Here is a 57,671-nt window from a genome sequence, read left to right as displayed (position 1 = left end):
CTTCGACCGGCAGCACGCTGCCGCTGGTGCTCTCCGGGTTGGCGCTGCTGATCTCGGTGATCAGCCTCTTCCGGAAAAAAGCGTAGGACGCAGACGCGGGGGAAACAGGGGGCACACGTCTCACATCTTGGATAACCTGATGTTTGCCCCCTGCCCGGGCCGCGTTTTGGAGCGGACCCGATCCACTGCTCTGCCGGTCGTAAAGAGAGCGAGCAGCGCCCATGCCAGCTATTCGTTCGTTTTTGGAACAGCACTTTTCTCCGTGGCCTTGACGAATACCCCCTCACTTTTTTCAAAGGCAATCTGAACACTCGGATCAACGTCCTTGATCGTGAACAGCTTTGTCCCTTCCTCCAGATAATTTGAGTGAATGATAAGTGAAGATGGTTCTACATCCCGTGGATATTCGTATTTCTCCTGCACGATTCCAATTTGTTCCCCGATCTTTTCTTTTGCTACCAGCTCGTCGTTGTTTTCATCATTTTTAATGACATACACACGGTTTTCGACAACCACAAATGGGTACGGCCAGCTTGCCGCTTCATGTGCTGTATTTTCTGTATCTGGCGATGGGGAGTTATCCGCACATGATGAAAGCAGTATCGCGGCAAGGGTCAGCATGACTGCGAGCGGAACGCGTCTCATTTTTCCCCCTCCTCATCTGTAAAAAATAGGATGCAGATGATGTTATGATAACATCTGCATCCTGTATGGTAAATATTTCCTATCACTGTTGATCCGACTGTTTCCTGCCGCTCTTGAATGCTTTCACATCGTAAAGATGATGGCTGGAGCTGATGATATAATCCGGCTTCGGCTTGCCTCTCGCCTGCCTGTGGCCTTCCAGATGGGCTTCGCTCAGCTCCCATTTTTTCCATGCCTCTCTGGATTCCCAGCGGATCATGATGATAACTTCTTCTTCCCCTTTTTTGCTGCGTTTGACGAGCACGCTCAGATCAATAAATCCTTCCGATTTTTCAACGGCCCCTTCTCTTTTGAACCGCTCGACCACCAGATCAGAGGTGCCTTCTTTCACGATCAGGTTCTTGGTTTCCACGAACACAGCACTCACTCCCTTCTATTTCTGAAACAGCCATGACAGCGCTTGGGGGAATCGGCTGCGGAAGCAGGAAAGCTCGTGCCGTCCGCCCTCCTCCACATGCAGCCGCAGTTGTTTCCCGTTTAACCCGCTGGCCGCCAGTATGGCATACGCTTCTTTTGTGCGCGCGACCATTTCCCGCTGCACGGTCTGCTTCCCTTCTCCTTCCAAACTTCCTACGTCCAGATAGAGTCTCAGCCCGGTCTGCGCCATCTTTTGCTCGCGCATGTAGTCTGCAAACCCTTCGTACCAGAACGAACCGGAAATGGAGCCAATTTTGCCGAACACACCGGGGTACAGGTACGCGGCGTACAGTGAGATGAGACCCCCGAGCGATTTGCCGATGATTCCCGTTTGATCGGGACGGCGATTGGTTTTGTACCTGCTGTCGATATGCGGTTTCACCTGCTCGACGATAAACGCGAGGTATTCCGCCCCTCTGCCGCCGAAGTCAGCGAATCGCTCCGACAAGGCCTTGGCAAACCAGGGGGTGTACTCATGAATCCGGTCGACCGGTGCGATGCCGACCATGATGAGTTCGGCCAGTTCTCCGCTGGCAAACTTCCGCTCGATTTCCTGCAGAGAAGCAGCGGGACGCAAAGAAGAATCCGCCTGTTCTGCAAACAAATCGCCGCCATCGTGCACGTAGACGACCGGGAACGAGGCAGCACCGTCCGGATACGAGGGCGGCAGATAGATCGCAAGTTCCCTCTCTCCGATATGATCAGTGATGATTGTGCCCTTCACGGCGGTTACCTCCTACATTTTTGCCCGGAACAGCAAATAGACGAAATACGGCACGCCCACGATGGATATGACGATTCCCACCGGCAGTTCGGCTGGGGAAAAGACGGTTTTGGCAATAAAATCGGAAATGACGACCAGCAGCATGCCGACCAGTCCGCTAATCGGCATCACGCGCCGATGATGCAAGCCGACCAGCCGTTTGGCGATATGCGGAGACAGCAGTCCGACAAACCCGATACTGCCGGATACGGAAACGCACGCGCTGACAAGTCCGATGCTTGCGATCAACAGCACGCTTTTCTCTTTTTCCGTTCGCACGCCCAGACCTTTCACGCTCTCTTCTCCCAATTGAAGCACGTCCAGGATCGGCGCTTTGCGGAAAACGACCGGAACGAGCAAAAGAAACCACGGAATCATGGACAGCACGTAGTTCCAGTTGGCGTTCCAGATGCTTCCTGTCAACCACACCGCCGCCATCTCGTAATCCTGCGGATTCATCTTGAGCGACAGATAAATCGTCGCCGCGGACAGCCCTGAACCGACGGCAATGCCGACGAGGATCAGCGTTCCCGGTTCCAGTCTGCCGTTTCTCCACGCGAACAGGTAGATGAAACCGGCAGCCATCAACCCGCCCGCCAGGCCAAACATGGGCATCGCCATGATGGAAAGCAGGCTTGCTCCAATCATTTTTCCTTCAAACAGAAGCATGAACAGGACGCCGGCAAATCCCGCTCCCGCATTGATGCCGAGAATGCCAGGATCGGCCAGCCCGTTCTTCGTAATCCCTTGAACGACGGTTCCGGCGATCCCGAGACCAAAGCCGACAAACGCGGCGATGACAATGCGCGGCAGACGAAACTCGAAGACGACCATGTCGTGCTCGTGCACCGGATCGATGCGCAGCAACGTTTTGATCACATCGGTGACGGTCAGATTGAATACGCCGTTTGTCAGGCTGACATAGACGACAGCAAGCAAAAGGACTGCGCCGGCGACGAGCGTCATCCAATAGCGCCGTTCCATGCTCCTACGCATGTTTCTTCCCCCCTCTCGTGCGGATCAGGTAGAGGAAGAAAGGAACGCCAAAGAGCGCACAGACAACGCCGACCGGCGTCTCAAAGGGGTCATTCAGGAATCGGCTCATGACATCGGCAAGTCCCAAAAAGACAGCGCCAAGCACGCCGGAGCACGGGACGATCCAGCGATAGTCCAATCCGACCAGAAATCGGGCCACGTGTGGAATGATGAGTCCCACAAATCCGATTTTTCCGGCCAACGCGACGGAAATGCCGGTCAGGATGACGACGGCGGCGGTAGCGACCGCCTTGATCAAGGTGGTCCGCTGTCCCAGGCTGATGGCCGTTTCGTCGCCCAGACTAAGCACGGTAATCGAGCGGGAGATGAGCAGGGCCGTCACGATTCCGACGATGGCAAAGGGCACGGCCACCTTGATCATGCCGGGGTCGATCTGGTGCAGCCGGGCGTTGTACCAGAAGCTGACGTTTTGCGAGACTTGAAAATAACTCGCAAGTGCCGCCGATGTGCTGCTCAGAAACGTTCCGATGACAGTGCCGATAATCGCCATGCGCACCGGTGACATGCCGTTTGGCACCAGGGAGGCCATGCCGAATACCATCCCCGTCCCCAGTGCCGAGCCGATCAGCGAAAACGCGATCATGTCCAGGGACGTAGCGTCCGGCAGCAGGATCATGCAAAGAGTGATGACGAACGCCGAACCGTCCGTCACGCCCATAATGGAAGGGGACGCCAGGTAATTCCTTGTCATCCCCTGCATGAGTGCGCCCGACATGGCGAGGAATGCGCCGATCAGGATGGCGCCAATTGCTCTCGGCAGCCGCGAGTGCATGACAATCTGATGATTCACGTTGCCCGCGTCAAAATGAACGAACGCCTCCCACACCACGTGTGCCTCTATATTCCGTGCGCCGTAGAGAATGGATGTCAGGATGACGATTGCAATCGCAATCGGTGACAGCCCCAAAATCAGGGCCGGCAGTGGAAAGTTTCGTCTCATGTCCGTTTACACGCCTTGTTCAAGATTACTGGGACAGTTTCTCCACGGCAGCTTTCAGAAAGTTGATTTTGCTCCACGCTGTGCCGCCTTGGGCAAGCGGATCGACGACGTTCACATACACCCTGTTGTTTTTGACTGCATTGATGCTCTGCCAGATCGGATTGGCCTGCACCTCTTCCAGCGCTTTCGGATGCTGCGCGTTTTCATCCAGGGAGAACTGTACGAACACGTAATCCGGGTTCATTTCGCTGAACCTTTCCAGGGAAATGGTCTCCTGCGCCTTGGCCGCTTTGATCGGTTCCGGCACTTCCAGGCCCAAATCCTTGTACAGCGTGTCGTTGAAGTATACATTCTCCGGGTAGATGTTGATGTTGCCCTGTCTGTAGCGAATGACCACAACCTTTTTGCCTTTCAGCTTCTCGCCCAGCTGTGCCTTTGCCGCTTCCACATCCGCCTTGTATTTCTCAAGCGCCTGTTCTGCCAGGTCCTGTTTGCCCGTCAGCTCCGCGAGAAGGCGGAGATTGTTCTCCCAGTTGGTGGAAATGTGGGAGTACGGAAACGTCGGCGCAATTTTGACCAGCTTTTCCATGACTTCCGGCTTGAACTTGGAGGTGCCCAGGATGACATCCGGCTTCAATTGGAGAATCGTCTCAAAATTCGGCTGCGTCTTCTCGCCGATCGACACCGTCGACCCGGTAATCTCCTTGAATATGTCCGGGAATTTTCCCCCGATGGTAATACCGCCGACCGGTTGCACGCCAAGCACGACGGCGTCCTCCATCGCTTCCAGGCTTCCGGTGATGACGATCCGTTCCACTTTGGCCGGGACGGTGTAATCCTTGTCCAGATAGCGGACTGTTCTCGTCGTTTGTTCAGCCGTATTTCCGGCGGGCACCACATTACCCGCGCTGTTGTTCACATTCGTCGTGGCAGTCTTGTCAGCAGAACCGCAAGCCGCCAACAACAGCATGAGCAGGGCGACGAACCCCGTCCCTGCACGCTTTAATCCCTTTTTCATGTGCAGTAAATCTCCTTTCAGCAACCTCTCTAGTAATTGAGGATGATTCTCATTGCTAATTCTAAGGACGAAAGCCCTTGATGAACATGGACAATATACAGAAAACAGCATGGACAAAATCCAGATCACATCCGTACATATTCCTCCACGATTCGCTGATGGGCAGTCCGCATTCACTTCTGCCAGCCATTGGTTGACGCGACGTCCTGGGGAACGAACAAAGGGAGAGCAGCTGCTCTCCTTTTCAGACTGATGACAAACTGTATTTTTTTGATCGAAGTTCCGAATGTAAAACCATCTTTCATCGTTGTCAGGCCGAAAGGCCTGCAGATTAATCAAACCGAAGGTGGAGAAAAAGTACACGGCATGGAGTGATGGGCCAAGCGAGCTCCTTTGACGACCTGCACAGCGGAAAAACGCTAGACGCGGGGAATACAGGGGACACAAGTCTCACTTCGTCGAAATGCCCAGATGTTTGTCCCCTGCCCGCGTCGCGTTTTGTAGCGAACAATATCCACTACTTTGCTGGTCGTCAAGAGAGCGAGCGGGCCCGATCACCCATGCGCCACGGACTTTGTCTACACGCTGAAAGGGAGAGCAACTGCTCTCCCTCTGCTGATTGACGTTCCACGGTGCTGTGCGTCCGCCGCTACATCGCCTGAATTTTTTCCCACAACTGCTTTCCCTTCTGCCACACATCTTTCCAAAATTGAGTCCACGACGCTTTCTCGAGGTCGTCCTTCTGCATGCTGCCCACCAGCAGGAAGTATTCGCGAATGCCGGAACAAATCGCTCTCGACAGTTCGGCCTGCTTTTCCGGACGCGTCATCTGCTCCCGATCCCGCGCATTGCTGATGTATCCCATTTCCACAATCACAGTCGGACATATGGAGTGGCGCAGCAAATAATACGTCTTTCCCGCTTTTGGTTCATCCTTTTTGCCATACAGTTCGTTTAAGTGATGCTGCAGGATGTCCGCAAGCAGGAAACTTTGATGGTTTTGCTGATACAGCACAAGTCCCCCGCGCGTGTTTGGGTTTGTAGACCAGTTCACATGCAGGCTGACCATGATTTGCGGGTCCAATGCGGCAGCCAGGCCCCGCCGCTGCGCCAAGTCGCGCTTGTGACGGGATGACGTTTTGGACCACCGATTTTCATCACTCAGCGCATAATCCCCGGTGCGATTGAGGATCACCTGATACCCTTCGGCGGACAATTGATGATACACTCGTCGCGCAATTTCCAAATTGATGTCCTTTTCGTACAGGCCTCCGTAAGAGGTTCCTCCGTCAATCCCCCCGTGTCCCGCATCAATGATCACATGGATGGGAGAAATTGCCTGACTGAAAGCAATGGCATGCCCAGGATACAGGAGCAGAAACGCCGTGAACACGACGCATGTTCGCTTCATTCTCCCTCTACCTTTCCGGCTTTTTTCGTAGTATGTTCCAACGAAAAAGCGGACATGCGCCGCCGATTCCGCTGTGACGCAGTATAGACAACCTGCGGGGTGAATTCATGTCCGTGTGCATGCAGGGGGACTTCGAAAACCCTCTCGTCAACAAAAAAGAGGGACGTACGCCCCCTTTACATCATATCATCGTGATGTTTTTTCTGAGGACGAATCAACTCGCCTGCCTGTTGCAGCGTCTGCAGCAGTTCGCTGACTGTCCTCACCTGATCGACAATGGTTCCCAAATCGAGGTTGAGTCTGGGAAAGGCAAACAAGGATCGCCTGCGAGGCGCATTGATCTTCTTCCATTCCTGAAAGTGCTTCTGCAGCGCTTCCGGGTTCCTTCGCTCCCGCTTGGGCACCTTGTTGGCTCTGAGCCAATCGTGAAATTCCTGAGGGTATTCGCCGTCTGGTTTGATTTTGCGCATGCAATCACCTCTTTTTCGTGACGGTGTACTCAGCGTCTATGGGCACGTACACTGCGAGAAGTGAAAAAAAGCAAAGGGGGAGCCCCTTTGCACCTCAGCGCAATCATCGCCGTCTTTAACAGTCGCAATCACACCCGACGATGACCAGCAGTATGAACAATACCAATGCCAGCGCAAACCCATCACGATGGAAGATACCCATATGCAATTCCTCCTTTCGCACATGTAGTCGTCATACTCTATGTACAAAAGGTAGGAAATGCTTATACGCGTACCCATGGTGACAAAAATTTCTTTTGCATCACGATACGAATGCCCCTATTGCAGCCACATCCTGAACAACCCCTCTACAACGCCGAGGTTGTACATGTAATACAGGCCAAACACGGCACTGATCCCTCCGGTCAATTGTGTCAGCACGCGGCTTATTCCGGCGTTTTTCGCGCTGATGACGAAGGGAATCCCGATGATCGTCGTGGTCAGGAGCATACCGATAATCGTGCCGGCCCCAAATACCAGGATATACAGGCCGCCTTCCCATACACTCTTCACCGCAGCCATTGTCCACAGGACGAGCGCAGCGCTGCCCGCCAACCCATGCACCAGTCCGATCAGCAGGGATTTTCCGTACGACACCCGTTGCAGGTGTTTGCGGGACTCGCTCTGTACGTGCGAGAAGGCATTTTTGTGCAGTTCCCCGTCATGTTCATGCTCATGCACCTGGATGTGCCGTTTCTTACGGGAACGAAGACTCGTAACGCCCAGGTATACAAGCATGATCCCGACGAGGAACTCCAACGACATGGCCACTTTTTCGGGAATGCCGTTCTTTACCAGAAGAAATACCATGCCGACGACAAACAGCGTGGCGGTATGTCCGATTCCCCAGAACAAACCGGCCAACGACGCATTCCCCAATCGCTTCGTCTGCGTGGCGACCGTGGATACCGCGATCACATGGTCCGGTTCAATCGCATGTTTGATCCCCAATACAAACGCAACTGCCAGCACCGACAACAAACTCGCTTCCATATCTGTGATTCCGCCCTCTCTTTTTCCATTTTTACCTATCAAATCTTCCGATGGGTGGCAACCCTATTTTCATCTGTGAATGTTGCTTGCCTATGCAAGCGTGTCGGCACGCGAATATACAGGTATGGTAATGCCAGAATATAGAAAAGAGGGTGATGTGTATGTACAATTATCCTGGACAATGGCATGACCAATCGTCCGAACAATGGTCCACACAATCGCCTTATTGGTCGACAGAATCGTGGGACCAATCGTATTGGCCCGCCCAATCTCCATCGCAATATCGTCCGCCGCGCCGGCGATTCTGTCCGGACTTTTGCAGACGCTGTCCCCCGGAATGCTGCCGACGTCCCTGGAGAAGGGGTTATTAAGTGCCCCAGCTGCATGCAGCCCTCGCTGCTGCTGCCGTGATCAGGTAATGGTTCCGACAGCAAGCAGCATACACGAATGAGCCACATCCCGCCAAAGTGGGTGTGGCTCTCACTGTGCAGCAAGCTAGGCTTTTGCCACGTTGACGCGTCCAGAAAAGAAGGTGGCTCCGCCGCCCATGTCCGCAAGACGGTCCGGCGTGAGCGCATTCACCAACCGTTTCGTGCCTGTCATATCCGCCCAGAGCCCCTGGCTTACCACTACGCCGGGCAGCACATTCTCGCCTATGGCGGCGACCAGTTCACACTCGCCACGTTCGTTCCAGACCCGCACCTTATCCCCGTTGTTGATTCCGGCCCGTGCCGCATCGGCAGCATTCATGTGCAGTCGAGGCATTTTTTCCAGCTGCACGTGCTTGTCTTGATGGGAGAAAGTCGAATTGAGGAAATTATGATTGGGCGCCGGAATAAACCAATACGGGTAATCGCCGTCTTCGGCTTCGGCAAGCGGCACATACGTCGGCAGCGGCGGATATCCTTCCCGCTCCATCCTTTCCGAATACAGCTCGATTTTCCCGCTGGGTGTAGGAAGGCGTCCCGGAAACAGGGGTTTTACATTTGCCTTGACATACTGCTTCTCCACCAGTGTTTCATAGTCGATGCCTTCCAGATACGGGTTCCGGTGGTTGGAAAGCGCCTGCCGGATCAGCTCCTCCTCCGTGTCCTGAAATGCCTGTTCATCAAATCCCATCGCTTTCGCCAGCAGGCGGAACACTTCCACATTGGACCTGCTTTCTCCATACGGCGGAATCACTGGCCGCTGCAATTGAATGTAGTGATGCCAGTACGAGGTGTAAAAGTCCGTGTTTTCAAAAGAAGATGTCGCCGGAAGCACGAGATCGGCATACATGGCCGTCTCCGTCAAAAACATGTCGTGCACGACGGTAAACAGATCGTCGCGGGCCAGCCCGCGGCGCACCTTGTTGGCTTCCGGGGCCACAACAGCCGGGTTGCTGCTGTACACAAACAGCGAACGCACCGGCGGGTCTAGCTCAAGCAGGGCATCCCCCAGCTGATTCATGTTGATCAGGCGCGCCTGATTATCGGCGCGCAAATCAGGACGCTGCAGCGCCTGCTTGTTGAACCGCAGGTACTCTCCGTTCCCCTTGATCGCTCCGCCCCCTTTTTTCAGCCATTGGCCGGTAAGCGCGGGTAGACAGGCAATCGTCCGCACGCACATGCCGCCATTGTCATGATGCTGCAGCCCGTTTCCGATGCGGATAAAAGATGGGGACACTTGACCGTACATGCGGGCCAGCCGGACAATATCCTCCACGGGAACACCCGTAATGGCGGAAACGGCAGCGGGCTCGTACCGCTTTACATGCTCCCGAAGCTCCTCATGCCCTACGGTATACTGGCGGAGAAAATCTTCGTCCACCATGTTTTCGGCAAACAGCACATGCATTATGCAAAGGGCAAGTGCGCTGTCCGTCCCGGGCATGATCGGAATAAACCAGTCTGCCCAACGTCCGGTCTGGTTTTTGTGCACATCGATCACGACGACCTGGGCTCCGTTTTTGCGCGCTTTCTCGGCAAGCGCCACCTGGTGCATGTTTGTGCTGACCGCATTAATCCCCCACATGATGATCAGCTTGGCATGGACCGTATCCTCGGGGTCCGTCCCAAAGCTGCCGCCCATGGTATACTCGTACCCTTTTGTTCCGGCTGCATTGCAAATCGTTTGCTCCAGCCTGCTTGCGCCCAGGCGGTGAAAAAACCGGCGGTCCATCGATTCCGCACTGAGCCTGCCCATGTTGCCGTAGAAACTGTACGGCAGGATGCTTTCCGGCCCCTCGCTGCGAATCAATTCCTTCCAGCGGGCAGCAATCGTTTCAATCGCTTCGTCCCAGCTGATTCGTTCAAATTTGCCTTCCCCTTTTACGCCCACACGCTTTAACGGATAGGAGAGCCGTTTGGGGTCGTAGATTCGCGCTGTCATGTTTCGTACCTTGTTGCAGATAGCTCCCCGGGTGACGGGATGGTTGGGATCGCCCTCGATTTTCACAATCTTTCCATCTTTTTTGTGTACAAGGAGACCGCATTGATCCGGACAATCCAGTGAGCAGACAGACGGAAAAACTCCACTTGGCTGATTGGCGTAGTGCTCCACAGTGTATCTCCTCTCCCGTTTTTACACGATGGAACCAACTGCCCGGCATACGCAGTTGCTCTGCTCGACGATCGTGACTTTTTTTCGTTTATCTTATCACGATACGCGCTTGATTTCGCACCTGTCAACTCCCTTGTCGCCAACGATGCCTTCACGTGTTTCGCCGGTCGCGCTGCACCATCGGGGTGTCCTCTCCCTTCTTGGGCTTGCGCGTTTTCAGAAACGCTGGACGCGTACGCAGCTTTTTCATCGGAATGCGAATCAGCATATCCGTCCAGTCGCGCAAACGCAACGGAGAAAACGGCGACAGATAGGGAACCCCGAACGAAACCAGCCTGGCCACATGGGCATGGATGAAGAGCAGGCCCAGGATGAATCCGTACGTCCCCAGCAGACTGCTGCAGACCAGCAGAAAGAAACGCAGAATCCGGTGTGTGATGCCGAGATAATACACAGGCGACGTAAAGGAGGAGATCGCGGTCAGTGCGACGATGACAAGCGTCACGGGACTGACCAGGTTGGCGTTCACAGCCGCCTGCCCAATCACAATACCGCCGACGATGCTGACCGCCTGTCCGACCGGCCTGGGCAGTTTGACGCCAGCTTCCCGGATGATCTCTATGATGAATTCCATGATAAAAATTTCCATAAAGATAGGAAACGCCACCTTGACACGTGCGGCGTCCATGGAGATGAGCAGCCGGGTGGGAATCAGCTCCGGGTTGTACGCGACGAGTGACAGGTACAGCCCGGGCGTCGTGATGCTGAGAAACAGGGCGACCATCCGCACAATGCGGATCAGCGTGGCGTACTGCCAGCTGGTGTAGTAGTCGTCGACCGTTTCCAGCATTTGAAAAAACGTGATCGGCAGGATCAGCGCATGCGACGTCCCCTCGACCATGACCGCCACGTTTCCCTCAATCAGATAGGAACAGGTGACGTCAGGCCGTTCCGTGGGGCGCATGAGGGGAAACAGGGAGAACGAATTGTCCTCCAGATATTCCAGTAGCTGCATCTGGCCGATCAGGCTGTCTGTTTCGATGCAGGAAAGACGCCGCCTTACTTCTTCCACGACCTGCGGATTGGCCACGTCTGCCAGGTAGATGACGGCCGTCTCCTGCTTCGTCCGTCTTCCCACCACGATGGATTCCACCCGCAGATACGGGTCGCGCAGGCGCTGGCGAACCAGGCCGATATTGGTGTTGAGCGTTTCCACAAAGCTGTCTTTCGATCCGATGACGCTTTGTTCCGTTTCCGGCTGCTCGATGTTCCGGCTGTATTCCTTTTTGACTCCCACCGCCAGACCGACCGACTCGCCCTCCACCAGGAGCAGCGCTTTGCCGTGCAGGATCTGCTCAATCGCGGCCTGCCAGTCCTCTACTCGCTGTATGTCACTTGCGGATATGATGTTCTCCTGGATAAACAGGATCAGGCTTTTTTCCTCGTCCTCGGCCAAAGACGTCTCCACAGCTGTCGGGAACATGCCCGCTCTCTGCTGGAGGGGAACGATCACCTGCCGGTTCAGGCGGTCGGAATCGGCCAGACTGTGCAGAAAGAACAGGCTGACATTCCTGTCCAGACACGTGAAGTGGCAGGCGGCGAAATCGCTGTTGCGGCCGAGGCGCTCCGTCAGCACCTCCGCGTTTTTGACCAGCGACGCGTGAAGGGGCGTCTTCTCGATTGTGTTCACCGCTTGTGTCTCGCGTAACAGGAACCGTTTCGATCTATCCACCGATTTGCGCCAAAACAGGTTGAACTTCATGGTCGTTTGATAGCTGTCCTTCCGTATATCCGGTAATAGGTATAGTATTGCTTACAGGATGTTCGATTATCATATAAATGGGATCGATTCGGGGGAAGGATGATTTCGTTTACGGCAGCATCCAGGAGAGGATATTTGTCTGCAGATAGGTCAGCATGCAGATGATCAGCAGGAGCAACACGCTGTGCCTACACGTAAACCGGAACAGGTCGGCGTCTTTTCCAGCCAGCCCCACCGCCGCACAGGCGACGGCGATCGATTGCGGCGAGATCATTTTGCCTGTAACACCACCGCTGCTGTTGGCGGCGATCGCCAATGCTGGGTCCATGCCCAGTTGGATGGCCGTCACCTTTTGCAGACCGCCGAAGAGCAGGTTGGACGAAGTGTCCGAGCCCGTGAGAAATACCCCCAGCCAACCCAGGATGGGCGAAAAAAACGGGAACAGGATCCCTGTCGCCGCCAAGGTCATCCCCAGGGTCGTGCTCATTCCGGATGCGTTGGCCACATAGGCAAAACCGACGACGGAGGCGATCGTTACGATGGCAAAGCGCAGTTCGCACAGGGTCTCACCAAACGTCTTCCCCCACTCTCTCCAGGAAAGGCGGCAGATGAACTTGGTGATGACCGCTGCAAACAGGATGGCCGTCCCTGCCGCCACCAGCAGTTCGAGCTTAAACACCGCGTCGATTGGCTTACCGTTGGCGCCAATGACTAGCCGGTGCAGGCCGGGAACCGGTGGTGCAAAGGTGAGGGCCTTGCCGATCGAATTGAGGGCGGACAGGAGCACGTTGCCCCCTTCGTATTTGCCGGTCAATGCCAATTTTACCGCTGGAATTCCCCACAAGGAAATCAGCGCGGTCAGCACCAAAAATGGCGACCAAGCGTACAGAACCCGCCCCGCCAAAAGGGTTTCCCCGTTTTTCCCTCCTGTCGCTCCAGCACCACCAACCGTTCTTGTTTCGGTCTGATCTGCTTCAAAGCGGAAGATCGACCGGGGCTGCCACACTTTCAAAAAGAGCGTCAGGCAGACAATCGAAACCAGGGCGGAGAGAATATCGGGAAGTTCCGGTCCCATGTAGTTGGAAGTGAAAAACTGCGTGACGGCAAACGAAATGCCGGAAACCAAAATGGCAGGCAGCACTTCCATGGTCCGCCGAAAGCCGCACATCAGCACGACGAGATAAAACGGAACGAGGATGGAGAGCAGCGGCAGTTGGCGGCCGACGATCTGGGAAATGTCAATGGCCGGAATGCCTGTCGGACCAGACACGGCGATGATCGGCGTTCCAATGGCACCAAAGGCGACCGGTGCCGTGTTGGCGAGCAGGCAAATGCCCGCCGCATAGAGAGGATGAAAACCAATCCCGGCCAGCAGTGCCGCCGAGATGGCGACCGGCGCTCCAAAGCCGGCCGCTCCTTCCAGAAAGGCCCCGAACGAGAAGGCGATCAGCAGAGCCTGCAGGCGGCGGTCTTCCGTGATGGACACAACGGACGAACGAATGATGTCAAACTGCCCCGATTTTACCGTCAGTTTATACAAAAAGACGGACGCGATAATAATCCAGCCAATCGGCAGGATTCCGTAAACAGCGCCTTGAATGGCCGACATGACTGCCATGCCGACCGGCATCCCGTACACCAAAATCGCAATCAGCACAGCCACCAGCAATGTAGTCGAACCGGCCACATGGCCCTTCATGCGTTTTACGGCCAGCGCCCAGAAAAAATAGAGAATCGGGATCACTGCAACCAGGGCGGAGAGGCCCAGACTCCCTCCCACCGGGCTGAATATTTGTGACCACGTCATCATAACGCCACACCCTTAATTCAGAATCGTCATTGCAATTCAACAGGTTTTAACCGGTGCCGTCCTCATTTCCGTGCAGCGGCCCGGTTTGGGAAATATTTTGTCCGGATTGAGCAGATTCCGCGGATTGAATACGCTGCGAATCTGCAACTGGGCGTCCAGCTCGTCATCCGTAAAGATGTACCGCATCTCCTCTTTTTTCTCGATGCCTACTCCATGCTCGCCCGTGATTGAGCCTCCCGCGTCCGCGCACACCTTCAGCACTTCCGATCCCACCCGGACTGCCCGTTCTGTTTCGCCCGGGATTCTGCTGTCAAACAAGATCAACGGATGCAGATTGCCGTCTCCGGCGTGAAATACATTGGCGATCCTCAGCCCAGAACGCTCGCTGATCTGTCTGATTTTCTCCAGCACTTCCGGCAGCCGGCTGCGCGGAATGACGCCATCCTGTACGAGATAATCGGGTGAAATGGAACCCATCGCGGGGAAGGCCGTTTTCCGGTTGGCCCACCATCTCGCCCGTTCCTCCTCGGTCGCGGCCACCTTTACCGCCGACACCTTTCTGCCCTGGCAAACGGACACGATCTTTGCGATCTGATCGTCAATGCCGGCGGCAATCCCGTCCACTTCGATCAAGAGAACCGCTTCTGCCTCCTTGGGGTGCCCGATCGGATACGTGCCTGCTTCCACGCCCTCGATCGCCGTTTTGTCCATCATCTCCAGCGCCGCAGGTATGATGCCGGCCGCCACGATGTCGGAGACGGCCTGGCTTGCTTCTTCCACACTGTCGAAATAAGCCAGCACCGTCTTTTTCCCTTCCGGATTTTTCAAGATGCGCACCGTGATCCGGGTGACGATCCCCAAGGTTCCTTCCGACCCGGTTATAAGCCCCATCAGGTCGTAGCCCGGTGCATCGGGAACGCCGCCGATTTCCACGATCTCTCCGTTTGCCAGCACCACCTCAAGGCCGAGCACATGGTTGGTGGTCACGCCGTACTTGAGGCAATGGGCCCCACCCGCGTTTTCCCCCACATTGCCGCCGATGGTGCAGGCGTATTGGCTGGAAGGGTCGGGTGCGTAATAGTAGCCTTTGCCCGCTACGGAATTTGTCAGTTTCAGATTGACGAAGCCAGGTTCCACCACGGCCAGACGGTTTTCGTAATCGACGTGAAGCAGCCGTTTCATCTTCACCAGGCTGATGATCACTTCGCCGCCCAACGGGACGGCTCCGCCGCTCAACCCGGTTCCCGCTCCGCGGGGGATGAACGGGATGTTTTGGTCGTGCAGATACTTCACCACTGCGGCAACTTCTTGAGTGCAGGACGGAAAGACGACAGCCCGCGGCGGGTGTTTGTGCACAGTGTAGCCGTCGCACTCGTAGGTCATCAGATCCTCCTGTTGATATAGGATGGAATCCGCCCCCACAATCCGCGCCAGTTCATGGACAATCGGGTCGATTGCCGACATGGATCATTCCCCCCTTACCGCTTCCGCTTGGTTCGCAGTCAGCGCTTCCCGCTCGTACGACCAATCCAGCAGTTGTACGGTATGGACGATTGTTGTCGTTCGACCGTGCTTCCTCGCCCCCATTATCATCTGCAACATGCAGCCGGGATTTCCCATCACGAGCAGATCAATTTGATCGGGGACGGCTTTCATTTTCTCGTCCAGAATCTTGCCGGCCATCTCGGGATTGGTCAGATTGTAGATGCCGGCGCTGCCGCAGCAGCGGTCCGCAAGCGCCATCTCGATCCACTCCACTCCCGGAATCTCGCGCAGAAGCTGCCGCGGCTCGTCGCGAATGCCCTGCCCGTGGGCGAGATGGCAGGCATCATGATACGCCACCCTCGCCTCTACCCTGCCGCGCGGTTTCTGATAACCGCGGGCAACCAGGAACCGGGAGATGTCTTCCACTTTTTCCGCAAAGCGAACGGCTTTGTCGTGATACGCGGGATCGGTGCGCAACAGTTCGGGGTATTCCTTGAGCGCACATCCGCAGCCCGCTGCGTTTACCACCACGCTCTCCACATCCGCCGCCAGAAACGCGTCGATGTTTTGTCTGGCCAGCGCCTTTCCCTGCTCCCGGTCGCCCGCGTGAATGTGAAGCGCTCCGCAGCATCGCTGTCCGCGCGGCACGATCACGTCGTACCCGTTTCGATTCAACACGCGTATCGTCGCTGCGTTGATCTCACCAAACATCACATCCATCACGCAACCGGTGAGCAGGCCGACTCTCCCCCTGGCCGGTCCTGCCGCCGGAATCACTTCCGGGCGCGTACGCATAACGGGATCGGTGACGGTCGGCAGGACGCGCTCCATCTCTCGCAGGTGCTGCGGGAGCAGGTTGAGCAGTCCCGTTTTTCGGAAGAGCGACTGCAAACCGCTTTTCTGGTACATCTTCAACAGATTTCCCACCATGTGCAGCCGGGATGGATGAGGAAACACGCCTCTCAGAAAAAAGGAATGAAGAAACGCTTTCCAACCCGTGAGCGGAATGGCCTTGCGAATTTGTCCGCGAGCGGCCTCAATCAGCGAGCCCACCTGTACGCCAGACGGGCAGGCAGTCTCACATGCGCGGCAATCGAGGCAGGTAAAGACAGGGTTTTCAATCCCCGCACTGATCGATAGCTTTCCTTCTGCCACGGACTTGATCAGATGTACCCGGCCGCGCGGGGATTGCTGCTCATGCCCTGTCTCCAGATAGGTGGGGCACGACTCCAGACAGAGCCCGCAGTGAACGCATGCGGAATACTTCTCTTCGTCCGGCGGATCTTCCCACCGAAAATTGCCTTTTGCATGAGATACAGGCGCACTCACGTCAGATCCCCCCTATGAATCGGTTTGGGTTTAACACACGACGCGGATCGATGGTTCGCTTAATGCCCTCCATCAGGAAAAAGGCGGCAGGTTGTCTCCCCCACACGTCCAGCTCTCGCCTCTGTTTGAGCGTAGCGTGCTGTATGACTGCATAGCCTCCCCTGCTTTCGGCCAGCGAGCGTATCTCTGTCAGGTATGCGGCAAAATGCGCCGGGTTTCCCCTTAAATAGACGCGGGTAATGCCGTGACCAACCCCGCCGTGGGTCTGGACGGCCAGGTCGTACCGTTCGCCGAGCTCATGGCAGGTCTTGACGATTTCGAGCACATCCAGGTTTTTACTGCCAATTTTTATCGCCATCGTTTCCTCTCCATCTCCGGAAGAAAGGGCGGAGGGAGGCAGCCGGGCGAAACGCATCCACCACTCTGCAGCTTCCTCCTGCTCCCAAGACAGAATCTCCGTATCTTTCGGCAGTCGTGCCTTTACCCACTCTTCCTGATAGCGGACCGCTTTCTCTTCATCTTCAAAGGCGATCGCCAGCGCATACCCGTTTCCTCCACTCATGTATTGGTTGACAGCGGGACTGAGGAATTCCATCGAGACGGGTTCCATTAGGGAATCGAGGAGAGATACTGCAAAGGAGCGGATCTGAGTAAAGTCAGAGCGGGAGAATGCGAGGAGCAGCAGGGTTTGAAAGGGCGGGAGCGGGCGCAGTTTCAGCGTGATTTCACTCATGACGCCCAGCGTCCCCATGGAGCCGATAAACAGCTTGTTCATGTCGTAGCCGGCTACATTTTTCACTACCTTGCCGCCTGTTCGAATAATGCGGCCATTGGGATAGACGACGCGCATCCCGATGACGTGGTCCCTGACCGAACCGTAGCGCATGCGCTTCGGCCCGCTGTCGTTGGCAGCCACGACGCCGCCGACGGTCGCATGCCGGGGCCAGTACGGATCGAACGGAAGCATCTGGCCATGGGCAGCCAGATGCGTATTGATCTCCTGGATGGTCGTTCCGGGCTTGACCGTCACGGTCATGTCACCTGGCGCGTAGTCGACAATCCCCCGGAAGGCGGACAGACCGAGCAGGATGTCTGTGTTTGCTTCGGTACCGCCAAAACCTCTTTTCGTTCCGCCGCCCATCGGAATGACGGTCCACCCTTGTTCGTACGCCGCTCTCAGCACTGCTGCGATCTCTTCTTCGGTTTCCGGAAAGACTTCGTATAAGCCGTGATTGCCGAGAACGTGGGACGAGTTCGCCGCCGGCCGTATGCTCCCCGTACCAATGACCTGTGAGATCAGCGTCGCGTCCATGTTCTTCCCTCCCTTGCACACAATGTCACAACGTTCCGTTCAACAAGGCTTCCACATGGGCCAAATGCTCCACCATCGCTTGTCTCGCCTGTTCCGGTTTTGCATCGCGGATGGCCTCGAACACAGCCACATGCTGGTGAAAAATCACCCGCTCCTGCTCGGCATCAGCCAGAATGATCCGGTGGCAGTCCATGATCCCCTTGCGGATCGCCGACGAAACGGTCTGCATCAACTGCACGAGGTGCTCGTTTTGCGTGGCTTCCGCAATAGCAAGATGGAAGTGGAGATCGGCTCTCCACCCATCCCGCGAATCCGCCTGGGCCAAGCGTTCCAACGTCTTCTTCATGTGGTACAGGTGGTCCGTATTGCGGTGAACCGCCGCCAGTTCGGCCGTCCCTGCCTCAAGGATTTTCCTCACCGCAAAGAGCTTGTGGATATCCTCTTTGCGCACGAGGCTCACGCCTTGAAAGACGCGAGAACAGTCAGACTGGCGGACGAATGTGCCGTTGCCGTGTCGGACTTCCACCAATCCTTTCCCTTTCAGCGTCGTGATGGCATCTCGCACAGCGGTACGGCCCACGTTAAACAGTTGGCACAATTCCCGTACAGATGGAAGCTTGGCGCCGGGCCGTACATGTCCTGCGGTAATCCACTGCTCTATTTGGAGCGCCACCCTGTCAGAAAGCTTCTGTCTGTCGATTTTGACCGCTTCCATCTGCTCACTCCTTCCCTACTCCAAGATCTCATAGCCGGGGATGGTCAAAAACTCGACGAATTCATCGGCCAGGACCAGTTCGGTAAACAGCCGGGCAGCCTGCTCGAAGCGTCCCGCCTCATACGCCTCCCGGCCGATTGCCTCCCTGATTTTCTCCAGCTCTTCGTCCCGGATTTGTTCTGTCAATGCCGCCGTAACTTTCCGCCCGTCCTCCAGGATGCCTTTCGGATGGCGAATCCACTGCCAGACCTGAGCACGGGAGATTTCCGCAGTCGCAGCGTCTTCCATCAGATTAAAAATCGGGACAGCGCCGGTACCGTTCAGCCAGGCTGCGATGTATCGAATGGCGACGTGGATGTTGGTCCGAAGCCCCGTTTCCGTGATCGGCCCTTTGGGAACCGCCAGCAGCTCTGCGGCTGTCACATGCACGTCTTCCCGTTTGTTCTCCACTTGATTGGGGGCCGGCATGTGCTGGTTGAACACATCCATCGCGACAGGCACCAATCCCGGATGCGCGACCCACGTGCCATCGTGCCCGTCGCGCACTTCCCGGAGTTTATCCGCCCGGACCTGTTTCAGGGCCTCCTCGTTTGCAGCCGGATCGTGTTTCACCGGAATGTGGGCGGCCATACCGCCCATCGCGTGGGCATTGCGCTTGTGGCACGTCTTGATGGTCAGAAGGGAATAGGCCCGCATGAATGGGACCGTCATGGTCACGACCGATCGATCGGGCAGAATCACATCCGGGTCGCGGCGAAACTTTTTGATGTAGCTAAAAATGTAGTCCCAGCGTCCGCAGTTGAGTCCGGCCATATGATCCCGCAGTTCCCAGATGATTTCGTCCATCTCAAAAGCGGCTAAAATCGTTTCGATCAAAACGGTCGCCTTGATGGTTCCCCGAGGGATTCCCAATTGATCCTGGGCCCAGACGAACACGTCGTTCCACAGCCGCGCCTCCAGATGGCTCTCCAGTTTGGGCAGGTAAAAATAGGGACCGGAACCGTTTGCGATCAGCGTCTTGGCATTGTGAAAGAAGTAGAGTCCGAAGTCGACCAGACTGCCGGACGCCGCTTTTCCATCGATCAGCAGGTGCTTTTCATCGAGGTGCCAGCCGCGCGGCCGCACGATCAAGGTGGCCACCTGTTCCTTCAGGGCATACGTCTTGCCTTCGGGACTGACGTACCGGATCGTGCGGTTGACCGCGTCCCGCAAATTGATCTGCCCCTGGATGGTATTGACCCACGTCGGCGAATTGGCATCTTCCAAATCAGCCATGAACGCTTTCGCCCCCGAGTTCAAGGCGTTGATCACCATCTTTCGGTCTCCGGCGGGCCCGGTGATTTCCACCCGACGATCCTTCAGATCAGATGGAATTGGCGCAATCGTCCACGAACTGTCGCGGATGTGTTTGGTCTCCGGCAGGAAATCGGGCTTTTTACCGGTGTCCAGTTCCGCCTGTCGCAGGACCCGCTGCCGCAAAAGCGCGTCCCGCCGCGCGGCAAACGCCCGGTTCAACCCGGCGACAAACCGCAGTGCCTCCGGCGTCAAAATCTCGGCAAACGCCGGCGTAACTGTCCCGGCAATCTGCACTCCGTTTACCTGTTGTCCTCCTACCGCCACTATTGTCCTCACTCCATTCCTGATGGGAAATCGAACCCTGTTCAGTTATCAGATATGTGATGAGCGGAAAAATCATGTCACGTGGTTGTTCCAGACCACGCCAAAAAAAAGCGCGCCAGGATCAACTGTCCTGACGCACTCTTTGCGCTCGCCTGCCCATGCAGCCCAACACGCCTCAAGGCTTCACTGCTTTCTTTTGCAGTATTGCGGGATTGATGGTGATTGCCGCTTGGTACGCTTTTTTCGCATCTTCGGGTCGGTTCAGTTGTTTGTACAAGGACGCGAGCATCAGATTGGTCCGATAGTTGGTCGGATACACTTCAAGGCTGCGCTCGAGGAAGCGGACCGCATCCAACAACCGGTTTTCGCGGCGGCTGATCTCTGCCAGTTCGTTGAGCGGTTTCCAGGTAGACATGCTCTCGTCTGCCAAGAGGTAATACGGCGTCTTCGCCTTGCGCTCCAGCGCCTGCTGCAGAGCGGCTTTTGCTTCGTCCAGGCGGTTGTGCCGCACCAGAATCGTACCGAGCATGAAATAAGCGTCGGAGAAGTTCGGCTGCTGCTCAATTGCCCGCTCGACGTACTGCAGGGCCAGTTCGCTGTCATTCAGCGACAGGGCGCACGTGGCGGCACGCAGCATAAACAGCGGATTCTCAGGGTCATTCGGATCAGACTCGATCAGGATGTTCTGCTGCTCGAGCGCTTTGCCCCACTCGCGGATTGCCATCAGATAGTACCCGAGTTTGTTGCGTGCAAACCGGTCATCCGGATGCTCCTCAAGGTGTCGGCTGAAATTTTTGACGCGCAGATGGTTTTTCTGGATGATGATCTCGTCCTGCATGTAGGCGCGGTGGGCGATTTTGATTTCGCTGTCCACAACCGCTCCCCGGTCTTCCGGAAGGACCAACTGCGGATCGATCGTTCCCAAAAAGCGGGAGTCGGGCTGCAGATTCAGCAGGCGGTAAGTTCGCGGTTCATCAAACGTGCTGACCGGGTCCTCGAAGTGAATCGCCCGGACGCTCGCTGCTTTGGTCTTCCCGTCCTGCACCAGTTCGCCAATCAACGCATGGCCTTCCAGGATAAACTCGTCCGCATCCATCCAAATCAGCCACTCTTTGTTGGCTTCCTTCAGCATGATGTTCAACATGGCGGCTTCGTGCGGCTGATCGTGAACGCGGACCACGCGGGCACCGTATTCTTCCGCAAATCGTTCTGCAAACGCATGCTGCCCCATGTCCAGAATGTACAGGTCTTCCGTCAGCGGACGGAACGAAGACAAACTCGCATGGAGAAACGGTTCTTCTGCCGGGACACGCAGGATGACGCACGCACTCAGGTTTTTCAACATCGTTCTCACCTCATTGGTTTGATGGTTGACGCCTTACGATATTGGTGCGAAGTTCGCAGCAATACGCTCCTTCGTCGTTGGAAAACCACTCCGAGGAGCGGTCGGGCAGCCGTTCACTGAACGTCACCCGTGTTTCTCCCCGCAGATGCGTGAGGAGCAGGTCGACCAGAAAATACGATCGGAAGTTGACATAAAAAGGTTTCAACTCACTGTTCACACGCACGAACACCTCGTCGGGCATGCCGTAATGCTCTTTTAACCGCCACACGTGAAGAAACCGTTCATGCGGCAACGTGGAATCGGACAACCAGTCGGCTGCCGGCAGGTTCCATGTCTCCCGCTGGACCACCAGGCCACGATACGTCAGACGGGGCAGGTGCCCCTCCGTCCTGATTTTGGGAATTTCGATGCTCGGCTCGGCAAAGACAAAAGCGACTGGTGAATTCGGGTCGCCCATGTACGGAATGAACCGCTTGCCGTCCGCATCCACCAGCACCAATTCTCCGTCTTGTTCCACGACCCAGAGTTCAGAAAATGTCCGTACGGCATCACCTCCTTTCTGCGAACGCCCAAGCAGCGTCAACGTCTGCTCGAACATTTCGACAAAGAAGCTTTTGCCTGCCCGCTGTTTCAATACGACGTTTGCCAGAAATTCGCCGTTCGGCAAGGCTTTTAATGCCTCCCTCACCTCGGCGATCTGCGCTTCGCGCTGTGGATGGAAATAGAGCAGGTTGCTCATGCCCTGCGTGCAGCAATGTACTTCGCCAATCACCCATTGATACTCGCCGCGATTGACGTGTTCCACGCTTCTCGCTTGCAGCATGAGGTCCGGGGAGCAGACGCACAGCCGCTGATCGAAAGCGTGACCGGCTGATTGTTCGCGGAGCCACTCGTCCGGCAGCTCGACGACCCGCTGGTCCCGCTTCCCGCTCGCATTCAACCGCTCTACGATGTCGGAAAAGTCAGGATGGAACCCTTCGCTGCTCATCCGGCTGGTCAATTCCGACAATACGGCGAGAAACGGCAGTTTCTCCTGGCCCCACTCTTCCCTCATCGCCGCAACAATCTGCCTGGCCTGACGCTGAGCATGCTCCCGCTTTTTCATCGCCACCGCCGCGCCCCAATCGAGCAGCGGGCTGATCCTTTGCTCCAAGTCCTCCTTCATGTCCAGGCTAATCAAGAATTCCTGCACATCGCCCAGCGTCTCCTCACAAAACAGCGAACGATCCGCATACGTCTCGCCATGCAGTTGGGTGGAATCGCGTCCGGTCAGCCGTTCAAACAGTGCGGACGCCTGTTCCAGAATCTCCGTTTTGCCTTGCGCGTCGGCAGCGCTGTAGGCCGTTTGCCACGCAGCGAACTGCCGCAAATCAGCGCTCCACTGCCGCTGTGCCTCATCGGCCGGGAGAGCGTCCACAAAGGCGAGCAGTTCTTCCAGCACCTCATGGCACGCTTGCGGAACACGGAATTCCCACAGGATGATTCCTTTGTCCCGCAGTTTTTCCAAAGTACTCCTCGTCGTCTCTGTGCATCCTGCCAACAAATCCCGCGCCGGAGTTTGACCATCCGCCCGATGCAGCACCCGCACGACTTCGGACGGCAGAGGGATCCGTTTTTGCGTCTGGGCGTGAACCAGCCCTGTTTCCACCAGATAAAACGCATCGTGCACAGCGATCGGCATGTACTCGCGCCATTCCTTGCGGCGGCTCACCTGCTCTGCCAGTGCCTCCACCGCCCAATAGGTCAAAAAGCTGCGGCGGCGTTTTGGAATCGGACCGCTTCGCTCCACCGTAAGCAGCTGTTCACTGTCTCGAAACAAGCCGTAGTTGAGCGGACCAAAAAAGCTCGTCGTGTCATTTTTGAACAAAAAACGCTGCAGGTAGCGAATCAATGTGCGGCTGTCATAGCGCTTGCCGGACGATTTCAACTTTTTCGCATCGGCGGCTAGAAAGCGCTGCAGCGACCGCCAGACCTGCGCACTGGAGTGTGCGACCGCTTCCTGCACGCGCGGCAGGGAAAGCACGCGTTTGAACGCCTCCATGCACTGGGGCCACTCGCGCTCAAAAATCGCTGCCAACTCGGTCGTCAGACGCATTTTGTGCTCACGGATTGCTTCGTAGCGATTGCGCCATTCAACGAGCGGCAGTACGTCAGGCAGCGGATTTTCCAAAGGCAGTGCGCTTCCCTTTTCGACTGCTTTTCGCCACTTGTACAACCGCTTGAAAACCGGATCGCCTTTCGGATGCGTTTCCTCCAACGTTTTCACCCACGCGGGAAACTGCTGCAAAAAATGTTCCTGTTCCCGCTTGAGCTCTGCCTCAGCGCGTAAAATCGCCTGCATTTGCTCCACAGTGGCGGAAAACTCAATCGGATCCATAAGATGCTGGGGAAAACCCGTGCTTCTGACAATAAACGCTGACAAGAACGACCACTGACCAGCCACTCAATCACCCCTTTTTGGCATTCTCCACGCTGACGACGGCGAACAGAAGTCATCCCTGCATCTGCTCTGTCTGTGCCTTGGCCTGCTCTTGCCGGATCGCTTCGAGGCGTTTTTTTGCTTCAGTGACGAGGTTGGGTGCCGTGATGCGCTCATAATACGCGCGGGCTTCCTCCACCTGTCCGCGCCGCTCCGCCACCATCCCCAGCACGTAATACAGCGGGTCGGGATGTTCGGCATGGGCGAGCGCCTTCTGGAACATGCGCTCAGCAGCTTCATACTTTTTCAGAGCCAGATAGATTTTTCCCAGATGTTCATACGCGCCGACGTGATCTTCGCGCACCGCGACGATGTGCCGCAGGTGTTCGGCCGCTTCCTTCAGACGCTTGTGGCGAAGCAGGCTTTTGGCCACCGCATAGCGCCACTCGATCTGCTCCGGAGCCTGTTCCAGTGCTTGCTCGTACACCTGCAGCGCTTCTGACACCTGACCCGCTTCTTCCAGGCATCGCCCATAGTGAAAAGCGTGTTCCGCCTGCGCGGGATGCAGCCGCCGCAGTTGCGCAAATGCCTGCATCGCTTCACTCCACCGCTCTTTTTGCATGTACAGCGCAGCGAGATTGTGCCATGCCTTTGCATGTCCGGGTTCCTGTTCTACACACCGCTTCCAGTTTTTGATCGCCTGCTCCTCCATGCCTTGCGCAGCATAGGCGTTGCCGAGATGGAAACGGGCCGAGGAACTGCGCGGGACAACGAGCAGGCAGAGATGCCACCAGGCCCAGAGCAGGTAAAACTTGATCCGAAAGCGGGAACCATCCTGCACCAGCAAACCGGACGATTTGCTGCTCTCAATCGGAGAGAGCGGCTGCGGATTCGGCATAGACCCGCACCATCCCTTCTTTTTTCCATTTGCGAAGCAGACTGCGTAGTGACTCCGCCTGTCGGGCGGGGAATTTCGCCAGAAGCTCGGCCTCTTTGACCGGCTGTCTGCACAACTCGATCACGTTGAACACCGCGCTGTTTACCACCGACATCTTCCCCCGGTCGTTTCGATAGACGACATACGTAAGTGATTGTTGAAGCGGCTCTGCTTCCGGCCAGGGAGTTTGCCCGATCAGAAATGTCCGCCAACGCTGCTCAAGCGTGCCAAACGGATAAGAAAAGCGGCGGGCCTCCACGTCCGGGGAGAGCTGCAGGACCGCTTCCCCGCCTTCGTCCGGCAACTGGTTCGCCTGCTGCGAAACTGCACTGCGTCCTTCCCCCCGAAATGCCCAATCATCCAGTTTCAGGGCGGTCGTCGGGAGGTCACCCGCACGTCTTTTCAATCCGGCGATATAATCCGCTGCAAGCGGGTACAGGTCCGCACTGTTCACTCCATACCTGGACACAAACGGGAAGTGGCGCTTCAGATCACGCTCCCGCTCTGCCTCCCCGATCTCGACGATGCCGTAAGCGGCCGGATCGTTCCAAAAACGACTTCCCGGGGTAAGCCGGAACAGTTGAAAGCGAACCAGCCGATCGTACGCGAATTGGTGCTCGTTGAGGAAAGAGACAAACGCCTCAAAATCCCGCGGATCTGACAGCGGATGGCCGAACACCACCGACAAAAGCACGCTGCAACCTGCTGCGCGAGCGTTTCTCCAGGAATCGGTCATCTGCTGTTTGGCCGTATGCTGATCGGGATAACCGAGGAATCCTTTCAGCTCGAAGTGCAAAAACTCGCAGCCGGCCGCGGCCAGTTGAGCCGCTTGTTCCGCAGACAGCCAGGTGCCATAGGAGACCAGACTGCCCCAGGCAGGCCGGAAGCCGTCCGCTTCCATCAAGCGCGCCAGTTCGCACAGCCATTCCGGGATAAGCGGTGTGGAGAGGTAAAAGCGAAGCGTTGGTTTGCGTTGCGACAATGCGCGCATCCGCTGATACAAGCCGGCAATTGTTTCTTTATCCCCCTTTCCATCGAAGAAAGGGTCGTCCTCCACAAGCGGGAGCACCGCCACGGGAGGTTGGCCGAGATAACGGTCCAACGGCAGTCCTTCCAACGTCCACAGGTCCGGGCTGTCAGTACCCTCTGCCAGCAATGGCTGCTCCTGCACTGTGATCCCGGAGAACAGACCCGGACCGCATGCGAGGGTGTCGATCCACTCCTTCCACGGATTGCTTCCCCCGAGCGCTCGACTGATGAACTGGGCGAAAGGACCGGCCAACACAATCTCGGCAGAGACTGCTGCTTCCTTTAACATGCGGGCCAGCGTCAGCGACGGGATCACCTGCTGATCCACTTCGATCCAGAGAATGACCGCATCCGGACGATCCGATTTGATCTGCCCGACCCGCTCTCGCCAAAAGGGGACGTACGGATTAACCGCATCGTCAACGGCCGCTCGACGGCACTGCTCGGACGATTCGCTGGAATACGGCAGATTCAGGTCATGAAGCGAAATCAGCGACGGAAAGGCGGACAGTCCCGCTACTTCCAAGGCGTGCTGCACGATGCGTTTTGCCTCCTCGCGCTGCGCGACAGAGGAACCCCGGTTTTGCAGGACAGACCAGGCGTGTTCCACCTGCTTGGGCAGATTGGCGCCGTACAGCAGCGCGCGGCCAGTTCGGTAATACAGGTACTCTTCCCGAAGTGTTGACAGCCTGCTGCCTTCCTCCATCTGGTTCAGCGTGCGCTCCGCTTCCAGCCGGCAGGCCGTCAATCTTTTCGGATCAAGGAAAAAGTCGTAGGCATGCTGATTGTCGTCATCAAGCCGAACAGTGTGATGCAGCGCCCGCAAGCGCTTGGCAAGCGTGGAGGCGCGGTACGGGACGCTCGACGGATCGGCCTGAGGGGGAACGATCACCTGCAAGGAGAACATGGTCATACCTCCGTTTCCGCTTTACATGTCAAGACTCGCTGGACCTGAAAATGGCGCCAGAGTTCGCCCGGGTCTTCACCGTTCAGGTAGGCGGTCATCATCCTGCCGGTAATTCCGCTGAGCAGGATACCGTGCTGGGCGTGACCCGTCGCGACATGCAGTCCCTCCCACCCGGGCAGGGGGCCGATCAGCGGCATTCCGTCGCTGGACATTGGGCGCAATCCGACAAATGTATCATGAATCCTGGCTTGCACCAAGGCGGGAACTGCGGAGAGCACTTTCAGCAGGTGCGTGATGCCCGCAACGGTGATTTCCTTGGCAAAGCCGGCGTGTTCCTGCGTCGCCCCGACGACGATGCGACCGTCCTTTTTCGGGACCAGATAGCCGCGTGCAGTGTTTATCAGACAAGGCAGAGCGAATCCCGCAAGCGAAACGACCAGCATCTGTCCCCGCAAAGGGGTCACCGGCAAATCAATGCCGACCAGCTTTAGCAGTTCCGGTGACCACGCTCCGTTCGCCAGAATCACATGCTCCGCGTAATAGTGCTCCATTCCGGCAGCCACCCCGATCACGCGCTGCCCTTCCGTCAAGAATGCAGTGACCGCCGTGTTTTCCTGCACAAGCACTCCGTGCTGGCGAGCAGCCTGCAGCACGGCTTTCAATAACAACCCCGGCGTGACGTGATACTCCTGTGGACTGCGCATGGCTCCGGTAACGCGCGGGGACAACAGGGGCTGTTCCCGCCGCACCTGCTCTGGTTCCAGCCATTCTTCCTGCCCTCCCAGTTGGCGACGTTCCTGATAGAGGGCAAACATCATGTCCCGTTCCTGCTCATTTGTCGCGATCCGGTACAGCGGGTGGCATTCCAGCCAGCAGTCTATCCCTGTTTCTTCTTCCAGTTGTTGAATAATTGTTCGCATCTCCGCCAGGCCTTGTACGGACAGATCGAGATACGGTCCCTTCCCGCTGCCCTCTGCAACAGTGGTCAGCAGCCCCGCCCTGGCGCCGGATGCCTCCCCGCCAGACAGCCCGCGATCGAGCATCCGGACGCTGCGTCCGCTATGTGCCAGCAGATAGGCAAGTACCGAGCCGACAATCCCCGCACCGACTACGATAACGTCAGATGTGCGTTCCAAGGGATACCACCCCCTTTTCGTCTTCTTTTCATTGGAGGAGCAAATCAATAGAGATTGGTGAGATCAAACGGTCGATTCAGTTTGGTGTCCGGTTTGTCAATCGCGTACGAAATCAGCTCCTCCAGCTCCTCAGCGGAGAGGTCGTTCCAGCGGGACAGCGCCTTTTTCGCTTTTTCCGCCGCGTCCCCTGTCGGCTGCAGGTCCAGCGCTTCGCGGAGCACTTGTTCGGCCTCGAGGGTTCGTCCCTGTTTTCGCAGGCTCAGCGCACGGCCAAGCGCCACTTTGGGGAGATTGTCTTCCTGCAGCAGTTTCTTCTTGGCGTCGATCGCCAGTTGATACCAATGGGCGGCTTCTTCGTACTGTCCTTCCCAGAAATACACGCCGGCCAGTCCTCGCGCGATCACGTCCTGGTAAAAGAGCGAATGCAGATCGCAGGCAAGCCGATAGCTGGCCGTAAGCGATGTGATCGCTTCCGCTACCTGCCGGTTCTTGTACTGCAGACCGCCTTTGCGGTAATAGTAGTGCTTGGCAAACACCGGTCCGGACGCTTTGAGAAACTTTTCAAAGAACATCCATTTGGCGATCGCCTTATCCAGTTCTTTTCCGTATTCGTGCAGAACGGTGATGTTGGAGATCAGGTTGATTTTAATGTGGATCGCGTCGCTCGAGCGGTGTCCGTGTTTGATGTAGTCAAGCGCTTTGAGGCAGCACTCGTAGGCAGCGCTTCTGTTTTTCTCGTTCACGTACGTCAAGGCGCACAGGTTGTTCAACCAGGTCCGCTCAATGTCCGCCAGTTCTCCCTGCACGCCGGCGAGGCACTCCAGAGCCTGTGCGATGTAGTCGCGTCCCGTGACGGAGTCGTTCAGCCGTTTCGTGTACAACAACGCCAGGAAAAATTTGTTTTCCGCCGCCTGTACAGGGTCCGATACGAACTGCCCCCCGTATGTGAACACGTCAATCGCTGTCGGGAAGTCTCCCATATAGGCGTAGAGGATGCCGAGCAGATGAATGACTTCCACCCGGTTTTTTGTTGAAAACCTGGGAAGCATCGGCCACACCTGCGCGATCGCCCGCAGGGAGTGGTCGTGATTTTTTGTAAATACGGAAACTTCCAACAATTCCAGAACCGCTGTTTCGATCGCCTGCACATCGCCGCGCTGCAGCGCCTCGCGGAAGGCACGGGTTTTCTCACGCTCCGCATTTGCCGCCGCAGCCGCCTCGCCCGCCGGTTGTCTCTCTCTTGCCGGGGCCTGGTACGCTTTGCCCTTTAGCGAGCAGAGGATTGCTCCTGTCTTTTCGGCGATCCGGTTCAAGAGGTCGATGCGGATCTTCGCCACGGGGAAAAACGCTACGTGTCCTGTTCCTGCGCCGGAAGCCGCCAGCACATCCGGCACGCCCTCCTCGTGCACTGTAGCGGTGATGGCAGCCGGGAGGGAGAAGAGGCATTGTGCCAGACGGGCTATGCACGTCAACGTGTGTTCATCCATCCGCTCCAGATGCTCAAAGTGAAACAAAATGCTCCGCTCCTGACGTCTCGCATATTTCACCAGAAGCGTTACGACCATCTGGGTGACGCGGAACATCTGCTCCGACTCCTTGTGCAGTCGGCGGCGCGACGGAGCCACAGCGATGGCATCCAGGGCAGGTGCGGAGCGAAACTTCTCGTCGCTTCGCAATTCCGGCATCAGGTACAGCACTTCAGATGCGACGCTTTTCAGCCATGCCTCTTCCCGCTTGTCATCCATCAGCACGCCAAGGGCTTCCCGAATCAGCGGCATCAGGGAACTGAACCCCAGCGTATCGGACTCCGTTCCATCCACGACGAAAATCTTTACATCCATGTCTGCCAGGTTTTCCCTCACCGCCGCGATGCCATGGTCCACATCCAGCAGCCAGAACATGCTGTCATGGCCTCGCTCCTGCAAACGCCGCTTGAGCGTTTTCCACAAGGTTGGTGCATCCATTTCCCGCTGCGCTTTCAATCTCGACGTTTGGCTTTTCACCTTCATCCGGCTCACCCTTTCATTATGCGCGGAGGCACATTGTGCGAAATTCGCAGCAATAGCGCTCTCCGCCGTCGTCCAGCCACAGGTCGTTCGGTGCGGGCAGCATCTCGCTGAAGACAGCTGTCCGCGATTGCTTCAACAGTCCCTGCAGCATTTCCAAAAGGAAAACGTTCGCGAAATCGATGCAGAATGGTTTTCGCTCCCCTTCCACACGCACGAACACCCAATCCGGCATGCCTTCCTGCTCCTTGAGGCGATACACGTGCAGCATCAAATCGAAGGGGTGATCGCTTCCTTGTTCCACCCGCCAGGCGTCAGCATCCAATTCCCAACGTGCCCGCTGCAGCAGTACACGCCCCATGACGATGCGCGGTGTGCGATTCCCTGTCTTCACTGTTCCAATTCCCAGGCGAGGATGCGAAAACAGGGCGACCGGGTCCAGCGGCTCCGCGTGCAGCGGCGGATACAAGCGCCACTCCTTGCCCGTCTGATCGTGCAGGTACACCTGCCCCTCCCGATTGGACACGTGCAATTCACCGGCCGGGATTACTTGGTCGTCGATCTCCGGCAGGCGCGGCAGCAATTCAATCACCTTGCCGGGCAGCCGATAGGGGAAAATTTTTGTCTTGCGGTGGTAGGCGATCTGGGCCATATGCGGATACGCGCGCTGTCGTTTGGCCCACGTGTCGATCTCTTCCATCATTCGCTCCCGTTCCGGGTGGAAGCAGGCGGACGGGAACACCGCCGTCAAAAATTGCGGATGTGCTTCACCCACCACGATCTGTACGTCATCACCGTCTGTAGGAATGAACATCAAATCGACGGAGAGAAAGTACGAATCCAGGTCGTCTTCCGCCTCTCCCACCGTCTGCCCCGTCCCTTCCGCGTCCAGATCGGCAGCCTGCAGGCAGATCGGCGTGGAAGGATCGCCTTCCTCAAACCGCTGCGCTGCCGCCCGCTGGAAGCTGGAGAGCGCCGGTTCGGGCAAATGTTGTTCGCCAGCGATCCGGGAGCGATGGTGGAGAAAGCGCAGGTAAGGCATCGTTCCTCGGCCGTTGGACCATTCATCCAACAGGCGGGCGGCGTCCTGCCGCTCTTGCCGGGATGTCTGGATCGCATCGGCACGCGCTGCCTCCAGTATCGGCTGCAGACTTTCTTCGAGCTGCGCCCAAAGCGTTCCGCCGATCTCGATGGCTAGCGGGCCGTGCGCATCTTCAAACACGATGCTGCGGTCCGCGTACATCTCCCCCGCTTCGCGGGTCGCATCCCGCGCTGTCAACCGGGCGAACATCCGCTCCAACTCGCGCAGCCGCTCCTTTCGTTCCGGCCACCCGGTCTCTTCCAGCGTCCTGATCTCCTCTTGCAGGCGGAGCAGGTTGGCAATCCAGCCATCCCGCTGCGGAAACGACTGCGGTTGTTCCTTCAGCCACGTCAGTATCCAGGCGATCGGGTCTGCTTCATCCCCGGGCAGGAGCGGGTGCAGAATGATCGCTTGTTGCTGTGCGAGAAGTTTCCCCTCCGCCAAAACCGCGTCAAGCGGCTGCCGGAGCCGTTCGGCCATCTCGCGAAACGAGAGCGTGCCGTCCGCCAGGTCGTAGACGGCAGCGGCGAGTGCGGACAGGGTGGTCTCTCGTCCGCTCAAGCCTGAACGGAGCACGTGATCGTTCACGCGGCTGTACAGCGTGTGACGCCGCGGCCGTAAAAAGGGGGTGGCTCCCGGTTCTGAGCAAATCTTCTCGAGAAGCGTTTCCGCCGCCCAATAACTGCAAAACACGCGCCGCTCCCTGACAAACGGCACAGCCCATTCGTACACGACAGGCGCCTGCTGTTCGGGATTGGGCTTGGCGTAATCGATCGGACCAAAAAAGCTGTTCGTTTCGTTTTTCGCGCACAACCGCTGCAGATACGTGATCAATCTGCGTTCAAATCGCTTGTCGTCCGAGGTGCGTTCCCCGCGCGGATTTTCCAGGTAGCGCGTCACAGCCTCGTCAAAACGCGGATTCATCGACCACAACGCTTCCCGCAAGCGGGGCGAATGCAGCAACTGACGCAATCGGGCGCGCTTTTCTTTCATTTCCGACTCCGCGCACTCCCGGCCGGCCCGCTGCTGCTCGGCTGCCTGCTGCAGCAGATCATTCCAGGCTGCTACGTCGCGTCCGAGCTGATCGTACCCCTCTTCTTCCACCGGGATGGCGGGGCATTGCAAGGTTTTCCGCTTTGCAAGCCCTTTGCGGATCTTGGACATCGTCGAGAGGAGGTGCCGCCGGTCCTGACCGTTTTTTTCGCGCACTACCAGGTGTTCAATCAAACGCACGATCGCAAGCCTTTGTTCATCCAGCCGTTTTTCGATCTCCAGCACGTTTTTTACGCACGCAAGCGTTTCGGTAAAGCGCAGACTTTCCAGCCAGTTGATTGGAAACCCGGCCCGCCGAACGATTACGTACGGCATAATCCGCCACTTGCTCATTCCTGATCCCCCACCGCATCGGCATGATAGAAGACGGACGTCCGAAATTCGGCGCAGTAGCGGTTCCCCTCCGTATCCCGCAGCCAGAGATGTTCAGGACCCGGCAGCATTTCGGTGACGATCGCCACCTGATCCTCCCGCATAAAGGACTCCCACATCTCCAGGAGGAAGTAGTTGTGAAAATCGATCAGGAACGGTTTCGGCTCCGTGCTTACTCTGACGTACACATACTCCGGCATCTTCAATTCCCTGCGCAGTTTCAACATGTCGTAAAACAGCTCGAACGAGGTGCCGGCATAGGTTTTCCGCCAGCGGTCGTCGCGGGTCACCTTCCATCGTTCGCGCTGGTACACCACGTCACCCAACACGATGCGCGGCGTCCAGTCACCCAGGTCCACCCGAAAGGGAACGACTCTCGGGATCGCAAACCACTCGTGCGCCATGGAGTGCAGTTCGCCGTTGTACAGGCGGATCGCTTCCTGTTCCTCCGCCAGTATGAGCTGCAATTCTCCATCCGGACTGACGTACAGTTCCGCAATTCCCTTTTTGTCGTGGCGGTCGCTGACAGACCGCGCTCTCATCTGAATGGTGTACCCCGGAAACTCAAACGGGATGATCTTCAAACGCTTGGAGCCGAGCATGTTTGCCATCGGCCGTCTGACGATCGCGGCCAGTTCCTGCCACATCCGCTCACGGACCTGCTCCTCCTCCGGGTGAAAGGACAACGCCCATCCCCACAGCAGCACGGTATCGTGAATTTCCCCGAGAATAAGCTGGTCGGCGACGGCTTCCCCCCCTGGTATCACCATCAAGTCCGGGGAGCAGAACAACGGGTCCTCGACGTCGGGGGCCTCCTCCCCCACCAGCGCAGCGATCTCGTCGGGGTCAAGCACCACGACGCGCTCACCGCTTTGTTCGGCAAGCTGGCGGACCCGTTCACCGAACTTCTCGGCAAACGAGCTTTGCAACGCGGCGAACTCCCGCGTCCACTGCTCCCATTTTTCATGCCGCATCGCATCGGTCAGGAAGCGGATAAACGGAATCATACGGTCGGTCTCGCCGTACAGTTCCCGAAATACCTTTAGCGCGAACGTCCGATGAAGCTGTTTCAGTTCCACAGCGTGCTTGGCCGCAATCTGCAACACGGGGCGCAAACGCTGTTCCCACTGGCGGCGGGTTTCGACGCTCATCCGCAGATGGGCGAGCTGCCCCCGGCACTCTTCGTAAAACAGCGTACGGTCCGCGTACATGCGACCGCCACTGCGTTCAGTTGCCTGCCCGGTCAGTTCCTGGAAGATTCTGTTTGCCTCTCCCAGCATCTGCTCTTTTGCAGCGACGTCCCCGTCCGAATACTTGTTTTTTAGCTCCAGCAGCCGCCGCACCGATTGGCGCCACGTATCCACTTCCGGATCATCCGTCTGCACGCACTGCATCTCGTGCATCAGCCATTCGAGCGTGCGGGTGGCGGTGATTGGCACTTCCCATGCCAGGTTGATCAGCTTCTGCTGCTCCAAACCGAAGAGCCTTTCCCTGAGCTGTTCTTCTGACATCTCCACTTCCCGCATCATTTGCTCCACCGTCCGCGTGCCGTCGGCCAGATGCAGCAGCTCGTAGTCAGCAGAAGGGAGCTTGGATCGTTTTTGTGTCAGCGCGTTTTGAATCGTTCCATCGTCTCGCAGGCGATAGAGAAAGCTGCGTACAGGTCTCAGCCGGGTAAACACACTTGGCAGGCGGGAAAACGTCTCCGCAAGCGTTTGGACAGCCCAATAGGCCATGAATGTCTCCCTGTGCTGCAGGGCAGGCGTCCAGTTGTAGCGGATATCGGGCCGCTTTAGGGAGACGTCCGGATCGTGCGGGGCGCAGTCGTCTGCAAAGCAGCCGTAGTTGATCGGTCCAAAGAAACTGGTCGTTTCATTTTTGCCGACCATGCGCTGGAGATAGGCGACAAGCTGCCGCTCCAAACGTTTGGTCTCCGCGTTCCGTTCTTCACCCGATGCATGCAGGTAGGCCAGCAGCCCTTTTCTGTACATATGGGGACTGGAGAGGAAGACCGCCTCCTGAAAACGCGGGTTGGAGACGAGGGCGCGCAATTCGCGCCGCTTTTCCTGCAGTTCTGCTTCAAACACACGGACAGCGGCCGCCTTGGCAGCGTGAAGGGCGTCCAGCTTTTGGTTCCAGTCTGCCGCCGTCTCCGCAGGTCCGCCGTGCTGCCTGATCCATTCCAACTCCTCTGCGGTAATCGCCTGCATTTTGCCGATTGATTTTTTCAGCCTCTTCCAGCGCAGTGCGACATCCCGGTCCCTCAGCCAGTCACTGCCGTGTTCCCGGAAGGAACTGAGCACGCGATTCAACTGTTCTTCCTTTTCAAACAAGTCCTCAATGGCCTGCACTGTTCTCGAAAACCGAAGACGCTCGATGTCAGAAAAGGCGAACCCGGTACTCCGCAGGATAAAATCATTGGCCAGTTTCCACTCTCCGCTCATCGATTCAACTCCTCATCAGCAGTGTGCGCAGTTCCGAACAGTAGGTGCCGTGCCGATCGCGCAGCCACAACTGGTCGGGGGCCGGCAGCATCTCGCTGAATGTGACCGTCTCGTTTTTGCCCGCGAGATGCTGCAGCAATTCCACCGCGTACGGATTTTCCAGATCGAGGTAGACCGGTTTCTGTTCGGAGGGCACGCGGAGAAACACATGGCGGGGCAGCGAATATTGGCGTCTGACCTTTTGCACGGCGACGTAGGCGGAAAACGGCTCTTTTGCCCGGATTACCGTCTGCAGGTCTTCCGTCGAAAGCGTCCACTGCGCCCGCTGCACGACCAGGTGCCCCGTTTCAATCCTTGGCGTGAATCCCTCACGGCGATAGGTCGGCATCTGGACGATCGGGAAGGAAAACAGGGCAAAGGGAACATACGCCTGATCTGTGAACCCGAAGGCCGGCGGATAAAAACGAATGGCTCGATCATCTCCGCGCAACGTGAGGACAAGTTCGTCCCCGTCCACTCGTACGACCAGATCTTTCAGACCAAACGTCGCATCCGGTCTGCGCGTGGAGGCATATCCCGACACTTCCACCATCACACCCGGATACTCTTGCGGCGCCGTTTTCATCTTTCGGTTGAAAATCAGGTTGGCCGGCAGGATCTTCCGTTTCGACCGTTCCTGTACGATTGCGAGATGACGTACAATTTCCTGCCGAATCTCCTCCCGCACACGGTCCGCGTCAGAATGGAAAGAGAGCATCCACCCTTCCATCGTGATACCGTGATGAAGTTCGCCCAGCACGAATGTGGGTGCAGTCGCCCCTCCTTTTGCGCCCGAATCAAACATCACGAGCAGGTCGGGGGACGTGAGGTACAGGTCGTCGTCTTTCATCTTGTGCAAGAACGCCGCGAACTCCGGTGAGATCAGCGTGGGGGAGTGCCCCTCCAGATAGGCGTCGCATGACTGGTGAAAGATCCGGAGGAATTCCTCCAGCGGATCATCGGCGTCCCCATGCTCCCGCGCGCCGTCCGCCAGATCCGGCAGCAGCTTGTGGCATGCGACGACAAATTGGTCAAAGCGCACCGCTTGCCGATTGCCAAACATCCTGCGGTAGATCTGCATGGCAATCTTCATGTACCGCTCTTTGCGGAGTGTCGTGTAGACGGTGGCGATCTTCAGCGGGCCGTACAAATCCGTGAGCAGGTGGTCAACCATCCGCCGGTCGAGGCAGATGGTAAGATTGCCGCGAGTGTCTTCGTAAAGCACCGTGCGGTCCCGAAACAACTCCCCTTCACCGCGGCGCGGTGCCAGGCGGGTCAAGTCGGAAACCATGGTCTCCACCCGCTCCAGGATGGCGATGCGTTCTTGCAGGTCCCCCTGTTCGAATTGATGCTGCAGGCGCTGAAGCTGTCTCAGCACCGACAGCCAGCGTTCTTTTGCGCCGCGCTCCGCTTCCGTTTCCGCCTGCAGCCTCCCAATCCGTTCGATCAGATCGGCCAGTCCGTGTATCACGGAAGACGGAATGGGGAAAATGCGCTGCAGCGTGCTGTTGGCGATCAAGCGATCAACCTCCTGACGGGTTTGCTCAACTGCCGCTCCTGTCGCTTTCGCCCATTCCCGCACGCTCATTCCTTCCGAGAAGTGTTCAAGCTGCACCTGCTTGGAGCTTCCCCGAAACATCAGGGGAACGACATCGGCCAACGCCGGATCGGCCGCAACCAGTGCGGCCAGTTCCTGCAAGACCCAAAAGGCGTAGAACGCGACCCGCTTTTCCAGCGCAAATGTGTCGGGCCATTGCGCCGTGATCAAGCCGTTGGTCCCGGTACCCTCCCCTTCCGCGATCCGGCCGTAGTTGACAGGGCCAAAGAAGCTGGCCGTTTCGTTTTTTGCTGTAAACCGCTGCAAATAGGTGAAAAATTGACGCTCCAACTGCCGCCAGCGCGAGTCACGGGTCTGGTCGGCACGGTGTTGGTCAAAATAGGCGAAGCCGCGTTCATAGAAGGATGGGTTGGAGAGAAACACCGCCTCCCGGAAGCGGGGATGCGCAATGCAGGTGTGCAGTTCCTCCCGTACCCGCTCCCATTCGCCGGCAAATACCTGTTCCGCCTGACGGTAGAGCTGCTCCTCCTGTTGAAACGTTTCTTGCCATTGGTGCGCCCATTCGCTCAGCTCGGAGCGGCCGATCGCTTGAATCCCGGCCCGTTCATTTTCGTTGAACGCACACGCTTTTTTTACTTTCCTGTACACGCTGGCCAGCACTTTCTGCTGAGGTTTCTCCCAGCGAATCGCCTTGTCGGTAAGGAGCGGCAGCACGTCCCGCTCCCACTGCTCCACCAGGCGGTGGCGTTTTTCTTCCCACGCGAACACAGCCTCCAGCACCTGTTGGGTCTCCTCCATCCTCATTCGTCCGATCCATTCAAACGGAAAGCCGGTACTGCGCAGGACGAAATGCGGAAACCACGTCCACACAGACGCAGCCAGTGCCGTCTGGTTCATATGTTCATCCCCAATTCTTCCCGAGTCGATTCATACTCCCTGGAGCCGGGCAGCGGCGGACGAAATGCGGTGCCGCGCAGTTCGATGCAATAGCTGCCGTCCTCGTCGCGCATCCAGAGATGCTCTGGACCAGGATACATCTCTGTCATGGTCACCTGGTCGTTGGTCTTCAAGTGGCCGTGGAGCAGTTCGATCAGGAAGAAACTGTCGAAATCGAAGTAATACGGCTTTTTCTCATTCTCCACACGCACGAACACCCAGCGCGGCAATTGATGGCGGCGCTTCGCACGGCGCATCGCGAGGAACAGGTCGTAGTCGCTTGTGTCAGGGTCCGTGCCGATAAACTCCCTCGACGGCAGCACCCAACGTTCCCGTTGGTAGACAACGCCGTTGATTTCAATGCGCGGCGTATGCTGCCCAAAATCAATCGGGATGCTTGCCACGCGCGGTACAGCAAACGCCCACAAGTGCAGGTTGTCGTCGCCGCTGTTGTAGATCGTGAAGGTTCTGTTGGAATGTCGGTCGGCGAGCACCAATTCGTCTTGCTCGATGCGCACCACCAGATCACGAAGCGGAACGACGTGTTTGGCACGATCGGACGGCTTGCCGAGGAATTGAATCAACGTGCCCGGGAACGCTTCGTAGAGCAGCCCTTTGTGCCGGCGTGTGTTCAAAATGGTGGACAGCTTCTGATACGCAGGCAGTTCCTGGATCACCTGCTCGATCTCCTGTTCCACCGCTTCGCGATCTGAATCAAACAGGAATTGCGACCCCCACATGGACACAAACTGGTGCACCTCACCCAGCACGATCTGGTAATCACCGCGGGCGAGCGCCTCCACATCCCGGGCGGCAAACATCAGGTCCGGCGACGTGTGCAGGGAACCGCCGGCATCGTGCGCGATCAGTTCCGCGAGGTCCTCTTGCGTCAGGCGGACGATGTTTCCTTCCTGATTGGCTTTCACCACGGCGTAAAGCTTCCGATGGAACTCGTTAAAGATCTCGTCATCGTAGTTGATCTTCCCCTGCTCTTCCATCTCCTGGACGCGGCGAATGAAGTGGGCATACGGAATTTCGCTCTGTCCTTGTGCGATCTCCCGGAACACCTGTTTGCCGATCCGCTGATAGTACCCGCGCATCATCTCCCCGTAGGAAGCGATAAGCTCGAGGATCGGTTCAATCCGCGAATGAAAATCGTCAAGAAACGCCTTGTTGAACGACAGGTTCCGGATGGTGCCCTTGCACTCTTCGTAATAAAGCGTGCGGTCCGCGTACGTCTTGCCAGCAAGCCTCCGCGTTGCATGCCGGGTCAGTTCCACGAACCGTTCCTCCATGCGCTTGCTGATTGCCACGCGCTGTTCAAACGTACCGCCTTCAAATGCGGCCCGGAGCTGTTCGAATTGATCCAGTTCGGCTGCCCATTTGGCTTTGGCTTCCACATGATCCGGCAGGGCACGAACGAACTCGTGCAGATAGTCAAACGGTCCAAAGATGGTAGACGGGATTTCAATGCCGAACAAGATCATGCGCTGTTTGACCAACAGCTCAATCTGTTGAATCAGCTCCTCAACCGGCATGTCGTAGCGGTTTGCCAGCTCCCTTACCGTGGTCGTGCCGTCCACATCGCGCAGCAGCCGCAGGAGATGAGCGGGCAGTTTGCGCCGGCCGTCGATAAACAGGTACTCGACGCCGTCTTCGGTCAGGGTGCACAGCGGGTGCAGGCGCGGAGCCAGATAGGGACGGATTGAAGGCTCTTTGGAGATTGCATCGGCCAGAACGTTGGTCATCCAGAATGAATAGAAGACAGCACGCTTGGTGAATTTCCCACTGACCATGTCCAGCTTGACCGGTTCTGTTTGCTCCAGGTCGAAGCGGGCGTAGTTCATCGGGCCAAAGAAGCTCGCCGTATCGTTCTTTGCGGCGAATCGCTGCAGGTAGGCGATGAACCGTTTTTCCAGCATTTTTAACCGGGTTGTGCGCTTTTCAAATTCGTCGTGGGCGATGTATTTCAGGTACGAGTTTTCGTAGACGTCCGGGTTGGAGATAAACACTGCTTCCGCAAAGAAAGGGTCTCCGACCAGTTTCTGCAGATCGCGGCGCTTGTGCACAAGCTCCTCGGCCAGAATTGCCTCTCCTTCTCGATGCAGCTTCCTGACCTCTTCCGCCAGGGCGACCACCTTGGCAAACTGCTCGTAAAACGGCGTATTCGGCCAATACAGTCGCACGTGTTCCAGGTCCTGCAACGACACCTGCCCCTTCGCCACTTTTCGGCGATACTTCGATAGGAGCTTCAGCTCTTGCCGGGCCTGTTTTGCCTGGGATATTTTCACCTGTTCGGTGAACTTCTCACTGAGGAGAACGCCAATTTCCCGTTGCAGCTGCTCCTCCGTTTCCAGCTGCTTGTCAATGTGCGCAGCCGATTTATCAAACGCGATTCGGTAGAGCAATTCAAAGGGAAAACCGGTGCGACGAACTACCATTTTTGAGATATATTTCCATTCTGACATGCAGCGGGTCCCCCCTACTCTTTTATCACGTGGCCGTATGGTATATGAATCAGATAAAACGGCATGCCCAGTTTGGTGCGCGGCCGCTGCAACTCCTGACGAATGACTGCTTGCGTTGTATCGCGGCCGCCCTGCTCCCATTCGAGAAGAAGCTGTCTGCACAAGTCGCGCCGCCGTTCAATGCGACAAGTGGCCTCCAATTGCTTCAGGATTTCCACCGATTGCTCCCCGCCGCGCCCCGTTTCGTACGCGATGGCAGCAGCGGCAATTCTGGCTCCTTCTGCGCGGTTGCAGCTGCCTACTTCCAGCGCGTGTCGTTCGCTCTTGCTAAGCCAGTCAATGCACGCGTCCACCATTCCCCGCTCCCGGTACAGGGAACTGATGTTGCGCGCGATCACGTCCATATGAAAATGATCCGAGATGGCGCCTGCCTCCTCGTACGCCCGGATGAGCTGTTGCAACGCCGCTTCCTCGTCGCCCATGCACAGGAGAAGAGCCGCTTCCCGATAGAAGTAGATTTTGGCGAAGAGACGGCTGCCGCTGCCGCGGAGGAACTGTTCAAAACGGCGCCAAATCTTCAGGGCCATGTCCAGATTGCCCATCTGTTCAGCGACCACGCTCATATTGGAAACCAGATTGATCTTCAAATGCAGCGCTTCTGAGTTGCTTTGGCTCTTGAGAAACTGAAACGCCGTCCTGCACAGTTCGTACGCTTCCTTGTACCGCTTTTGCATGAAACGGGTGAGCGCAAGCGTGTTGTGCAGCCAGCCGCGCTCGATCATGGTCGCCTCATCCTCCAGGCCGTCGATCTCTCGCAACCCTTGATGCGCCAGGACTTCGGCGCGCTCCACGTTGAACTGTCGCTTCGTGGCCACCAACGTCAAATAGGCGTACAACTGGGCGCGCATGGTAGGGGTATCCGCGACCCGGAGTGCCTGTTCGTATGCGGCGTTCACCTCGTCGTAGTTCCCCAGGTATGCCTGCATCAGCCCGCAGCGCTTCCACAGGTAGACTCGCTGCTCCACTGAGAATGATTCTTCCGTGCGCAGGGCCAGCTTGACGAGAGCAAGCACGTTTTCGTAGTTGCCCCAATGTTCAGAAATCGACACCGCCTGCTCTACATGTGCGAAACCATCCGCTGTCAGGCCTGCCATTAAAGCGTGATAGGCCAGGTGGCTGTAGTACTCCTCCGCCGTCCAGTATGGCGGGCATCCACGCGCTATCAGTTTTTCGTACAACAAGCGGTGAGCAGCCTGCACTTCCTCTTCACCGGGCGCTTCCGGCGCGTCGAGCTGCTCCGCCAGAAGCAGTCGGTCCCGCGTCATCGCCTGAATACCGGCCGCGGTCCATACGTGCTCGTTGGCATGCACGGCGCGATAGAGCCGCAAAAACGCCTGCTCCTCCGCTGTCCATTCGAATGTGCCCAGCCCTTCTCCGGCGCCGGCTAGCAGTGCCTGCACCAGCATCGGCATGCCGCCGCTTTGCCTGTACATCTGCGGGACCCGTTCCACAAGATCGGGGCGCTTCGCTTCCACGAACGCGCGCACCTGGTCTTCCGTCCACGCCTGCAGCTCCATGACACGCGGCTGCACATCGCCCACCAGATCAGACAAGAACTGCGCGCGAATCCGGCGAACATCGAACAATACCTGGAGCGGATTGCTTTCCTGCGCTTTCGGCGCTGGCCGCGGAACGCTGCGCATCGTGGCGACGACGCGGATGTGCGGATGGCGGCGCAGCAGCAGATTGTGGAAGGCATGAGCGGAGAGCCGGTCAGCCTCATCCAGGCGGTTAATAAACAGCCAGAGCGTTTTGCCCGCCAATGAAGGGCAGCGTTCCATCGCTTGTAGAAGGAGGCTTACGGAGCCTGTAATCAGGCGAAACACCTGCTCATTTTCCCGCGAGAGACGCCGTTCGGAAGCCGAAAGGGCGATCTCTTCAATCCTGACGGTGTTCGCAAACAGCTCGTCGTCCCTGGCATGGGGGAACAGACTGGTCCACTCGGCCGCATGTGCCTTGAGCAAGTCGGCAGCCTCCTGCCGAAGAACGGGTTCCAGCGCCATGAGCATCGCTTTTAGCCCGTAAAAAGAGTGGGACATGCGCCCGGTTACGTCGATCGACACGGCGAGATGACCTGCCTGGTGCACGTCTTCTGCTGCCTGTGCCATGAGCATGGCACCGCCCAGCCGCTCTTCTCCGATCAAGAGCACTGCCGCCTCTCGCACGGATTGAAGCTGATCGATCAGCGAGCGGTTCCAATCAACTTTCACAGACGTTTCAGGAACGGCTACCATAGTCCGCCTCCTTTGTTCTCGGTTCTGGTCTTCCACACGTTCATGCGAAATTCGCAGGAATATCGGCCCGCTTCACTGGTCAGCCACAACTGACCCGGCGTCGGCAGCATTTCTTCGATCAAGAGCCGCTCATTGTTTTGCACGATCGAGCGCAGCATCTCAACGCAGAAGAAGTTGCGAAAATCCACCACATAGGGCTTGCGCTCCGACAAACCGCGAATGTAGACCACGTCCGGCATGCCCTGCTTTTCTTTAAAGCGGAATACGTTGAGGAACGCAGCTGCATCGTCTTTGTCGAGCAGTTCCGCGACCGCCTGTGCCCCGCATTCCCAGCGTTCCCGCTGGTAGACTGCTCCGTCGATGACGATGCGCGGGGTATGGTCGCCGAGCGAAATCGGCATGTGTGTCAAAGCCGGCAGGGCAAACAGCATGAAGGGCAGATACGTTACCTGATCAGCCAGTTGAATGTACAGGCGGATCTCTTCGCCACTCTTCACGTTTTGCAGCCCGAGTGTGCCGTCTTCCTTCAATACGACCTCCAGATCGTACATCGGGATGACGTCGTCGCCCTTTTTCAAGGACAGCTCTGCAAACTGCATCGCACGGCCCGGAAAATCGTAAAAGCCTTTGTTGCGGCGGACGACTTCCGGCGCGACGAGCTGACGGAACTCAGCCGTTTTATTCAGCTCACGGCACAGGTCTTCCCGCAGTGCTTCCCGGTTCGGGTAGAAGATGGTCATCCAGTTTGGCACGAGCAGGTGGCTGTGCAGCTTGCCCAGCACCACCTGAAAATCCCCCTTCGCCATCGCATCGATGCTTTCGCTGGCGATAAACAGGTCCGGCAAGCTGTACATAGGCATCGTGACTTCGCGAATCGGCAGTGCAGCGCTGGAAAGCTCGACACAATGCGGGCTGTCAACCGCTTTGCTGCGGACCAGTTCTTCGATTTGCCCGACGACTTGTGGTTTGGACGGTTCCAACGAATCTGGATACCTGTCCCGCAGCGCGTTCACAAAGGTGTAATACGGAACGGGAGCGCCACCGTTGGAGATGGAGTCAAACACCTCTTTGCCGAGCCTTTGCGCATGCAGCCATAGTTCGTAGCCGTAGTACGCGCTCAATTCCAGCGCCCCGCGAAGGTCTTTGCACAGCTTTTCATGGAACTGCCTGCCCATGACAAACCGCTCGATGTGCCCTTTTGTTTCCTCGTAGAAGATGTAGCGGTCGGCATAGAGACTGCCGCTGCCCCGGCGGGCCGATTCTCCGGTCTGCTCGGTGAATCGCGCTTCGCCTTCGCTGATCAGCTCGATGCGGGCCTGCAAATCCTGCTCGGCCGACATGCGCGCAAGCCATGCCTCCCAACCGCGCAAGCGCTCCATCCACATCTGCCGTTGATCGGACGGCGGCAGCGCAGCTACTTGTTCGATCACGTAGGGGAGCGGGTTCCCCAGCGTTGACGGAACGTGCAGTTCCTGCTTCAACAGCCCGGCTTGCAGCAGGTGGGAAAGCGGCTTTTCCACAGTCAGGCGCTCCTTCTCGTCCAGAGGGGCGAGCAGCTCCGGCAGGCTTTTCGTGCCGTCCGCCTTCCTGAGCAGGGAGGCCAGCGTACGGCCTACCGTTACGGTTTTTCCGCTGTTGTGCAGGTGCAAAACCCCTTTCTCCGGAACCGCCTCCACCATCGGATGCAGGTGGACCGGGAGATGAGGCCGGAGCGTATCGTCTTGCCTGATGGCTTCCGCCAGGCGCTTGATCGCCCAGAAAGCCAGGAATACTTCGCGATGCCGGATGATGTCGCCCGTTTGAAAACGCGCGTCGAGGTATGACGGATCAGAATCGTCGATGCTGCCGTAGTTCAGCGGGCCAAAGAAGCTGGAGGTCTCGTTTTTTCCGCACAGGCGCTGCACGTAATGGAAGAAGCGCCGCTCCATGCGTTTGACGGCCGCGTTTCGGTCCGGCAGCGGTGTGTAGCTGAGATACTTCGGGACGTTGTTTGCGTACATGTCCGGTGAGGAGAGGTAGACCGCTTCCTGGTACTTGCGATCTTTCACGAGCTGGCGCAGCTTTTCGCGTTTTTCGGCCAACTCCTGCTCAAACGTCTCCGGCACCAGCGCCAGCAATTCCTGGTAGTCTTTGGCAATTTGGTCCCAGGCTGCCGCGCAGTCGTGCAGCTCATTCGGGCCGGTGAGTTCCAGTTCGGCCAGTTTGGCAGCGGCGCCTGTCTCCCGGCGCTGTAAGAACCGCGACAGCTTCTGCCTGCTTTTTCTCGGCAACCCACCGCTTCGTTCGGCGATTTCCAGCAGCGCTGCCGTCTGGACATCCAGTGAACGCTCTACCTGCACAATCTGCCGTGCCATGTCGCTGGTGCGGGGAAACGCCAATGCTTCCAGCCACTCAAATGGAAATCCGGTGCTGCGGATGATGTAGTGCGGGAAAAAACGCCATTCAAAATCAGGGGAAAACGGCTGCGTCCCCGCCTGATTTTCGGCCGTCATCATGTTCATCGCCTATCCATCCTCGCTTCCTGCTTCTGCCTCAAACCGGCAGAGTAGTCGTACACATAACCTGTCCGGAGTTCAAACGTATGCACACCGATATCATCATGCCACCACAGATGCTCCGGGCCCGGATACATCTCGCTGATCGACACGCGGTCCGTCTGGGCCGCCACCCGCACCATCCACTCAAGCGACCAGGGGATGGACAGATCGACATACATCGGTTTCTCGCCCGCCTTCCATTTCACAAAAAAGCGGTCGGGCAGATCGAACTGCATCTGCTTGCGAGCCATGTGCACAAACAAGGGGAACCCTTTCAGTTCCAGGGAATCAGCCCGCATGTGTTCGGCCGGGATCTCCCACCGTTCACGCTGCATCACCACACCGTCGACGACGATGCGTGGAGAGCGTTTCACATCCGCCTCCTCCTGCTCGCTGGAAACAGTACATTCGATCGGCACCACGCATGGCAGGGAAAAACAACCGTGCGCGGCCGAGTGCAAATCTCCCGGATAGAGAGTGAGCGGCTTTCCGTTTGCCCAAAGCGTGAGCCGCCCGTCGATCTCACGCACCGCGACCTGATGGATCGGAATGACATAGGCAGGCTCTTTGGTCGAAACGGCGGAGAGCAGGATCGTATGGCCCGGCAGCTCCGGAGTGACATGCTTGTTTCGCCGCTCCGTGATGATTGTAGCCATGCGCTCCCACTGCGGCATCCTTTGAATGCGCTGTTCAAACCGTGCCCACAGCGCCTCTGGATCATCCGCAAAGTACGCCATGAACCCGTTGAAAATCGTTGAGCAGTCATCATGCAGTTCACCGAGCACCAGCCGGAACTCCCCTCGCTCGACCGCATCAGCAGAAGGTGCCGCGACCATGATATCGGGACTTGGCAGGGTCATCTGCAGGTGAGCCAGCGCTCGTTCGATCTCTTCCTGGAACGGTTCCAACAGGTCGCGGACCTCTTCCTCGCTGATGTGCAGTTCGCCCCCCGAATGTTCCTCCTGCCGCTGGCGCAGCAGTGTTTGGATGCGGGATTGGAATTGACGGGTGTACCTCATCTCCGGTTCGCCCTGCTCAAACAGCGGGATCATGTCGATGTAGCGGACCACCTTCCCGTCCGCCGCCAGCTTGCGGTACAATGTCCTGCCCGCCTGTTGGTAATCCATCCATTTCAGGACGGCAGCGGCTGTCAGAAGTTTTAATGTTGTTAAAAACGAACCGGTCAGCGCCCGATAGAGGGGGCCGCCAATCGTCAACGCGGAGAGCGTGCCTGCACAATCTTCGTACAGCGCGGTGCGGTCCGCATACAAGGCTCCGCCCTTTCGCCGCGTATCCTCTTCCACCAGGTCAGCGAGCTGCCTTTCCACATCCTCCCACACCTGTACGCGCTCCGGATACGGGGTATGTTCCAATAAGACCCGGAAACCTTCCAGTCTATCGATCAACTCCTCCCCCGCTTGACGCGCCGCTGGCGGAAGTGCCGCCAGTTGGTCCCGCAGTTCGGCCAAGGCGTCTACGCGCACCGGAGAGAGGGGAATCGACAGATCGATCAACCGTTTGTTCTTGAGCTCATGCAAAAGCGCGATCAACGCAATTTCATCCATGGACAATTCCGCGGCCACTCGCGAAACGGTCTTCTCGCCGTCCAACGCCAGAAACACACGTGCATGCGCATCCGGCAAGCGGAACGTCCGGTTGAGTCCGTGGAAATGAAACGTGTGGCTGTCCAGGGGGCGCACCAGCGGATTGGGGCGCGGCTTCAGATGCGGGAGGATTTCGTTGCGCCCGGCCAGCTTTTGCGCCAGCAGCTTGACATACCAGTGGGCGATAAACACGCGCCGCTTTCCCAGGACGTTCCCTTCGCGAAACGCGCGTCGAATCGCTCGCGGCTCTGCGGCGTTACACGTTCCGTAATTGACGGGCCCGAAGAACGACGTCGTGTCGTTCTTGGCACAAAAGCGCTGCAGGTACGCAAAGATCATTCGCTCGGCACCTCGTGCGGTGCTGTTCCAGTCCGGTTCTGGCTTGGCTTCCCAGTCCTTGCTGTACTTTATCACTCGCTGAAAGGAAGACGGGCTGCTGAGAAACACCGCCTCCTGAAAACGCGGATCGTTCACCTTCGCCATCATGACGCGGCGCACGCGGGCCAACTCCGCTTGAAACAGCTCCTCCCCCGCCGCTATTGCCTCTGCCCGCCTGCTTTCCAGCTCGTTCCACTCATCCACAAAGTGCTCCCAGTCTGTGTTTTCATACCGGCGGCTCTTCCAAAAGGCAACATCGTCCAAAGAGAGCGTCCGGTTTTTCATCACGCGCTTCCTTAATTTGTACAGTGTCGGAAACACCGCCGACCCGACCTCTTCCCGCTCTTGTTCATACGCGATCAGGCGGGGAAACAGCTCGTGCACAAAGCGATCGCGCAGCCGGTCCTGCTCCTGCTCCAGTGCGAGCAGCCGCTTCGCTTGCGCCAGCGTTTGTGTGCACCGCAACTCTTCCAACCATTCAAAGGGAAAGCCGGTCGTACGAAACACGAAATCCGGCAGCAGCTCCCAACCGGTATCCAGCGAATGCGTCTGCACCGCTTGGCTGTTTTTCAACATCAAATCACTTCCCTATCCCTGTGTAGAAACGGAAGATGGAACACGGTGGGCAGTCCGGGTCAGCCACAATCCAACCACGCCGCACAAGATCAGCCCGACGCCTGCAACCTTGTAACTGTCAGCCGCTCCCAGCCACCCGATCAACGCACCGGCCAGCAGGCTGGAACCGGACTCGCCGATAAAGGCGGTCGTCGATTGCATGCTGAACACTTTGCCAAGCCGGTCGTTGGGCACGGAGTTCTGCACGAGCAGAATCTGCGGCATATCGATCAACGATTCCGCCGCGCCGGCCAGGAAGGCGAAGCCGACCGCCAGGACAAACATGTCTGTGGAGCCGATCAGGAAGTAAAACAAGCCCCAGAGCGCCCAGCCGCTGAAAATGACCCTTGCGAATTTCTTGATCTGGATTTTGCCGAGCAGAAGCGTCATCAGCAAGTTGCCGACCGCAAATGCGCTCAAAATGATCCCATACCCCTTGGAGCCCATGTCCCACACCTGATCAGACAGAATGGGAAGGCCCAAACGGTCAAGACCGACAATCAGACAAAGACCCACGCCAAAGAAAAAGATGGACCAAAACAGCGGACGAACGGTTTTGACGAAGAGGTAAGTATCGTAAATGTCCCGGAATACTGATACCTGCACATTCTTCTTTTCAATCGGCGGTATCTTGGTCGGCAGCAGGGACAGAATCGAGACGACGTAGCTGGCGGCGGTGATCAGATAGATGAAAATCGCGCTGGTCTGCGCAATCAGCACGCCTCCGATCATCGGCCCGATGGCGCGCATTAGCTGGAAGGACGCCTGCATGAATGAGTTGCCTGCCGACCAGAGTTCTTTCGGCATAAAGCTCGTAAGCGACGCTCTCATCGCCGGGAAAAAGAAGCAGCGTACCGTACTGAGCACAAATGCCGTAATGGCCAGATTCCATACGTGCAAAAGATCGAGCCAGTAGAAAAAGGGTACGGTGAGGAGAGAGACAAGGCGGATGATGTCCCCGTACACCATCACGCGTTTGCGGTCCCAGCGATCGGCATAGGCGCCGCCGAGCAGCCCAAAGAAGATGTATGGTGTCGATGTGGCGAGAACCACAAGACCCGCGACGAATGAGGAATTGGTCATTTTGTAGGCGAGCCAGAAAAACGCAATCTGGTACAGGGAGTCCCCGAAATTTGCGGTCGTTTGCCCGATCCACACCAACACGTAATTCGGGATGGTGAACAATTGCTTGTACCCGGCTTGATCGTGTGCCATAGGAACATCCTCCTCTGCTTCAGATGACAATGTGCCCCTCCTGTACCTCAGCATCGTCAACAAAGATCGTTGGCGATCCGGCGCCCTTTGCCTGAAGAAAGAACGTCAGGTCGCTGCCGAAGGAAGAGAGTTTGCGGAGAAAGCGGAACGGATGCAGGGCGACTGCTACCGAACTCACTTGTCGTTCGCGCTTGCCGCCGCGTATCAGCCACCCGTCGGCAACAAACCTGATCATCCCGTTTTGGCTGACAAATTCAGGCGGCTGCACTGCGTGAACAATCTCCACGCCCAGATCGGTCTGCCTCCTCCATTCCGCGTGATCCGTCCCGCCGGGTACAAAATAGATGTTGCTCGGACTTACACTGTCGGAGTGGTTCCGCGAGCGAACGCCATTGCCTGTGGAGGTGACGCCCCACCTTTGCGCCGTTACCGTCGAGTGCAGAAACTTCGCCATGACGCCGCTGTCAATCAGCACCGTGCGTTGCGACGGTGTTCCTTCCTCGTCAAACGCACGACTTGCCCATCCGCCCGGCAAGCAGGCATCATCGACCAGCGTTACATGCCTTTTGGCCAGCCGCTTCCCAATCAGACCCGCCAACTCCGGTGAGCCCAACAAACGCGGCCCGGAAAACAGGATGCCGTATTTGCGCGCGATGTCAGCCCCGATGCTGGGCGGTATGGACAGCCGTATGGTGCCCGGTTGAAGTGTCGTCTCTTCCCGCGGCCATGCCAGCAATTGATCGATCCGCTCCTCAAGGTCACCCGTCCTGAAATCAGCCGCTCGAAGCGCGAACGTTCCTTCGAGCAAAAATCCGTGTCGCCCCTCCAGCAAGAGCTGGAGACTGTACTTGTTTGCTGCATCCGACATCATCTGGCCGTCTGAGCGAACCAGCGCCGTGAATGTGCGCCCGCTGATGCACTCCCAGCGATGCAGATGAAAGGCGGAAGGGACGAATCGTTCCTGCCATTTCCGCATCATGTCGCGGATTGCAAGAAAATCGACGGCATCCGCGTCCGAATCAACGTGTGCATACCGCCCCTGCCTGGCCGCATCGACCCACGTGATCTGCTTCACCCGCTCTCGTGGAGTGCGGATCAGTTCGCGCACCGTCTGGATCAATCGGCTCTCGATGCCGGCAGCATTCAGCGCGTCGGAAACAAACGTCACGGTCTGTCCGTCGACGTCCAACTGCACATGCACATTGCTTTCCGCGCCGCTTCTCAATGCGACTCCTTGGTAAGGTGTCCAGTGCAGGCGCACCATCTCCTCCACACGCAGGAAAATCTCCACGTTGTCAGCGCCCGCCGCCACTGCCCTTTCCGCCAGCCGGGCCGCCCAATCGTCGACGCGTACGTTATCGATCACCCCGATGTTCATGATCTACCAGCACCCGTTTCCACATGGATTTTCTTTATCCGAATCGTCGGCTGACCGACACTGACCGCGAGATTCATCTGGTCAAATTTGTGGCACGTCGCGTGGCGGGAATGATGCATCCGGAGATCGCAGCCGACACGGTCGATGGAAGACAGCAGATCCGGACCGTTACCGACCAGCCACAGGTCGCCTGTCGGACGCGTAATCCGGCCGTTCTCAATCAAAAAACCTTCCACCACACGCACCCGAAACCGCCCGGTGGTCAGTTCCGTCTCTCCCGTGCCAAGTTTGCGAACGTACAGCCCGCGGGAGGTTTGACGCACAATTTCATCAGGCGTGTACTCGCCTGCTTGAATAAATGTGTTTGACATCCGCGGAATCGCCGGGTATCGATACGACACACGCCTCCCGTGTCCGTTCGAATGCGTATCCCACCGCTTGGCGGCCGTACGGTCGTACATCAGTTCCTGCAGCCGGCCATTCTGGATCAGCACGGTGGATTGGGCCTTTTCCCCTTCGTCATCCACGCGATAACTGCCGGACAGACCCGGTATGGTCGGGTCGTCAACCAACGTCACCTGCTCCGATGCCACAGGCTGTCCAAATTTTCCCCCGTAGACTGCGTCCGGATGGGCAGCCAGATCGCCCTCCAATCCATGCCCGCACACTTCGTGGATCAGGATCGCAGGGTTTCCCGGCCCCAGCACCACGCACCAGTCTCCTCCTTCGATCTCTATGTACTGTTGCAAATCGTCGAACTCAGCGAGTGCCGATTGAACGAATCCGGCAAACCCCGCACGCAGTTCTTCCAGATTGAGGCCGCCGCAGGAACGGCTCATGTACATGGGACGCGACTCTTCCGTCCATTCCCCCTGGATGTCGATCGTGTAGTAGGAGCGGTGATCGTCAGCGTAGAAGCCGTCGGATCGGGCCACGGTGATGCGCTGGTCAAACGAGGTGACACTTTCCATGCAACGGCTGTTCACCCGTCCGGCTGCTCTGAACCCCCGCTGCCACCTGTCATGCAGTTCTTCAAACGCTGCAGCCATCGCCGATAAGGATACACCGACATGTTGAGCCTCCTCATCGCCGACCTGCTTCCCGCTGCGCACTTCTCTCAACAAGGCCGTGTTCCGGCCGCTTTTTACATGCTCCAGGAGATCGGCAGGTGACATGGGAAAGTGGAGGTATTTCATTCCCATTTCACCTGAAATGCGCACCCCAACCCCCTGACCAACTGTCACTCTCCACTCCGGCTTTTCGCCGCCCCGCCTCGTGCGGAGCGAGTGGACCTGCTTTTCTTCATGAAATATCTCGACTTCCTCATGCCCGTACGCCAGGAACTGCTGGATCAACTCGTTTGCGAGCGCTTTTTCCATCACACAACCCTCTCTGTTCATGAGGATTCTTAAATAGATACTGAAGCGGAAAGAAAAGGCAAGATGACCTATCAAGCGGATGATAGATCATCTTACCCGCAGGCTACGCAAGCGGTGCGATCTTGTCTTCGATGTCCTCCAGGAGAAAATCAATGTCTTCCAGCTCTTCCAGGTCCAGATCTTCATTGTTTTCCACTGCTTCTTGTTGATTTTTTACTTGTTCCATGGGACTCACCTCCTTTCCATTTCCACACGATTGCGTAGGGACAAAACGTTTAACTCCCGCTGCAGTCCGGCAATGACGCTCTGCACGCGCTTCCGGCACGCCTCATTCAACTGCCCGTTTTCGTCCAGCTCGTGTTCACTGGAAATGGCAATCTCTTCCGGAATCACGTTTGCGTGCAGCGTACGAAACACCTGCCGCAGGCTCATCAGCGTCAGAATTCCTGCCTTTAGGCCTCCCGATACGGCCAATAACGCAATCGGCTTATGTTTGAATCCCGACCCATCCTGATAGTCCAGCAGATTTTTCAGCGCACCTGTGTAGCCGCCGTGATACTCGGGCGAACCCACGATAAAAGCGTCAGCTTGTTTGATCTTTTCCGAAATTTCGATCATTTTGTCCGTTTGCGGTACCGTAAAACTAAACAGCGGGAAGTTTGTCTCCGCCACACAGATCAGTTCCGTTTCATGACCTTGTTTTTGCAACAGCTTTGCGAACAGATTGAGTACGCGCTTTGTCACCGATTCCGGGTTCATGCTGCCGTTGATCAAGACGATTTTTGCCATGACGTTCTCCTCCGAATTTCCATAAAAATGAAACTTTTCTAACATATTACATGATATGGCACGACCATTCAACCCCGTTTTTGACGATGCACCATTCGTTCCGTTCAGCCTCGCCGGAAAAAGGAGTTTCTCCCTGTATCTTACATTTTTTCCATCTGGTCGTGAAGTCCATGTGGGCCCGCAAATGTGCACTTTTTTTCGACACACCCCCAGCATGCCCAAACAAAAAGGGGCAGTCGGAAATGATCGCTGCCCTAATCTTATTCACCCAGCCACCCGAACATTCTGAGCAGGATGGGAAAAGCGCTTGTCTATCATCTTATGATATTGTAATATACAGGAAAATAAGGGTGATTTCTCTAATTTCTTGGGGGAGTGCTTATGGGATTTCAACAGGTGCGCCGGTCCTTGCGATCTGAAATTGAGCGTCAGATTAAAAAGCACGGCTACACACTCAGGAAACTTAGCGAAATAACTGGCATTAATCAGGGACATTTAAGTGCCATCCTGAACAGAAATCCTCCTCGGGCAATAACGATTCGGCAGTTGGATGCTTTGGCTACAGCTTTTGGACAGGCTCCGGGGTGGCTGTACGATTTGTACGAAGAAGAGTGTTTCTCCGAGGGAAAAGTATCACGCCCACGACTGGTGCCATATTTGATCCGCTGTGCGGAAATCGGAAGGCAGGATTGTATTGAGTCGATTGTCCCCAAATTGCTGGAGAACCCTAAACATGTGTCGATTCTTTTCTCCGTGGCCGAGCAGCTATTTGAGACCGGAAAACGAAAAGAGGCAGTGCCATTTTATCAACACGTTATAGATAACGAAAAGGACAGCCACAACGATCGTTTTGTGTTGGCTCACTATCGGATCTTTCAATCGCTGCAAGGTACAAATGCAGAAGAACATTGGGAGGCGGTCATACGTTTTGCCCCCTATCGAAAGCGGCTGCCTGAACAGTATCAGTTAGATGCGCTATTAAAACTGGCGAATGCTTGCTTTATGTTACAAAAGTGGAAGCAGATTGAAACATACGCTGACGAATTGCGTGCGCTTGCAATGGCAGTATATGAAGACCAGTTGCGAAAAAAGCAAAGTAACAAGGAATTCGAACCGTTAAAAACAGAGCGGCACCTGGTTGTATACTATGGGCAAGGATTTCTTGCAAAAGGCGTGGCATTACAAATGCAAGGCAGGTACGAAGAGGCCAAAACGTATGTGCAGGGATACGCCGATCTTGGGTGGTTTCAACTTTTGGATGAAATTGGGCGAAGGGAAGTCGAGAAGTTCCGAATCTGGGCGAAAGCCAATCTCTATACCCTTGATCTGTTAACGGGGAATATCGACGTTCTGCCGGAGTACGTGGATTTTCTGATGAAATACCCCGCCGAAATACCAGCGGGATTATTAACCATTATGGAGTCAGCCAGTAAATATGATATTACCATTGACCATATTTTGGAACGCTTTTCTGAGGAAATTGACCGTTTCAAGCAATATCAAGACCCAATTAATATTGGCAGACATTATCATTTTCGTTATTGTAAAACTATATATGAGTTTAAAAGGGGGCGTATTGCCAAAGCTCTCGAAGAAACGTTACTGTGCCTTTCCCTTGCTGATAAGATGAATCACTACCAAGCCTTCAAACGTTGTACAGAATTGTTCTGGGAGCACCGACACCAAGCATCCAAGCAGCAGTTAAGCGTCTTTGAAGAAATTTTAAAAGGAGGTTCAACAAATGAATGTAAAAACGTTGTTCCTTCCGCTTATCGTCATATTTAGTGTATATTGCGCTATTGCGATGCCGATTGAAACAAGTCAAACTATAACCATGCTTACACACGGATTCGGCGGTTGAGCAATGAAAAGCACCCTTTGGGGTGCTTTTCATTATTCCATTTTTTTCAGCCCGGAAGTTTTGGGATACCATTGTATAGTAATAATTGTCCTTTATTGTCAAAAAAAGGAGGTGAATCTCATAATCACAATGATTAACGAAAAGGACGTTCCTCCTCCTCGCCAGAGCAAAGGAACGCCCCCAAAAAAAGAGAGACGACTTCCATATGTAAAGTCTACCATGCAATCATTTGAACAGGAAAGAAGCAAATTTCCACATGTCTATGACATCGTAGGAATAACGGAAGAACTGCGCCGGCAGTTGGTTCAATTGGTTCAGGAGACGGGCAGCCTGTCAAATGATACCGTGGTGGAGCTAAGCCAACGCTTGGACCAGTATATTCTGGCGATTCAACACCGGATGAATGAGAAAAAAAAGAAGCTGTAAAACAAATACTCCTCTTGGGAATCAGGTGAGCGGCTGGTTCCCAATTTGTTTTCTCCGGGCAGTTTCGTTCGGCGCACTCCCCTTTGCACGTAAAAAATCCCTCCCCCAACCTGAGGGAAGGATTGAAAGAGCGATGCTGCAGTGTTCTCGGGTCAACATGCTTATGCGATTCCCCTCTGCTGTGTGAAGGGGAAGAAATTGCAGCTGCTTTTCTCTTTGCCTTACCATCGACGCAAGTGAATCCATCCTAGTCGCAAGAACAACCCACGATCACCAGCAGAATGAACAGTACCAGGACCAGCCCAAATTCGTCGAAACCGTTGAAGATTCCACTCATGGTTGGATCCACCTCCTCCTGTTGATTCAGTATTTATGCTATGTCGCAAGAAGGAAACGGGTATAGACTGGTGTCATGGAATGAGCACAATTTTTCCGATACCGTTCAAGCCGAGAAATGTACCCCATTCCGGACGCTTTATCCTGACAGCTCTGTCCGCTCCTGTTACCAGCGGTCTTCCTCAAAGAGAATGAAGAAGAGGAGCAGGATCAGAATCAATCCAAAGAACCCTCCGCCAAAGAAACCGTGCTTCCCGCTCATGTTATTCCCTCCCTTCCATCTCGCCATGAGCAGGGCATCCTGTGTTTGTCCCTACCCAGGTTATACTATGTATGGCATCATCGGCCTGTCTCGATTCTCGTCTACTTGAGAGTCAAAACAGGCGGATTTCCGTCCGTTCACCATACAGAATGACAGCATAAAACGGGCCTTTCTCTCATGAGCCGGTACACAAAGCAGCGACACACTCGAATCCCCTGCAGGATTGGGCACGAAATGTCGGGTGAGTCGATTCCTCACCTGCTATGCTGTGGATAAGGAGGCGAATTCAATGGATGTGCTGACGAACTGGAACAAGGCAATCAAGTATATCGAAGACAATCTGACGAACGACATTGATTGCAAGGAAGCGGCACGGCTGGCTTTATGCTCCGAATATCACTTCAAACGGATGTTTTCTTTCCTCGCAGGGATTACCCTGTCGGAATACATTCGCCGCAGGCGCCTGACACTTGCTGCGTTTGAGCTGCAAAACAGCAGCGCGAAGGTCATCGACATCGCGATGAAATACGGGTACAACTCCCCTGATTCGTTTGCCCGCGCATTTCAGAGCCTGCATGGGATCACACCGTCGGAAGCCAGAACAAACGGCCATTCCCTGAAAGCCTATCCTCGAATGAGCTTCCAATTAACCATTCAAGGGGGAAACGAAATGAACTACCGCATCGTAGAAAAAGAGGCATTTCGCATTGTGGGGATCATGAAACGAGTGCCCATCGTGTTCAAAGGAGTGAATCCGGCCATCGCCGACATGTGGAAAAGTCTGGACATGCATACGATCCAAACACTCAAAAGTCTTTCCAATGTCGAGCCAATGGGGCTGATTCAAGCATCCACCAACTTTTCGGAAGGGCGAATGGAGGAAAAAGGAGAGCTCGATCACTACATTGGCGTGGCCACGACGAACGAGTGCCCGGAAGGTCTCACGCAGCTGGAAGTGCCCGCCTCCACCTGGGCTGTATTTGAAGCAGTCGGTCCTTTTCCCGACACGCTGCAGAATATCTGGGGACGCATCTATTCCGAATGGTTTCCCACCGCGCACTATGAACAAACAGAAGGTCCGGAAATTCTGTGGAACGAGCATGCAGATATCCATTCCCCCACGTTTCGCAGCGAGATTTGGATTCCGGTTGTGAAAAAACCGCACGCGAATGGATAACGATTGCTTCCTATACACCCATGCACAGCAAACGGCATAGGCTATGGTGCATGATGAATGTATGGGAGGCGAATACGCATGTACCAACAACCGTGGGGATACCCATATTGGCATACTCCCGTGTACGACTGGACTCCCAATCCGTGGAGCTACCAGTGGAATCCCTATTATGCCCATTGGAATCCCAGCCGCTATCCTCATGACAGACGGATCAACCTGACCGATCATGGCAACAGTCCGTTTGTCGTGAATATTGAACAGGCGGCCAAACAAAACCAGACGTACCGGACGGCCATATGGACAGGAAAGCACCTCCAGGTGACGGTGATGAGCATTAATGTGGGCGATGACATTGGTTTGGAAGTCCATCCGACTACGGATCAATTCATACGGATTGAAGAAGGACAGGGACTTGTCCAAATGGGGCCAAGCAGAGATCGCCTGGATTTTCAGCAGATGGCCTATGAGGACGATGCCATCATGATCCCTGCCGGCACATGGCACAACGTCGTGAATACCGGTCACAAACCGCTGAAAGTGTACGTGATCTATGCGCCGCCTGAACATCCGTTTGGGACCGTCCATGAAACCAAACAAATTGCCATGGCTGCCGAAGAAAGCGGACATGACCGCTGAATCAGACGGATGGATTCCATCATGACAGTGGAGCATGCCGGAGCCGCAGCACATGAAAAAAGCAGATCGCACCGTGCAGCTTCACAACACGGTGCTATCTGTTCGTTTCCATAGCGTTTTGTTACGAGCGCCCGCTCTTTCTTCTGGGAAGGGAAGCGGGAAATGCAGACACAGGCTATGATGCCGTGGGGGCCAGCCCGGTAAACAGCAGGACGCGTGCAGGTGCAGCGTCGGTCCCCACGATTTTCAGCGGAGCCGCCACCATGAAATACTCGCCTGCTTCCACTTCTTTCAAGCGAAGGCCTTCCATGACGATCACGCCGTGTTGAAACAGGATGTGATGCGTCGGATGGCCCGGCTGATCCCGCTCGATGCCAAGCGCATCAATGCCTATTCCGCGAACGCCCAGCTGAGCCAGATATTCGGCTCCATCCTGCGCCAGGAAGACAAAATCAAAACGGAATTCATCAACATCGGAGTTTCTGGTTTTCAAGAGAACAAAATCGCCCTTGCGAATCGCAAATCGCTCCAAGTCCTCCTTTGTGATCCGGTCGTGGACCCCTGTCAGATCCAGCACAGTGCACATGCCGACCAGACTGTCGAGCGGTATGCTTTCAAACGTGTCCCCGTCGGTCATCATGTGCAGCGGCGCGTCAATATGCGTGCCC

At 56.4% G+C, this 57,671-nt stretch carries 43 protein-coding genes (2 of these 43 cut by a window edge); 5 read left to right on the top strand and 38 right to left on the bottom strand.

Features of this window, described 5'->3' with window-relative positions:
- Positions 1 to 86 carry the end of a YcnI family copper-binding membrane protein gene (locus tag ETC00_RS03650; RefSeq protein WP_171564743.1) on the top strand. The gene continues 568 nt to the left of window position 1, outside the view, so the window shows 86 of its 654 coding nt (coding positions 569–654); the start codon falls outside the window, past its left edge; the stop codon is at positions 84 to 86.
- Between the two features lie 142 nt (positions 87 to 228).
- Here the strand turns inward: ETC00_RS03650 and ETC00_RS03645 are convergent, their stop codons facing one another.
- From ETC00_RS03645 to ETC00_RS03470, 36 genes are all read right to left on the bottom strand, one after another.
- Positions 229 to 645, bottom strand: coding sequence for a hypothetical protein (locus tag ETC00_RS03645; protein ID WP_171564601.1), 417 nt, complete (start codon positions 643 to 645; stop codon positions 229 to 231).
- A gap of 82 nt (positions 646 to 727) precedes the next feature.
- Positions 728 to 1,063: an antibiotic biosynthesis monooxygenase family protein gene (locus tag ETC00_RS03640; protein WP_171564600.1), complete on the bottom strand. Its 336-nt coding sequence runs from the start codon at positions 1,061 to 1,063 to the stop codon at positions 728 to 730.
- Positions 1,064 to 1,078: 15 nt separating this feature from the next.
- Positions 1,079 to 1,846 carry an alpha/beta hydrolase gene (locus tag ETC00_RS03635; RefSeq protein ID WP_171564599.1) on the bottom strand — a complete coding sequence of 256 codons (768 nt, stop codon included), beginning with the start codon at positions 1,844 to 1,846 and terminating at the stop codon, positions 1,079 to 1,081.
- Positions 1,847 to 1,858: 12 nt separating this feature from the next.
- Positions 1,859 to 2,869, bottom strand: a complete 1,011-nt coding sequence (locus tag ETC00_RS03630; protein ID WP_212132489.1) for a FecCD family ABC transporter permease — start codon at positions 2,867 to 2,869, stop codon at positions 1,859 to 1,861.
- 4 nt (positions 2,870 to 2,873) lie between these two features.
- Positions 2,874 to 3,881, bottom strand: a complete 1,008-nt coding sequence (locus tag ETC00_RS03625) for a FecCD family ABC transporter permease (RefSeq protein ID WP_171564597.1) — start codon at positions 3,879 to 3,881, stop codon at positions 2,874 to 2,876.
- A 25-nt stretch (positions 3,882 to 3,906) separates the two neighbouring features.
- A complete protein-coding gene (locus tag ETC00_RS03620) occupies positions 3,907 to 4,899 on the bottom strand; it encodes an iron-hydroxamate ABC transporter substrate-binding protein (RefSeq protein WP_171564596.1) in 993 nt (330 codons plus the stop codon).
- 649 nt (positions 4,900 to 5,548) lie between these two features.
- Entirely contained in the window at positions 5,549 to 6,310 is a 762-nt protein-coding gene (locus ETC00_RS03615) for an N-acetylmuramoyl-L-alanine amidase family protein (RefSeq protein ID WP_171564595.1), read from the bottom strand.
- A 176-nt stretch (positions 6,311 to 6,486) separates the two neighbouring features.
- On the bottom strand, positions 6,487 to 6,780 hold the full coding sequence (locus tag ETC00_RS03610) for a hypothetical protein (protein ID WP_171564594.1): 294 nt from the start codon (positions 6,778 to 6,780) through the stop codon (positions 6,487 to 6,489).
- A 115-nt stretch (positions 6,781 to 6,895) separates the two neighbouring features.
- The gene (locus tag ETC00_RS03605) at positions 6,896 to 6,982 is read right to left on the bottom strand and encodes a YjcZ family sporulation protein (protein ID WP_171564742.1); all 87 of its coding nucleotides are present in this window, start codon (positions 6,980 to 6,982) and stop codon (positions 6,896 to 6,898) included.
- Between the two features lie 116 nt (positions 6,983 to 7,098).
- On the bottom strand, positions 7,099 to 7,812 hold the full coding sequence (locus ETC00_RS03600; RefSeq protein WP_171564593.1) for an urease accessory protein UreH domain-containing protein: 714 nt from the start codon (positions 7,810 to 7,812) through the stop codon (positions 7,099 to 7,101).
- Between the two features lie 495 nt (positions 7,813 to 8,307).
- Positions 8,308 to 10,353 (bottom strand): molybdopterin-containing oxidoreductase family protein, encoded by a 2,046-nt coding sequence (locus tag ETC00_RS03595; protein ID WP_171564592.1) that lies wholly within the window; start codon positions 10,351 to 10,353, stop codon positions 8,308 to 8,310.
- 151 nt (positions 10,354 to 10,504) lie between these two features.
- Positions 10,505 to 12,043, bottom strand: coding sequence for a spore germination protein (locus ETC00_RS03590; protein ID WP_171564591.1), 1,539 nt, complete (start codon positions 12,041 to 12,043; stop codon positions 10,505 to 10,507).
- A gap of 181 nt (positions 12,044 to 12,224) precedes the next feature.
- Entirely contained in the window at positions 12,225 to 13,922 is a 1,698-nt protein-coding gene (locus ETC00_RS03585; RefSeq protein WP_212133180.1) for an L-lactate permease, read from the bottom strand.
- Positions 13,923 to 13,961: 39 nt separating this feature from the next.
- Positions 13,962 to 15,389, bottom strand: coding sequence for an FAD-linked oxidase C-terminal domain-containing protein (locus ETC00_RS03580; protein WP_171564589.1), 1,428 nt, complete (start codon positions 15,387 to 15,389; stop codon positions 13,962 to 13,964).
- 3 nt (positions 15,390 to 15,392) lie between these two features.
- Positions 15,393 to 16,739 (bottom strand): (Fe-S)-binding protein, encoded by a 1,347-nt coding sequence (locus ETC00_RS03575; protein ID WP_171564588.1) that lies wholly within the window; start codon positions 16,737 to 16,739, stop codon positions 15,393 to 15,395.
- Between the two features lies 1 nt (position 16,740).
- Entirely contained in the window at positions 16,741 to 18,051 is a 1,311-nt protein-coding gene (locus ETC00_RS03570) for an FAD-binding oxidoreductase (protein WP_171564587.1), read from the bottom strand.
- Positions 18,052 to 18,076: 25 nt separating this feature from the next.
- Positions 18,077 to 18,766: a FadR/GntR family transcriptional regulator gene (locus tag ETC00_RS03565; protein ID WP_171564586.1), complete on the bottom strand. Its 690-nt coding sequence runs from the start codon at positions 18,764 to 18,766 to the stop codon at positions 18,077 to 18,079.
- Between the two features lie 15 nt (positions 18,767 to 18,781).
- Positions 18,782 to 20,386: a malate synthase A gene (aceB, locus tag ETC00_RS03560; protein ID WP_171564585.1), complete on the bottom strand. Its 1,605-nt coding sequence runs from the start codon at positions 20,384 to 20,386 to the stop codon at positions 18,782 to 18,784.
- A gap of 175 nt (positions 20,387 to 20,561) precedes the next feature.
- Positions 20,562 to 21,731 (bottom strand): tetratricopeptide repeat-containing glycosyltransferase, encoded by a 1,170-nt coding sequence (locus ETC00_RS03555; RefSeq protein ID WP_171564584.1) that lies wholly within the window; start codon positions 21,729 to 21,731, stop codon positions 20,562 to 20,564.
- A 10-nt stretch (positions 21,732 to 21,741) separates the two neighbouring features.
- Positions 21,742 to 24,174, bottom strand: a complete 2,433-nt coding sequence (locus ETC00_RS03550) for a lantibiotic dehydratase (RefSeq protein ID WP_171564583.1) — start codon at positions 24,172 to 24,174, stop codon at positions 21,742 to 21,744.
- 49 nt (positions 24,175 to 24,223) lie between these two features.
- Positions 24,224 to 25,048, bottom strand: a complete 825-nt coding sequence (locus ETC00_RS03545) for a tetratricopeptide repeat protein (RefSeq protein WP_171564582.1) — start codon at positions 25,046 to 25,048, stop codon at positions 24,224 to 24,226.
- On the bottom strand, positions 25,017 to 27,023 hold the full coding sequence (locus tag ETC00_RS03540) for a radical SAM protein (RefSeq protein WP_171564581.1): 2,007 nt from the start codon (positions 27,021 to 27,023) through the stop codon (positions 25,017 to 25,019). The genes ETC00_RS03545 and ETC00_RS03540 overlap by 32 nt, the downstream gene beginning before the upstream one ends.
- Positions 27,024 to 27,025: 2 nt before the next feature.
- Positions 27,026 to 28,159, bottom strand: coding sequence for a glycine oxidase ThiO (thiO, locus tag ETC00_RS03535; RefSeq protein WP_171564580.1), 1,134 nt, complete (start codon positions 28,157 to 28,159; stop codon positions 27,026 to 27,028).
- Positions 28,160 to 28,203: 44 nt separating this feature from the next.
- Positions 28,204 to 30,168 (bottom strand): tetratricopeptide repeat protein, encoded by a 1,965-nt coding sequence (locus tag ETC00_RS03530; RefSeq protein ID WP_171564579.1) that lies wholly within the window; start codon positions 30,166 to 30,168, stop codon positions 28,204 to 28,206.
- Positions 30,169 to 30,184: 16 nt separating this feature from the next.
- Positions 30,185 to 32,632, bottom strand: coding sequence for a lantibiotic dehydratase (locus tag ETC00_RS03525; protein WP_171564578.1), 2,448 nt, complete (start codon positions 32,630 to 32,632; stop codon positions 30,185 to 30,187).
- Positions 32,629 to 35,115 carry a lantibiotic dehydratase gene (locus ETC00_RS03520; RefSeq protein ID WP_171564577.1) on the bottom strand — a complete coding sequence of 829 codons (2,487 nt, stop codon included), beginning with the start codon at positions 35,113 to 35,115 and terminating at the stop codon, positions 32,629 to 32,631. Before ETC00_RS03520 ends, ETC00_RS03525 begins: the two co-directional genes overlap by 4 nt.
- Before the next feature lie 4 nt (positions 35,116 to 35,119).
- Positions 35,120 to 37,609, bottom strand: coding sequence for a lantibiotic dehydratase (locus ETC00_RS03515; protein ID WP_171564576.1), 2,490 nt, complete (start codon positions 37,607 to 37,609; stop codon positions 35,120 to 35,122).
- Positions 37,606 to 40,116 carry a lantibiotic dehydratase gene (locus ETC00_RS03510; protein WP_171564575.1) on the bottom strand — a complete coding sequence of 837 codons (2,511 nt, stop codon included), beginning with the start codon at positions 40,114 to 40,116 and terminating at the stop codon, positions 37,606 to 37,608. The genes ETC00_RS03515 and ETC00_RS03510 overlap by 4 nt, the downstream gene beginning before the upstream one ends.
- 14 nt (positions 40,117 to 40,130) lie before the next feature.
- The gene (locus tag ETC00_RS03505) at positions 40,131 to 42,410 is read right to left on the bottom strand and encodes a hypothetical protein (RefSeq protein ID WP_171564574.1); all 2,280 of its coding nucleotides are present in this window, start codon (positions 42,408 to 42,410) and stop codon (positions 40,131 to 40,133) included.
- Positions 42,404 to 44,911: a lantibiotic dehydratase gene (locus ETC00_RS03500; RefSeq protein ID WP_171564573.1), complete on the bottom strand. Its 2,508-nt coding sequence runs from the start codon at positions 44,909 to 44,911 to the stop codon at positions 42,404 to 42,406. The genes ETC00_RS03505 and ETC00_RS03500 overlap by 7 nt, the downstream gene beginning before the upstream one ends.
- Positions 44,908 to 47,505: a lantibiotic dehydratase gene (locus tag ETC00_RS03495; RefSeq protein WP_171564572.1), complete on the bottom strand. Its 2,598-nt coding sequence runs from the start codon at positions 47,503 to 47,505 to the stop codon at positions 44,908 to 44,910. Before ETC00_RS03495 ends, ETC00_RS03500 begins: the two co-directional genes overlap by 4 nt.
- 12 nt (positions 47,506 to 47,517) lie before the next feature.
- Positions 47,518 to 48,759, bottom strand: coding sequence for an MFS transporter (locus ETC00_RS03490; RefSeq protein WP_171564571.1), 1,242 nt, complete (start codon positions 48,757 to 48,759; stop codon positions 47,518 to 47,520).
- Positions 48,760 to 48,778: 19 nt separating this feature from the next.
- Positions 48,779 to 50,137: a metallopeptidase TldD-related protein gene (locus ETC00_RS03485; RefSeq protein WP_171564570.1), complete on the bottom strand. Its 1,359-nt coding sequence runs from the start codon at positions 50,135 to 50,137 to the stop codon at positions 48,779 to 48,781.
- A complete protein-coding gene (locus tag ETC00_RS03480) occupies positions 50,134 to 51,516 on the bottom strand; it encodes a TldD/PmbA family protein (protein WP_171564569.1) in 1,383 nt (460 codons plus the stop codon). The genes ETC00_RS03485 and ETC00_RS03480 overlap by 4 nt, the downstream gene beginning before the upstream one ends.
- Positions 51,517 to 51,619: 103 nt before the next feature.
- Entirely contained in the window at positions 51,620 to 51,742 is a 123-nt protein-coding gene (locus ETC00_RS03475; protein WP_143862700.1) for an ammosamide/lymphostin RiPP family protein, read from the bottom strand.
- 5 nt (positions 51,743 to 51,747) lie between these two features.
- The gene (locus tag ETC00_RS03470; protein ID WP_171564568.1) at positions 51,748 to 52,305 is read right to left on the bottom strand and encodes an NADPH-dependent FMN reductase; all 558 of its coding nucleotides are present in this window, start codon (positions 52,303 to 52,305) and stop codon (positions 51,748 to 51,750) included.
- A gap of 381 nt (positions 52,306 to 52,686) precedes the next feature.
- On the opposite strand from ETC00_RS03470, the gene ETC00_RS03465 reads away from it, so the two are divergent.
- Together ETC00_RS03465 and ETC00_RS03460 are read left to right on the top strand one after the other, a co-directional pair.
- Positions 52,687 to 54,090 (top strand): helix-turn-helix domain-containing protein, encoded by a 1,404-nt coding sequence (locus ETC00_RS03465; protein ID WP_171564567.1) that lies wholly within the window; start codon positions 52,687 to 52,689, stop codon positions 54,088 to 54,090.
- A 205-nt stretch (positions 54,091 to 54,295) separates the two neighbouring features.
- Positions 54,296 to 54,592: an aspartyl-phosphate phosphatase Spo0E family protein gene (locus ETC00_RS03460; RefSeq protein ID WP_230077049.1), complete on the top strand. Its 297-nt coding sequence runs from the start codon at positions 54,296 to 54,298 to the stop codon at positions 54,590 to 54,592.
- Between the two features lie 247 nt (positions 54,593 to 54,839).
- Here ETC00_RS03460 and yjcZ read toward each other — a convergent pair whose 3' ends face one another.
- On the bottom strand, positions 54,840 to 54,929 hold the full coding sequence (gene yjcZ / locus ETC00_RS03455; RefSeq protein WP_171564566.1) for a sporulation protein YjcZ: 90 nt from the start codon (positions 54,927 to 54,929) through the stop codon (positions 54,840 to 54,842).
- Between the two features lie 550 nt (positions 54,930 to 55,479).
- Here yjcZ and ETC00_RS03450 point away from each other — a divergent pair.
- Together ETC00_RS03450 and ETC00_RS03445 are read left to right on the top strand one after the other, a co-directional pair.
- Positions 55,480 to 56,367, top strand: coding sequence for an AraC family transcriptional regulator (locus ETC00_RS03450; RefSeq protein WP_171564565.1), 888 nt, complete (start codon positions 55,480 to 55,482; stop codon positions 56,365 to 56,367).
- Positions 56,368 to 56,445: 78 nt separating this feature from the next.
- Complete coding sequence (locus ETC00_RS03445) at positions 56,446 to 57,003, top strand: cupin domain-containing protein (protein WP_171564564.1); 558 nt, start codon at positions 56,446 to 56,448, stop codon at positions 57,001 to 57,003.
- Between the two features lie 175 nt (positions 57,004 to 57,178).
- Here ETC00_RS03445 and ETC00_RS03440 read toward each other — a convergent pair whose 3' ends face one another.
- A protein-coding gene (locus ETC00_RS03440) for a cyclase family protein (protein WP_171564563.1) crosses the window boundary here: on the bottom strand, positions 57,179 to 57,671 show its 3' portion. 137 nt of this gene lie beyond the right edge of the window; the window shows 493 of its 630 coding nt (coding positions 138–630); its start codon lies beyond the right edge, outside the window; it ends in the stop codon at positions 57,179 to 57,181.

It is taken from the genome of Brevibacillus sp. MCWH (genome assembly GCF_013096935.1).
GTDB classification, from domain to species: domain Bacteria; phylum Bacillota; class Bacilli; order Brevibacillales; family Brevibacillaceae; genus Brevibacillus; species Brevibacillus aydinogluensis.
This window is presented reverse-complemented; position numbering and strand designations above follow the sequence as displayed.

Excerpts from the sequence above, each read along its gene's own strand:
- ETC00_RS03645 (WP_171564601.1), bottom strand. The coding sequence starts at position 645 with ATGAGACGCGTTCCGCTCGCAGTCATGCTGACCCTTGCCGCGATACTG.
- ETC00_RS03630 (WP_212132489.1), bottom strand. The coding sequence starts at position 2,869 with ATGGAACGGCGCTATTGGATGACGCTCGTCGCCGGCGCAGTCCTTTTG.
- ETC00_RS03625 (WP_171564597.1), bottom strand. The coding sequence starts at position 3,881 with ATGAGACGAAACTTTCCACTGCCGGCCCTGATTTTGGGGCTGTCACCG.
- ETC00_RS03620 (WP_171564596.1), bottom strand. The coding sequence starts at position 4,899 with ATGAAAAAGGGATTAAAGCGTGCAGGGACGGGGTTCGTCGCCCTGCTC.
- ETC00_RS03615 (WP_171564595.1), bottom strand. The coding sequence starts at position 6,310 with ATGAAGCGAACATGCGTCGTGTTCACGGCGTTTCTGCTCCTGTATCCT.
- ETC00_RS03610 (WP_171564594.1), bottom strand. The coding sequence starts at position 6,780 with ATGCGCAAAATCAAACCAGACGGCGAATACCCTCAGGAATTTCACGAT.
- ETC00_RS03605 (WP_171564742.1), bottom strand. The coding sequence starts at position 6,982 with ATGGGTATCTTCCATCGTGATGGGTTTGCGCTGGCATTGGTATTGTTC.
- ETC00_RS03600 (WP_171564593.1), bottom strand. The coding sequence starts at position 7,812 with ATGGAAGCGAGTTTGTTGTCGGTGCTGGCAGTTGCGTTTGTATTGGGG.
- ETC00_RS03585 (WP_212133180.1), bottom strand. The coding sequence starts at position 13,922 with ATGACGTGGTCACAAATATTCAGCCCGGTGGGAGGGAGTCTGGGCCTC.
- ETC00_RS03580 (WP_171564589.1), bottom strand. The coding sequence starts at position 15,389 with ATGTCGGCAATCGACCCGATTGTCCATGAACTGGCGCGGATTGTGGGG.
- ETC00_RS03570 (WP_171564587.1), bottom strand. The coding sequence starts at position 18,051 with ATGGACGCGACGCTGATCTCACAGGTCATTGGTACGGGGAGCATACGG.
- ETC00_RS03565 (WP_171564586.1), bottom strand. The coding sequence starts at position 18,766 with ATGGAAGCGGTCAAAATCGACAGACAGAAGCTTTCTGACAGGGTGGCG.
- ETC00_RS03555 (WP_171564584.1), bottom strand. The coding sequence starts at position 21,731 with ATGTTGAAAAACCTGAGTGCGTGCGTCATCCTGCGTGTCCCGGCAGAA.
- ETC00_RS03545 (WP_171564582.1), bottom strand. The coding sequence starts at position 25,048 with ATGCCGAATCCGCAGCCGCTCTCTCCGATTGAGAGCAGCAAATCGTCC.
- ETC00_RS03540 (WP_171564581.1), bottom strand. The coding sequence starts at position 27,023 with ATGTTCTCCTTGCAGGTGATCGTTCCCCCTCAGGCCGATCCGTCGAGC.
- ETC00_RS03530 (WP_171564579.1), bottom strand. The coding sequence starts at position 30,168 with ATGAAGGTGAAAAGCCAAACGTCGAGATTGAAAGCGCAGCGGGAAATG.
- ETC00_RS03525 (WP_171564578.1), bottom strand. The coding sequence starts at position 32,632 with ATGAGCAAGTGGCGGATTATGCCGTACGTAATCGTTCGGCGGGCCGGG.
- ETC00_RS03520 (WP_171564577.1), bottom strand. The coding sequence starts at position 35,115 with ATGAGCGGAGAGTGGAAACTGGCCAATGATTTTATCCTGCGGAGTACC.
- ETC00_RS03515 (WP_171564576.1), bottom strand. The coding sequence starts at position 37,609 with ATGAACCAGACGGCACTGGCTGCGTCTGTGTGGACGTGGTTTCCGCAT.
- ETC00_RS03510 (WP_171564575.1), bottom strand. The coding sequence starts at position 40,116 with ATGTCAGAATGGAAATATATCTCAAAAATGGTAGTTCGTCGCACCGGT.
- ETC00_RS03505 (WP_171564574.1), bottom strand. The coding sequence starts at position 42,410 with ATGGTAGCCGTTCCTGAAACGTCTGTGAAAGTTGATTGGAACCGCTCG.
- ETC00_RS03500 (WP_171564573.1), bottom strand. The coding sequence starts at position 44,911 with ATGAACATGATGACGGCCGAAAATCAGGCGGGGACGCAGCCGTTTTCC.
- ETC00_RS03495 (WP_171564572.1), bottom strand. The coding sequence starts at position 47,505 with ATGTTGAAAAACAGCCAAGCGGTGCAGACGCATTCGCTGGATACCGGT.
- ETC00_RS03490 (WP_171564571.1), bottom strand. The coding sequence starts at position 48,759 with ATGGCACACGATCAAGCCGGGTACAAGCAATTGTTCACCATCCCGAAT.
- ETC00_RS03485 (WP_171564570.1), bottom strand. The coding sequence starts at position 50,137 with ATGAACATCGGGGTGATCGATAACGTACGCGTCGACGATTGGGCGGCC.
- ETC00_RS03480 (WP_171564569.1), bottom strand. The coding sequence starts at position 51,516 with ATGGAAAAAGCGCTCGCAAACGAGTTGATCCAGCAGTTCCTGGCGTAC.
- ETC00_RS03475 (WP_143862700.1), bottom strand. The coding sequence starts at position 51,742 with ATGGAACAAGTAAAAAATCAACAAGAAGCAGTGGAAAACAATGAAGAT.
- ETC00_RS03470 (WP_171564568.1), bottom strand. The coding sequence starts at position 52,305 with ATGGCAAAAATCGTCTTGATCAACGGCAGCATGAACCCGGAATCGGTG.
- ETC00_RS03465 (WP_171564567.1), top strand. The coding sequence starts at position 52,687 with ATGGGATTTCAACAGGTGCGCCGGTCCTTGCGATCTGAAATTGAGCGT.
- ETC00_RS03460 (WP_230077049.1), top strand. The coding sequence starts at position 54,296 with ATGATTAACGAAAAGGACGTTCCTCCTCCTCGCCAGAGCAAAGGAACG.
- yjcZ (WP_171564566.1), bottom strand. The coding sequence starts at position 54,929 with ATGAGTGGAATCTTCAACGGTTTCGACGAATTTGGGCTGGTCCTGGTA.
- ETC00_RS03450 (WP_171564565.1), top strand. The coding sequence starts at position 55,480 with ATGGATGTGCTGACGAACTGGAACAAGGCAATCAAGTATATCGAAGAC.
- ETC00_RS03445 (WP_171564564.1), top strand. The coding sequence starts at position 56,446 with ATGTACCAACAACCGTGGGGATACCCATATTGGCATACTCCCGTGTAC.